The following is a 43,019-nucleotide window of genomic DNA, read 5'->3' as shown; positions in this document are numbered from 1 at the left end:
GTACCCGGTTACCCCTTGGGCCGGGGGGGGCCCGGTTATGGGGGCCCCCCGACGGCGCCGTTTTTAGTTACTGACGCAGTTCCAGTTCCTACAGGAGCCCCATGAAGCAAGACCCAGAAACAGCCGAGCCGTCCACCGGACCCGCATCTGCCGAACCCGTCACGGACCGCCCCGTCGGGAACGGTCCTGTCGCGGAGAGCGCGAATTCGCTGCTCACCGACGACGCGCTCACGCCCGATGAGCTGGCGGCCAGATGGGAGGCGGACGCCCCGCCGTCGGCCGGCGGAACTGCCAATACCGTCGCGTCACTCGTGGCCCTGGCGATTGGAGTCGTGGGGGTGGTTATCTCCCTGGGACTGGGACTGGGCGCACCCGCCCAGCCCGAGCCGGGAATGTGGCCGTTCATCGTCAGCCTGGTCGTTGTGGTCCTGAGCGCCGCCCAAGTGGTGGCCGGGCGACGCGGCGGCGACGGCGAAAAATTCTCCCGATACTCGCTGTCGACCCTCTTCGGATTCTTGACGCTGCTCGGACTGGCTTTCCTGATGCCGGTCATCGGCTTCGAAATTCCCTCGCTGCTGCTGAGCCTGATCTGGATGAAGTTCCTGGGCGGAGAAACCTGGCGGTCAGCGATCACTTACTCGCTGCTTGTAGTAGCAGCGTTCTACGGCATCTTCGTCCTGGGCCTGGGAACATCCATTCCCCACCTGCTTTAACCGAAACGAGCCAGAGTTCACCATGGATTTCCTTCAGCCGGTCTTGAACGGTTTTACCGTTGTCCTTGACCCCACAAATCTGCTCTACTGCCTGCTCGGTGTAATCATCGGCATGCTGATCGGCGTGCTGCCCGGCCTCGGGCCAGCCGCCACGATCGCCATCCTGCTCCCGCTGACCTACGGCATTGAACCCGTCACGGCCATCATCATGCTCTCGGGCATCTTCTACGGTGCGCAGTACGGCGGCACAATCACCTCGGTCCTCCTGCGCCTTCCGGGGGAAGCGAGTTCCGTTGTCACCGTCTTTGACGGCTACATGATGGCCAAACAGGGACGCGCCGGAACCGCACTGGGCATTGCCGCCATCGGCTCCTTCATCGGCGGGACGGTCGCCATCATCGGCCTGACCTTCCTGGCGCCGCTGATCGCCGGCTTCGCCCTGGACTTCGGCCCGCCCGAATACACGGCCCTGGCCCTTCTGGGCATCCTCCTTGTCGCCACGATCAGCAACGGCAGTAAAGTCAAGGCCCTCATTGCCGCAGCCATCGGCCTGCTGCTGGCGACCGTTGGCCGGGATTCCTTCACCGGCGCCGAACGCTTCACCTTCGGCAACCTCAACCTGGCCGACGGCATCGACTTCGTTCCCGTGGCCATGGGCCTGTTCGGGCTCGGCGAAATCCTGCACAGCCTCGAGGAGCGCCACCGCGCCACCTCGGTGCCGGCCAAGGTGACGAACGTGTGGCCTTCCCGCAAGGACCTCAAGCAATCCTCCGGAGCCATCGGACGCGGCTCCGTCCTTGGATTCTTCCTGGGCATCCTGCCCGGCGGCGGCGCCACGATTGCCTCCATGGCGGCCTACGCAATGGAGAAGAAGCGCGCCAAGCATCCGGAACGCTTCGGCCGCGGAGCAGTTGAAGGCGTGGCCGGTCCGGAAACCGCCAACAACGCCGCGGCAACCAGTTCCTTCATTCCGCTGCTGACGCTCGGCATCCCGGCCAACGCCACGATGGCGCTGATGTACGGCGCGCTGCTGATCCAGGGCGTCACCCCCGGCCCGCAGCTGGTGGAAAACGATCCGGAACTCTTCTGGGGCGTCATCAACTCCATGTACATCGGCAACATCCTGCTCCTGCTGATGTCCATCCCGCTGGTGGGCATCTTCATCCGGATCCTGCGTGTCCGGGCCGCCATCCTGGCCCCGGTGACGGCACTGATCACCATCCTCGGCGCCTACACCATCAACAACTCCATGTTCGATGTCCTGCTGGTGATTTTCTTCGGCGCCGTGGGATACCTGATGAAGAAGTTCGGTTTCGAACCGGGACCCCTCGTGCTGGCATTCGTTCTCGGCTCGCTGCTGGAGTCCTCGCTGCGCCGTTCGCTCCTGGTCCTGGACGGTGACGTCATGGGCTTCTTCAGCCGGCCGATCTCCGCATCGCTGCTCCTCGTTTTCGTGTTTGTGGCAGTCCTTCCCGTTATCCAGTCGGCGCTTCGCCGCCGCAAGACCGCCGCCAACGCGCCGGTCCTCCAGAAAAAGGAATCAGCATGAGCATCCTCGTCGGATATGTCCCCAATGCGGTTGGTGAAGCAGCCGCCGCGGCAGCCATCAGCGAAGCAAAGCTCCGCGGAGAGGAACTGCTGATCGTGAACTCCAGCCGGCAGGGCGCCCTGGTGGAGAAAATGGTGGCGACGCCGGCCGACCTCAAGCGCCTGGCGGAAGCCAGCACGGCGGCCGGCGTTTCGGCCACCGTGCTGCAGCCCAGCCACACCGATGACCTGGCAGAGGAAATCCTTGAGCTGGCCCGCGCCCACGACGTGTCGCTGATCGTGATTGGACTGCGCCAGCGGTCCCAGGTGGGCAAGTTCATCATGGGTTCGGTGGCGCAGCGGATCCTGCTGCAGGCAGACCGCCCGGTGCTGGCAGTGAAGCCGGAACAGCGCGGTTAGTCCCGTTCGCCGGCGCTGGCCTCGAGCCGGCGCCGCGAACCGGCAAGGTGGATGCGCATGGCTGCAGCGGCGGCCAGGGCATCCCCGGCACTGACAGCATCAAGGACGGCCCGGTGTTCAACGGACACCGGGCCAATGTCCGTTTCCGGGGACGTGCCGGCCTCCAGCCGTTGCCGGGGCATGGCAATCATCGCGGGACCGAGGTTCTGCAGGGCGTCGGCAAGGTAGGCGTTCCCGGAGGCCTCGGCCACCGCATGATGGAAAGCGTAGTCAAATCCCAGGGTCGCGGCAGGGTTGCCCCCTGCGGCGTCGAAGTTTCCCAGGGCAGCCTCCAGGGCCGCGAGCTGGGCGGGAGTGCGCCGAACGGCAGCCAGGGCCGCGGCTTCGGATTCGATGGCAGTCCGGAACTCCAGCAGTTCCAGGCGCTGCTTCAGGGTCCGGGCGGGCCGGTGGGCTCCGGAGCTCTCCGGAGGCGGAGGCACCAGGACAAAACTGCCGCTGCCGCGGCGGGTGTGGATGAGCCCCTCGGCCTGCAGCCGGGCGACCGCTTCCCGGACCACGGTTCGCGACACGCCGTGCCGGGCTATCAGGGTGCTCTCACTGGGAAGGCGGTCGCCCGGGGCTATCCGTCCGTCAACGATGTCCGCCCGCAGCGCGCCGGCGAGATCGGAGGTCAGGTGGGGGCTCATCCACTTATCGTCGCATGCGGGTCAGGCAAGCCCGAACTGCACGCTGTCGGTGGTCCAGGCCCGGGCCTGCTCGCTCAGGCTGACGCCGAGCCCGGGGCGGTTGGGCACCAGCATCCGGCCGCCCTTGGTCTCCAGCCGTTCGTTGAACAGCGGGTCCAGCCAGTCAAAGTGCTCCACCCAGGCTTCGCGCGGATAGGCTGCGGCCAGGTGCAGGTGGATTTCCATGGCAAAGTGCGGAGCCAGGTCCAGTCCCTTCTGGTCGGCCAGGGTGGCCAGCCGCAGGAACTGGGTGATCCCGCCGACCCGGGGCGCATCGGGCTGGATGATGTCGCAGGCGCCCAGCGCGATCAGGCGTTCGTGTTCAGCCACCGACGCCAGCATTTCACCGGTGGCGATGGGGGTGTCCAGTGCGCGTGCCAGCTCGGCGTGCCCCTCGGCGTCGTACGCGTCCAGGGGCTCTTCGATCCAGGTGAGGTCGAAGACCTCCAGGCGGCGGCCCATCCGCAGCGCCGTGCTGCGGTCCCACTGCTGGTTTGCGTCGACCATGAGCGGAACGTCGGGGCCGATGTGCTCGCGCACCCCGGCCACCCGGCGCAGGTCCTCGGCGGAGTCCGGAAGTCCCACCTTGATCTTGATGCCGCCGATGCCCTCTTCGAGTGACTGGCTGGCGCGGTCCTTGATCTCCTCGAGCGAGGCGTTAAGGAACCCGCCGGAGGTGTTGTAGGTGCGCACCGAGTCGCGGTAGGAGCCGAGCAGCTTCGCCAGCGGCAGGCCGGCCCGCTTCGCCTTGAGGTCGTAGAGGGCGATGTCCAGGGCGGCGAGGGCCTGGGTGGCGACGCCGGAGCGGCCCACTGAGGCGCCGGCCCAGAGCAGCTTGGTGTAGATCTTGCCGATGTCATTGGGATCCTCGCCGAGCATGCCTTCGGCGACTTCCTTGGCATGGGCGTACTGGGCGGGGCCGCCCGCGCGCTTGGAGTAACTGAAGCCGAGGCCCTGGTGGCCCTGTTCCGTGGTGATCTCCGCAAACAGGAAGACCACTTCGGTCATCGGCTTCTGCCGGCCGGTGAAAACCTTGGCATCGGAGATGGGAGTGGAGAGCGGAAGCGTCGCCGTGGAGAGCTTCACATGGCGGATGGCATCAACGGTGTAGGGCATCGCGGTCCTTATCTGAGTGACGGAGTTCACTTATAGTACAAGTGGCCTAACTTGTACTACAAGTTGTGTGTCCCTCCGACCCGGACTCAGAACCGGCCGGAGCTGCCTGCTCCGGAGAAACTGCCGCCCGAGCTGCCGTATCCGGTGGAGCTGGAACCCGACTCGGAGGAACGGGCCGATTCCACGCTGCTGGTGCCGTGCTCGATGCCGGAGTTGAAGCTGCCCACCGAGTAGTAGAAGTAGGCGGGAAAAGCGGTGTCCACGATGCCGGGGCGGTAGCCGTCCCGGTGCAGGCGGCGCGGCTCGGCGGCCTTCTTCAGTTCCTCCTGCATGAGTTCCCGCTCGGCGCCGGACTTTGTTTGGGCGGCGATCACGGTTTTTGCATGGTGCTTGAGCAGCTCCGAGAGCTCGGTGCGGCTGGCCTTGATGCGGTCAAGCGCCTGCTCGGGGGTGATCCGGTCCTCCGTCAGCGCCGTGGAGGCCGCCGCGAGCTGCTCCCGGGCCTGCTGCCGGAACGCACGCAGCGCGTGGGCCGTGGCGGAGTCCTTCTCGGCCGCGCCCCTGCCTTCCAGCTGGTCGTCGAGCAGATCCAGGTCTTCGAAGAGCGGTCCGGTTTGGCGGTCCCAGGCCCGTTCCCAGCCCGGCGCCTTGTTCAGCAGCGCGTTGGTGTCAGCGATGACGTCGTCCAGGCCGTCCAGCTCCATGGCGGCGTCGGCATACTGTTCCAGCACGGTGGTGCTGGAGCGCTGCTTCAGGTCCTTGTCGGTGAGCGCGTGTGCCGCATTGTTGAGCTCGGTCGCAGTGTTGTAGCGGACCATGAAGGTTCGGTATTCCTCCAGGACGCGAGCACCGTAGGAAGAATCCGCCGGAATGGTGTTGGCGTTAACCTCCGTTGCGTCCAGATCGTGGGTCACGCTGGAGTAGCTGGCATCGGCGTCGGCCAGGAGCCTGCGGTTTTTGCGCTGCCGGTTCCAGCGCACCAGCACGTACGTGATGGACGAGACCAGGCCTGCAAGCACCGCAGCGCCGGCACCGAGAATAACGGCGGGGGAGAGGTACCAGGGCCGGTTGATCAGCTTTGCCGCCTCCTCGACGGCGGCGATGGTGCCCTCGGTCCAATTGGCCTCGGCGAAGAGGCTGTTCGTCTCCTCCCTGATGTCTTCCTGCTGGCTCAGGGGAATTTTCCGGTCCTCGCCGTAGTACGTTCCGGTCCAGCGGCCCGTCGGATCCAGCGCGAAGATGAACAGTCCGTCCGCCCACTTCTGCCCGTCCCCGCTGAGCCACTCCGGATGCTGCTCCCGGGCGAAACGGAGCACTTCGGCGTTGAGGACGGTGCCGTCCTCGTTGCCCGCCGGGCCGTTGTAGGTATAGACGGCCACCGTTGTCGGTTCCCGGAACTCGATGTCTTCCAGGGCGGGCAGGAGCGTGTTGGCGTCCAGCACACCGGCCGTGTCCTCCACAATCACCTCCTCCGGGGTCACGGCGGCCGCTGCCGCCGCACCTCCCGTCAGCGTGATGAGGCTCAGCAGTAAAGCGGTCAGTGCCCGGCGCATGGTTCTCCCCGTGTCGGTGGCGGATTTCTGGACGAGCCTAGCGCGGATCAGTGTCCGGAGCAGCAGGGTCCCGGTTTCCGGCGCGGGAGCGGTCCTGCGGAGGCGCGCCCAGGGAAGAGCCGGACCCTAGATGAGCATCGCGGCGCGGACCGTCTCGGCAGCCCCGGCGCCTCCGCCGCCGGTGGAACTCACCCGCCCGGCCGCCAGTACGTAGTAGGTGTCCGCCGCCTGCAGCGCGAACCCGATGTGCTGTTCCACCAGCAGCACATGCATGCCCGAACGCGACGCCAGATTCATGATGGTGTGCTCAATTTCCGCCACCACGTTGGGCTGGATGCCCTCGGTGGGCTCGTCCAGGATGAGCAGCGCCGGTTCGGTGATCAGCGCGCGGGCAATGGCCAGCTGCTGCCGCTGCCCGCCGGACAGCAGCCCGGCCCGGCGGCCCAGCAGCGGTTTCAGCGCCGGAAACATGTCCAGCGACTCGTCCACGAGCGCCTTGCCGCGCTTGCGCCCATCGGCCACCAGCCGCAGGTTTTCCATTGTCGTGAGCGGGCCGAAGGACTGCTGGCCCTGCGGAACATACGCCAGCCCGCGCGCCACGCGCTGGTGCGGCCGCAGCCCGGAAATATCTTCACCGTTGAACCGGATGGTCCCGGCGGTGGGTCTGATGATGCCGACGACGGCGCGCAGCAGCGTGGATTTCCCGGCGCCGTTGTGTCCCAGGACGGAGGAGACGGCGTCGTCGGGCACGGTCACCGAGACGCCGTGCAGCACCTCGGTGCGCCCGTATCCGGCCTTGAGCTCCTGAATTTCCAGCATCAGTGTCCTTTCGCGGGCGTGGTGCCCAAATAGACTTCCTGCACGCGCGGATCGGCCTGGACGTCGGCCACGCTGCCCTCGCTGAGGACCTTTCCGGCGGCCAGGACGGTCACCGAGGTGGCATATTCGCGGACAAAATCCATGTCGTGTTCAATGACCAGGGTGATCCGGTTGGCGCCGATGCGCCGCAGCAGCTCGCCGGTCTGGGCGCGCTCGTCCTGGCTCATGCCGGCAATGGGCTCGTCCAGCAGCAGCAGCTCGGAATTCTGCACCAGCAGCATGCCGATCTCGAGCCACTGCTTCTGCCCGTGGGCCAGGGTGCCGGCCTGCGCGGAGGCCAGATGCTCCAGCCCGATAATCTCCAGCGCCTCCTCCACTGCCGGTTCGGTGCCGCGGCGCCGGCGCAGCAGCTCAAGCGGCTTTCGGCGGGAGCCTGCCGCGATGTCCAGGTTCTGCAGCACCGAGAGGTTCTCGAAGACGCTGGCGGTCTGGAAGGTGCGGCCGACGCCGAGCTTGGCGATCTGATGCACCTTCCGGCCCAGGATTTCGGTGCCGGTGTGGTTGACCGACCCGGTGGCCGGAACCAGGCCGGTGATGGCGTCGATCATGGTGGTCTTTCCGGCGCCGTTGGGCCCGATCAGGAACCGCAGGTCGCCCTGGGTGACGTCCAGATTGACGCCGTCGACGGCCGTGAACCCGTCGAAGGCCACGCGGAGGTCGCGGATTTCCAGGTACTGCGGACGGCCGGTGCGCTGTCCGCCGGCCACCGGCTCGCCCTGCGGCAGCAGTGCGGTGGAGCGTGCGGCTGAGTCGTTCATGGTCAGGACTCCTTCGAAGCGGAGGGCAGGGAAGCGTCGTCGGCATCATCTTTGCGCCGCCGCGTCCGGCCGATCAGCCCGGGCAGCGAGGCCAGGCCTCCGGGCAGAAAGCCGATGACCAGCACGAACAGCAGGCCCTGGAAGTACACCCAGAACGACGGGAAGGTCGAGGCCAGCGAGGTCTGCGCAATGGCCACGCCCAGCGCACCGAGCACCGGACCCAGGACCGTGGCCCGGCCGCCGATCGCCACGCCGATCAGGAAGGCAATCGAGGGGGTCACCCCGACGTCGGCCGGGGAAATGATGCCCACCAGCGGCACGAACAGCGCGCCGGCGACGCCGGCCATCACGGCGGCCAGAACGTAGACCACGGTTTTGACTGTTGCCGGATCGTAGCCGAGGAACCGCACCCGCTCCTCCTGGTCACGCACCGCGACCAGCAGCTCGCCGAAGCGGCTGTGCATCAGCTGCCGGGCTGCGGCCACCACGACCAGGAGCACGACGGCGGCGAGCAGGTACAGCATCCGCTTGTTGGCCGGATCGGCCAGGTCCAGGCCGAAGAAGGACCGGAAACCGCTGAGCCCGTTGGATCCGCCGGTGGTGGCCTGCTGCCCAATCAGCAGCACCGCAAACGCGGCAGCCAGCGCCTGGCTGAGGATCGCGAAGTACGCGCCCTTGACCCGGCGTTTGAAGATCGCCAGGCCCAGCACCAGGGCCACCAGTCCGGGCACCAGCACGACGGCGGCAAGCGTCACCACCGGGCTGCGGAACGGTTCCCACCAGCCCGGCACGGTGCCGGAGCCGTAGAGCATCATGAAATCCGGAACCCCGGTGCCGCCGAAGAGCGCGGCGTCGGCAAGCTTCATGTGCATGGCCATGATGTAGGCGCCGAGGCCGAAGAACACGCCCTGGCCCAGGGTGAGCATGCCGCCCCGGCCCCAGGCCAGGCCGATGCCCACGGCCACGATCGCGAAACAGATGAACTTGCCGAGCAGGGTCAGGCTGAAGACCGGCAGCAGCGCGGGAGCGGCCACCAGGAGCAGCGCGGCGCCGGCGGCAAATCCGGTGAGGACACCGGACCGGGACCGGCCGAAGGCCGCCAGCTGCCCGGACAGCCGCGGTGTGCCTGCGGCTCCGTTGCCCGCTGCGCCGGCGCGGGCGGTGTGTGCTCTGCGTGCTGTTGCGGTGCTCATGCCAGGCTCCTGGTCTTGAGGGTGAAGATGCCCTGCGGGCGGACCTGCAGGAAAATCACGATGGCCGCCAGGATCAGCACCTTGCCGATGCTGGCGGTGGTGGAGAACTCGAACACCGACTGCAGCACGCCCAGCGCAAACGCCGCGATGGCCGCCCCCTTGATCTGGCCGATTCCGCCGGCCACGACCACCAGGAAGGCGTCAACGATGTAGTTCGGTCCGAGATAGGGGCTGGTGGAACCGATCAGGGTCACCGCCACCCCCGCGACTCCGGCCAGGCCGGAGCCAATAAAGAAGGTGAGCTGATCGGTGCGGCGCGAGGAAATGCCGCTGGCTTCGGCCAGATCCCGGTTGACGACGACGGCGCGGATCCGCCGGCCCAGTGGCGTGGCCTTCAGCAGCAGGGCCAGCGCCGCGAGGCAGGCCAGGGCCAGGGCGAGGATGAACAGCCGGGTCAGCGGAATCGGCGCACCCAGCAGTTCCACGTTGCCCTGCAGCCAGGACGGCACCCGGACGTCCACGCTCGGTGCGCCGAAGACGTCGCGGGCCACCTGCTGCAGGATCAGCGAAACCCCGAAAGTCACCAGCAGGGTGTCCAGTGGCCGGTGGTACATCCGCTTCAGCAGCAGGCCCTCCAATGCCAGCCCCATGACCCCGCCCACGAGGAAGGCTGCCGGCAGGGACACCAGCAGTGACACCCCGGCGCTGCCCAGGCTCTGCTGCACCACAAAGGCGGTGTAGGCGCCGGCCATGATGAACTCACCGTGCGCCATGTTGATGACGCCCATCTGGCCGAAGGTCAACGACAGGCCCAGTGCTGCAAGCAGCAGCACCGAGCCGAGGCTGAGCCCGGCAAACATCTGTCCGATCAGCAGTTCCATAAAGGTGGACCTTTCACAGGGGAAGCGGAAGCTAAGACGGCGCCGCGGGGACGCCGGGAGGGACGCCGGGAGGGAGCGGTACGGCTAGGACAGGCCAGAGGCCCAGTCGTAGCTCAACAGGAACGGATCCGGTTCCACGGCTTCGGGAGCTTCCCAGACGGTTTCGATCAGCCCATCCGGGGTGATCTTGCCGATGCGCGGGGTCTTGGTGATGTGGTTGTTCTCGCCGTTGACGGTGACGGTGCCTTCGGGTGCTTCGAAACTCACGCCGTCGGCCGCGTCCTGCACCTTGTCCACGTCGAAGGATCCGGCCTTTTCCACCATGGCCTTCCACAGGTAGAGCGAGGTGTAGGCGGCTTCCATCGGGTCGCTGGTGACGCGGTCGGCGCCGTACTTGTCCTTGAAGGCGGTGACGAAGGCGGTGTTGGCCGGGCTTTCCAGGGTCTGGTAATAGTCCCAGGCGGTGAGCTGGCCTTCGATGTTTTCCAGTCCGATGCCGGGGACCTCCTCCTCGGCAATGGAAACGGAGACCACGGGCATGGCGTCCGCCGTCAGGCCCACGCTCTTGTACTGGCGGAAGAAGGCCACATTGGAGTCGCCGTTCAGGGTGTTGAACACGGCGTCGGCTCCGGAGTCGCGGACCTTGTTGACGATGGTCGAGAACTCGGTGGAGCCCAGGGGCGTGTATTCCTCGCCGACAATTTCCATGCCGTGCGCCTCGGCATAGGCATTGATGATCTTGTTGGCGGTCCGCGGAAACACATAGTCGCTGCCAACCAGGAAGATCGTTTTGGTGCCCTGCTCCGCCAGATAATCAAGGGCCGGGATGATCTGCTGGTTTGTCGTGGCGCCGGTGTAGAAAATGTTCTCCGAAGATTCCAGGCCCTCATACTGCACCGGATAGAAAAGCAGTGAATTGTTGGACTCGAACACCGGCAGCATGGCCTTGCGGGAGGAGGAGGTCCAGCCGCCAAACACCGCGGCGGTGCAGTCCTGCTGGATCAGCTTGCCCGCCCGCTCCGCGAACTTGGTGGGCTCGGAGGCGCCGTCTTCGCTGATGACCTCCAACTGCTTGCCCAGCACGCCGCCGTCAGCGTTGATTTCCTCGGCCGCCAGGGACAGCGAATCGAACACTGTGCTCTCGGAAATGGCCATGGTGCCGGAAAGGGAATTCAGAAACCCGACCTTGACGCTGTCGCCGGAGGTGTCCACGCAGGACGCGGGGCCGCCGGTTGCCTCCCCGGCCTCGGCAGGGTCGCTGATCTGCGAGCCGCAGCCGGCCAGCGTGGCCGCCAGCACTGCCGCTGCCACAGGGATGAAAGCGCCTTTTTTGCCGTGTACTTTCATAACGCACCTATTTCTGAGGGGCCGCACTGTTTCAGCAGCGCAGACAATTGAGCGGGCCCTTTCCGGGCCGTTTCCCTCAACTTAGGTCACTCGTGTTTCATGTTTTGGCGACTAACGTTTCCCTGATATTTCTTTTGTTTCCGGTGCTTTTCCGGGGCGTGTCAACTGCGCACACCCACCGCCGGGTTCCGTTGCGTACTACGGAAGCATCCAGCCCAGCACCGGCGTGGACTGCAGGAAGACGATCACGCACAGCACCAGCAACAGTCCAACGCTCCATCCCAGCACCTTGCGGAACAGGACGGATTCCTGCCCGCTCATGTTCACCGCCGCCGCGCCGATCGCCAGGTTCTGCGGGCTGATCAGCTTGCCCATCACCCCGCCGCCGGTGTTGGCGGCGACCATCAGCTTCGGGTCGAGTCCTGCCTGCGCGCCGGCCGTTTCCTGCAGTTTGGCAAACAGGGCATTGGCCGAGGTGTCCGAACCGGTGACGGCGGTGCCGATCCAGCCCAGCACGGGGGAGAGGAACGCGAAGAAGGCGCCGGTGCCGGCGAGCCAGGTGCCGATGGAGACCGTCTGGCCCGAAAAGTTCATCACGTAGGCCAGCGCCAGGACCGCCAGGATGGTCAGCGCGGCCGAACGCATCCGGACCGCGGTGAGGCCGATTTCCCGAACTGCCGCGCCCATCGTCAGGGGATACCTGCCGTTGTCGTTGAACCTGGAATAGACCAGTGCCACGATGAGGCCGCTGATCAGCAGCAGCGTGCCGGGACTGATCAGCCATTCGAAGTCGTAGATCGTAGAGGACTGCTGCTGCCCGTTGGCGTCCAGCAGGGACTCGTGAAGGACCGGCCAGGGAATCTCGATGGTGGTTTTCGCCAGGGCCCCGGGAATGTCGACGCCCCACGTCCAGAGGTTCACGATGCCGAAAATGACAATCACCAGGACATAGGGAAACAGGGCCATCCAGGCCCGGCCGGGGGTGAGCCGGTCCGCGGCGGTGTCGCTCGCGGCCGTGCCGATGTCCGAAGAGCCCGCCCCCGACGGAGTCCAGCCCGAGGCCCGGGCCTCGGCGAGTTCCTTGCTCATCCGGGCGTCGGCTTCCTGCCCGTTTCGGGGATGCCAGATCCGCAGGAAACCCACGGCGGCGGCCATTGCGACCAGCGACGCCAAAATGTCGGTCAGTTCGTAGGAGAAGTAGTTCGAGCACAGGAACTGGGCCACGGCGAACACGAGGCCGGTGAACAGTGCCACCGGCCAGCAGTCCCGCACCCCGCGTTTGCCGTCCAAAATGATCAGCAGCACCATCGGGATGAAGACGGCCAGCAGCGGAGTCTGGCGTCCCACGACTGCAGCGATTTCGTCCCCGGTGTAGCTGGTGAGGTTGGCCGCCGTCGTAATCGGGATGGCGAGCGCGCCGAAGGCGACCGGCGCGGTGTTGGCCACCAGGACAGCGCTGGCGGCCCGGACCGGAGCGATGCCCAGGGCCAGCAGCATGGTGACGGTGATCGCCACGGGAGCGCCGAAGCCGGCCAGCGCCTCCAGCAGCCCGCCGAAGCAGAAAGCCACCAGGATGGCCTGGACGCGCAGGTCCCCGCCGCCGACGGCGTCGAACACGCGGCGCAGATCCTCGAACCGGCCGCTGAGCACCGTGATCTGGTAGAGCCAGACGGCCATGATGATGATCCAGACGACCGGAAACAGGCCAAAGGCAGCGCCCTGCGTGGCGGACAGCAGGGCCAGTCCCACCGGCATGCCGAACCCGAGGACCCCGATGACCAGGGCGGCGAGCAGTGCCCACGCCCCGGCAACATAGGCTTTGGTCTTGGCGAAGGCCAGCAGGAGGAAAAACACGAGCAGGGGGACGAGGGCCAGCAGCGCTGACAACGTCACGCTGTTGGCTACCGCATCGGTGGTGGGTGTGAAGCTTTCCATGGTGACCTCCGGGTCGCGCCGCACGGCGGCGCCAACGGAAAAACACGGCGTGGTGTGGGTACAGTCCAACTGCGGCAGCGAGAGCGGACAGGGCAGGCCGGTCCACCATTCAGCGTAGGCCGGTACGCCGGAGTCGGCGCCGACTGCCGGTGAAATACCTGCCATCGGCGGCACGGGGTTGACGACGGCGGAAAGCTGGCGGCGGTCCGGCGGGCGCGCGCGGCTACAGGGGGTCGGTGTACCAGCCGCGGGCCAGATAAATGTCGGTGTACGACCCGCGGTCGACGTCGAGATCCTCGCGGCGGGTGAGCCCGGCCGCGAGCGCCGTCTGCTGCGAACCGAGGTTGTCAGCGGTGGTGTAGGCAATCACCGGCAGCCCCGGCAGCAGCTTTTCCGCCAGCCGGACCGCTTCCCGGGCGCCTTCCGTGGCGTAGCCCCGGCCCCAGGCCTCCGGAACGTAGCGGTAATAGAGGTTCAGTGCGGGCCTGGACTGCACGAGCCGGTGGGAGAGCCCGGTGAATCCGATGAGTGTCTGCGGGTCCGCCTGCGTGGTCACCGCCCAGACGCCGAAGCCGTGGCGGTACCAGTGCAGCCCGATTTCGTGGAAAATACGGGCCGACGACGCCCGGGTCACTGAGCGCGGCGCCGGATGGTGAACGTTGGTGCGCGGGTCCGTGTGCAGGTCCAGGGCTGCCGGTTCATCGGCGCCTTCCGGACGCCGCAGGATCAGCCGGTCGGTGAGGACCGGGGTCCAATCGGCAACATCCTGTGCGGGCATGGACCAACTTTAAGGCAGAAACGGCGCCTGGTACACCGGCGCCCCCGCCCGGGGCTATCCGGCCTCGGTTGCCGCTTCCGCCCCTGCCTCGCTTTCGCGGTGATGGCGCACGTAGCCGGCCGCCGCCACCGCAATGGAGATCGCTGCGGACACGGCCAGCCCCAGCCACAGTCCGACTTTCAGCGCGGCAGACCCGGCGACGGCGCCCGCCAGGATCAGCGCGACAGCCAGCGCACGCCGCTGCCAAAACCGGCTGTCGCCGCCGGCCAGCTTCGAATCCGAGGCCAGCCCGGTGATGGTGGACGTCACCACTACCGTGGTGATCTCGGCGACCTTCAGCCGTTTGGCAGTGGCGGCCTGAACGCCCATGACCGTGGCCATCGAGGAAGTGGTGAGGCTGCCCAGCGTGGAGTTGCCCTGGACATCGGCGACCGCCACGAAGACCGCGAGCGCCGTGAGCCCGGCGGCCACCACAATCAGCGCGATGGAGGTGCGCGAAGACCAGCCCTCGGGACCCTTGCGCAGCATGCGGCCGGCCAGGGCGGCTCCGAGCATGAAAAAGATCAGCGCCAGCGTGGGCCGCAGAATCGGCAGCTGCCCTCCGTCGGCAAAGGCCATGCCCAGGAGGACGACGTTTCCCGTCATATTTCCGGTGAACACCCGGTCCAGTCCGAGATAGCCGACGGCGTCCACCACCCCGGTGGAGAACGTCAGCGCCAGCATCAGCCACAGGTGCACCCGGTCGGTGGGCACCGCATTCAATCGCTTCACGTTGGAAAACTCCCGTACCTAGAGGATGCTGCCGGCAACTGTATCCGAAGTTCCGGGTGTAGCTTCGTTGGTATTGACCCCCGGCCCGCCGGCTTCCAGCGACAGGAACACCAGCCACCGTGACTTTCACAGCACCCGATTCCTTCACCACCCGTCCCACGCTCCAGGGCACCTTCGGCATGAGCGCCTCCACCCACTGGCTGGCCACGGCCTCCTCGCAGGCGGTGCTCGAACGCGGCGGCAACGCCTTTGACGCCGCCGCGGCGGCAGCATTCGTCCTGCACGTGGTCGAACCGCACCTGAACGGGCCGGGCGGGGACATGACAGGGATTTTCGTTACCGCCGCCAACCCCTCCGAACCAGTGGTCCTGATGGGGCAGGGCCCGGCTCCGGCGGCGGCGACGCCGGAACACTACCGCGCCGAGGGCCTGGAGCTGGTGCCCGGCGCCGGTGCCCTGGCCGCTGCCGTTCCGGCCGCCGTCGACGCCTGGCTGATGCTGCTCCGCGACCACGGCACCTGGGAACTTGCCGACGTGCTGGCCTACGCCGTCGGCTACGCCCGCGACGGGCATCCCGTGCTGGGCAGGGTCGGCGCCACGATCGCCTCCGTCGCTGACCTGTTCGCCCGGCACTGGCCCACCTCCGCGGAGCAGTGGATGCCCGGCGGACGGATTCCGCAGGACGGGGAGATCATCCGCAACGAGGCCTATGCTGCGGTCCTGGACCGGTTGGCGGCGGCCGGCAGCCCGGAGGGCAGCCGGGAGGAACGCATCGATGCGGCCCGCCGCGAGTGGCGCGAAGGGTTTGTGGCCCGTGCCGCCGTCGACTTCCTGTCGGTGCCGCACCGCCATTCGTCCGGCTCGGATCACGCCGGGGTGCTGACCCTGGCGGACTTTGCGTCCTGCAGCGCAGCCTACGAGCCGGCGCTGACCTTTGACTTCCGCGGCCACACCATTGCCAAGACCGGACCCTGGGGCCAGGGGCCGGCGCTGCTGCAGACCCTGGCCATCCTGGCCGGCTTTGACGACGAGCGGCTGGATCCCTCCACCGAGCTGGGCGCGCACACCATCCTGGAAGCGCAGAAGCTGGCCATCGCCGATCGGGAGGCCTACTACGGCGATGCCGGAGACACGCGGGCCGGGGTTCCCCTGGACTACCTGCTCAGCGAGGAGTACGCCGCCGGGCGCCGCGCCCTGATCACCGACCGCGCCTCCCACGAGTTCCGGCCCGGAACGGTCCCCGGCCGCACGCCGTTTGTGCCGCCGCTGCGCACCGAATACCTCGCGCCGGCGCTGGCCGGCGCGGCCTTCGCCGGAGTGGGCGAACCGACGGTTCTACCCACGGGGGAGACCCGCGGCGACACCTGCCACATCGACGTCGTGGACCAGTGGGGCAACATGGTCTCCGCCACGCCGTCGGGCGGCTGGCTGCAGTCCTCGCCCACCATTCCGGACCTCGGGTTCTGCCTGGGGTCGCGGCTGCAGATGACCTGGCTGGAAACCGGTGCTCCGTCCACCTTGGCGGCCGGCAGGCGCCCCCGGACCACGCTCACGCCCACGCTGGTGCTTCGGGACGGCCGGCCGGTCACGGCGCTGGGTTCGCCCGGGGGTGACCAGCAGGACCAGTGGCAGCTGCTGTATCTGCTGCGCACGCTCGTCGGCGGCTATACACCGCAGCAGGCAGTGGACGCGCCGGCCCTGCACACCACCTCGCTTCCCGGGTCCTTCTATCCCCGGACCTGGACACCCGGCGGTGCAGTGGTCGAAGACCGGCTCGGCGACGCCGTCATCGAGGGCCTGTCCCGGCGCGGACACGTGATCACCCGGGCCGGGAACTGGGCCCTGGGCCGCCTCTCCGCGGTGGTTAGCGATCCGGAGACCGGCCTGCTGCAGGCAGCCGCCAACCCCAGGGGAGCGCAGGGGTACGCCGCCGGCCGCTAGCTGCACCGCGGGATCAGTCGGCCACAGCAGGATCAGGCCGCACCCGCAGCCGGGGCGGGCGGGCCGGCCGGCCCGCCGCGCGCAATCCGCCGGCGCTGCCACAGGGTCCAGACCAGCCAGATGCCCCACACCAGCAGCAGCACCGCGGCTCCGGCGAGGGCCGTTGACCAGCTCAGCGGCCCGGTCCGCCCGGCGATCACCAGAAAGCCCCACCAGGACACCGCGGCGACGGCCAGCAGGTTCACCAGCGGGCCCAGGACGGCGGCCCCGCTGCGGGTGCGCACTGCGGTGACCACGACGTCGGCCGCCATGAGCACGGCCACTGCACAGACCGTGCCGGCGGCGAAGGCGGCGACCTCGGGGGACACATCGCGGTCCGCAAACCAGAGGATCAACAGGATGACCGCTGCGGCCAGCGCCAGCGCCTCGATGACGGCACCCAGCAGGTTCAGGCCGCGGAGCTGGCGCTCGCTGTCCCGCCGCTTGGCCGGGATGAAGCCCCAGGCCGACCGCCGGAAGTAGGAGGAAGCCAGGTTCGCGAAGAGCAGGGTGGCGCCGGCGGCGACAAACGGAGCCACGAAGTTGTTGCTCAGCACCCAGACCAGGGCGGCAACGGCAGCAAAGACCTGCGGCGAGCCCAGGATGCCGAGTCCCCAGGCGATCAGGAACGGCCGCCGGGCCGGCTCGAGGTCCAGCGGATGGACAAGGTAGTGGGTCTTGGCGTCCGGCAGTGCAACGCGCTCGTTGATCGGATTCACGGGGACCTCCAGGGAACCGTGTCCAGATGCGGCCCACGCAGGCCGCCCCTGGCGATTTCGTAGATTTTCTGCCGGGACACGCCCAGCTCTTCCGCTACCGTGACCGCACTGAAATCCTCCAGCAGGTCGGCGGCAGCCAAGGATCTGATGCCCGATGCCCTGCGGCCCAGCTGCGCCGCAAGAGCACCGACTTCGGCGGCCAGCAGGGCAACGGCGAGGGTGCCGCCAAAGGGGACGGCCCACCCCGGCTCCCCGGCCGAGGCGGCAGCATAAAGGTGGTCGCCGCCGTCGGACAGGACCGACTGAACCATGGCCGCGGACAACCCCGCCGCCTCGAAACGGGCGGCAGCGGCGGCGCGTTCGGGCGCCGGCCGGTGGGACAGCACCCTGTCCCAGGGCGTTCCGTCCTTGGCTGTTCGGCGGGAGTCCGGTCCGCTGTTGTCAGCCCGGGGGTTACTGATCATGGTTCGAGTGTGCGCGCTTCGGGCAGCGGCGTAAACCCCCTGGTGACAATTTCGTGCTGCGGCCTTTGAACGGCCCGCCGGTCCCGGTGCCGGGGCCGTTCCCAAGCCCGGACCCCGCGCCTACCATTGCTAGGAAGAGGAATTCCTCCAATCGTGAGCGGGGCTCTGCCATGGCCAACATCACCACCAGACCGGTTACCAAGCTGGGAATTGTCGGTGCGGGAAGCGTGGGAACATCGCTTGCCTACGCCGCCATCATCCGGGATGCCGCGCGGGAGATCGCCATCTACGACATCGACGCCACCCGTGCGGAGGCCGAGGGCCTGGACCTGGCCCACGGCACGCAGTTCACCGGCGCGAACACCGTGACCGGCGGCGGGCGCATCGAGGCCCTCGCCGGTTCGGACGTCATCGTGATCACCGCCGGGGCGCGTCAAAAGCCGGGGCAGACCCGGCTGGAGCTGGCGGGCGTCAACGTGGACATCATTTCAAAGCTGATGACGCAGTTAATGGAGCAGGCTCCGGACGCCGTTTACATCCTGGTGACCAATCCCTGCGACGTGCTGACGGTGGCCGCGCAGAAAGTTTCCGGGCTGCCGCGGAACCGGATCTTCTGTTCCGGCACCGTGCTGGACACCTCCCGCCTGCGGCTGCTCCTCGCCCGGGAAGCGCATGTGCTGATGACCAGCGTGCACGCCACCATCATTGGTGAGCACGGTGATTCCGAGTTCCCGGTCTGGTCCAACGCCACCATCGGTCCGGTGCCCATCCGGGACTGGAAGATCAGCGGCCGGCAGGTTTTCACCCAGACGTATCTGGACGCGGTCACCGACGACGTCATCAACGCCGCGTACCGGGTGATCGAGGGCAAGGGCGCCACCAACTACGCCATCGGGCTCGCCGGCGTGCGGATCGTGGAAGCCGTGATGCAGGCCGAAAACGCGGTGCTTCCCGTCTCGGCGTCCCTGCAGGGCGAATACGGCATCAGCGGCGTCGCGCTGTCCCTGCCCTCGATCGTGGGCATCAACGGCGTGTACGACATGCTGGAGATGCCGCTGGACGACGCCGAGACCAAGAAGCTGCAGGACTCCGCGGAGACCCTGCAGAACACGCTGGCCCAGCTCGGGGTGTAGGGCGTGCGCCATGGCCGCCTTAACGCGAACGACGGCGGGAGGTCACCGAAATTCGGTAACCTCCCGCCGTCGTGCCTCCGCGGCCGGAGCCCGGAGGGCGCGCGCGGAACTAGACGCGGGCGGGCTCTGCCGGTGCGGCGCCGCCCTTGGCGATTCGCACGGCGTCGTCGAATTCGGCGTCGATCTCAGCTGAGGGCTTGTACGTCAGCCGGCTGACCACCACGGTGAGCACCAGGTTGATGATGAAGCCCGGAATGATTTCGTAGACATCGCCGAGGACGCCTGGCATTTCGAACGTGCCCCACAGGAAGGCAACCGCGGCGCCGGCGATCATGCCGGTCAGCGCGCCGGCAGTGGTGAGTCGGCGCCAGTAGAGGGCGAGCAGGATGGTGGGGCCGAAGGCCGCGCCGAAGCCGGCCCAGGCAAAGCCCACCAGTTCCAGGATCGAGGCGTTGCGGTCCAGGGCGATCAGGATCGACACCACCGACACCAGCAGCACACCCATGCGGCCGAGCATCACCAGGGACCGCGGCGAAGCATCGCGCTTGAACGCAATCTTGTACAGGTCCTCGACCAGGGCCGAGGACGTCACAATCAGCTGGGAGGAAATCGTGCTCATGATCGCGGCCAGCACGGCGGCCAGCACAAATCCGGCCACCAGCGGGTGGAAGAAGAACTGGGCCAGGCTCAGGAACACTGCCTCGGGATCGGCCAGCGTGAGGTCGTTCTGCTGGAAGTACGCAGCGCCGATCAGTGCCGTCATGATGGCGCCGATCACGGTCAGGAGCATCCAGGCGACGCCGATCCGGCGTCCGGCCACGGCATCCTGCGGGGAGCGCAGGGCCATGAAGCGCACGATGATGTGCGGCTGGCCGAAGTAGCCCAGGCCCCAGGCCAGGGCAGAGATGACGCCCACCGCGGTGCCGCCGGCAATCGGGTCCAGCATGTCCGGGTTGATCTCGCGCAGTGAATCGGTCATGCCGCCCAGGCCGCCGACCTGGGTCAGGCCGACCAGCGGCACCATAACCAGTGCAACCAGCATCATCAGGCCCTGGACGACGTCGGTGTAGCTGGCGGCGAGGAAACCGCCGAAGAGGGTGTAGGCAATGGTCACGCCGGCCACGATCAGCATGCCGATCAGGTAGCTGGAGCCGAACGAGCTCTCAAAGAACACGCCGCCGGCCACCATTCCGGAGGAAACGTAGAACGTGAAGAAGATCAGGATGATCAGGCCGGAGACCACGCGCAGCACGCGGGAGCGGTCCTTGAGCCGGTTCTCCAGGAAGCTGGGCACCGTGATGGAGTTGTTCGACACCAGGGTGTAGGACCGCAGCCGCGGGGCTACGAACTTCCAGTTCAGCCATGCGCCGGCGGTGAGGCCGACGGCGATCCAGCCTTCCACCAGCCCGGAAACGTAGATGGCGCCCGGCAGTCCCATCAGCAGCCAGCCGGACATGTCGGACGCGCCGGCGCTCAGCGCGGCAACTCCGGGCTTCAGGTCCCGGCCCGCCAGCATGTAGTCGTCGAGGTCGGTGGTGCGCCGGTAGGCCCACCAGCCAATCGCCAACATGGCGAGCATGTAGATCGCCATGGCGATCAGCTTGTATGTCTGGTCAGTCATTAGGAATGCCGTTCACTCTGGTTACGTATCTCGGTCCGGCCCGAAGGCCCGTCCAAGTATGCCAAGGGTCACACGGGGCGGGAAATCGCGGCGGTTCAGCGCAACCGGAAGACGGTGTCCTGCCAGTCCTTGTGGGCCGCGGTGTCCCGGCTCATCATGACGTGCTTGATGTTGGTGTAGTCCTGCAGCGAGTACGCGGACATGTCCTTGCCGAAGCCCGATCCCTTGTACCCGCCGTGCGGCATTTCCGAGATGATCGGAATGTGCTCGTTGATCCAGACGCAGCCCGCTGAAAGTTCCGCCGCGGCGCGCAGCGACCGGTTCAGGTCCCGGGTCCAGGCGGAGGCCGCGAGCCCGTACGGGGTGTCGTTGGCCAGCGCCAGTCCCTCGTCGTCGGTGTCAAAGGGCAGGGCGGTGAGCACCGGGCCGAACACCTCCTGCTGCACGATTTCCGACTCCTGCGCGGCACCGGCCACCAGCGTCGGGCGGTAGTAGGCGCCGGCGGCCAGGGGGCCGCCCGGCGCGCTTCCGCCGGCCAGGATCCGCGCTCCGGCGTCCCGGGCGCGGGTGACGAAGCCGGCCACCCGGTCCCGGTGCGCATGCGAGATCAATGCGCCCAGATCCGTGGCCTCATCCCGCGGATCGCCCAGGACCACCCGGTCCATGAGCTCGGCCACGCGTGCGGTGAAGGCCTCGAACAGCGGGCGCTGGATGTAGGCGCGGGTGGCGGCGGTGCAGTCCTGGCCGCCGTTGATGATGGCCGCGGCCACGGCACCGTGGGCGGCGGCCTCAACATCGGCGTCGTCGAAGACCACCAGTGGTGCCTTGCCGCCGAGCTCCAGATGCACGCGTTTGCCGGTGCGGGCGGCCAGCGCCATGATGTGGCGGCCGACGGCGGTGGACCCGGTGAAGGACGTCATGGCCACGTCCGGATGGGTCACCAAGGCCTCGCCGGCGGTCCGGCCGGAGCCGGTGACAATGTTGATCACCCCGTCCGGAATCCCCGCCGCAGCTGCCGCCTCCGCGAACAGCAGCGAGGTTCCCGGGGTGAGTTCGGAGGGCTTGAGCACAATGGTGTTGCCGGCTGCGACGGCCGGCAGGATCTTCCAGCCCGCCATCTGCAGCGGATAGTTCCACGGCGTTATGGAACCAACCACCCCGACGGCTTCGCGCCGGATCATGGAGGTGGCGTCCCGGGCGTACTCCCCGGCGGCGAGACCGTCCAGGGCGCGGGCCGCACCGGCGAAGAACACCGCGTTGTCGATGGTTCCGGGGACGTCAAACCCGGAGGCCAGCCGGATGCTCTTGCCGGTCTGCTCGGATTCGACGGCCGCGAGCAGATCCGCGCGGTCCCGCAGCTGCGCGGCCAGCAGGTGCAGGGCATCGGACCGCTCGGCGGGGGTGGAGCGGGACCACGCGGGAAAAGCAGCCCGGGCAGCGCCGACCGCAGCGTCCACATCGCCGGCATCCGCGTAGCGCAGGGTTTCCGCGGTGTCTCCGGTGGCGGGGTTGATGCGCTCAGCTTCCTCCCCGTGGCCGTGCCGGTAGGTGCCGTTGATGAACTGGTGGCCGTCGGGAAAGGCCTGCCCGCCGGAGAACCGGGCGGTTGCTTCGCCGCTCATGAGTCAAACCCCATTCCTGCGTAATCCAGCGCCTTGAGCCACGGCCCGCGCCGGCCCTGCCGGCGGTCGGCGCGGACCATTGCCGCCGTCGTCGCCTTGATGCCCAGCCAGGCCGCCGGTTCCGGCGGAAACGGCAGCGGTTTTTTCCGAACCATGTCCAGCCGGGTGCGTTCGGTTTCCGTGCCGGAGAGCAGGTCCAGCAGCACGTTGGCGGCGAAGCGCGTGGCTCCCACACCCAGTCCGGTGAAGCCGGCGGTGTACGCGACAGCGGACTGGTGGGCGGTTTCGAAGAACGGAAAGAACCTGCTGCAGGTGTCCACCGCTCCGCCCCAGGCGTGGCTGAAGGCAAGGCCGTCGAGCTGGGGAAAGGTGGCGCGGAAGTGCGCGGCCAGCCGGTCGAAGGTTTCCCGGCGCTGGTCGTATTCGGGCCGCAGCGTCCGGCCGTAGTGGTAGACCGCGTCGTAGCCGCCGAACAGGATCCGGGGCCGGCCGGAGGCGTCGGTGGTCAGGCGGTAGTAGTGGAACCGGTTGTTCAGGTCGCTCAGTCCCTGCCGGTTGTGCCAGCCGACGGCGGCGAGCTGGCCGTCGCTGAGCGGTTCGGTCATCAGGGCGTAGTCGTAGACCGGCACCGTGTGCAGGCGGGTCCGGCGCAGCAGCGACGGAAACGCGTTGGTGCCCAGCGCCGCGTGACGAGCGGTGACGGTGCCGCCGTCGGTGGTCAGCCGAATCCGGTTTCCGTCCGGGTGCAGCGCCCGGACGGGGGTGTTTTCGCAGATCACGACGCCGGCCTCCCGGCAGGCGCGCGCCAGGCCCCACGCCAGCCGGGCCGGGTTGAGCAGTGCTGTGCTTTCCCGATCCCACAGGCCGGCGAGGTAGAGCGGGGAGTCCACCTCCTTGCGGACGGCTTCCCCGTCCAGGAAGACCAGTCCCGGATCGTCCGCTGCCTCCTCCGCGAGCTCCGCCACCTGATGCGCTTCGGTGGCCACTGACAGGCTTCCGGTCCATTCGAACCCGCAGTCGATCCCGTACCTTTTAACGGTCTCCGCCAGCTCGTGCAGGTTCTCCCGCCCCAGCTGCTCCAGCCGACGTGCTTCGCCGGGCAGGTGTTTTTCGCCGTTGGCCTTGCCATGCGTCAGGCTGGCCTCGCAGAATCCGCCGTTGCGCCCCGACGCTGCCCAGCCGATCCGGCGGCCCTCCAGCAGCAGCACCCTTCGGCCGGGATCGCGTTCCTTGGCCATCAGTGCCGTCCACAGGCCGGTGTAGCCGCCGCCCACGACGGCCAGATCGGTGTCCGTGCCGGCCTGCAGGGCTGGCAGCTCGGCCGGCCGGTCGGGGTCGTCCAGCCAGTAGGGGAGGGCGGCCGCACCGGCGAGGGCGTCGGCGACACGGTGCGGCGGGTGCCGGCGTTCGGCTAGGTCATAGACGGTGGGCATGGGTTCTCTTTCTCAACGGTCAGGGTGGTTCGGTCGGATGCTCATCGGCCGGAGACCAGGTCAGCGGCGCGTGCCAGCGGGGAGGTGGCTGCGCTCCGGGTGCGGTTTTCCCGCCGGTCGGCGGCGTAGTAGGCCTGGTACATGGCTCTCACGCCCAGCCAGCGCAGCGGTTCCGGCTCCCAACGGCGGACCGTCCGGTTCACCCAGGGCATGACGGTCAGCTCCGTGTCCTCGCCCAGGACCAGGTCCCGCAGCGTGCGTCCGGCCAGGTTGGCCGCAGCCACGCCGGTCCCCACGTAGCCGCCGGCCCAGCCGACGCCGGTGGACGGATCCAGTCCCACCGTTGCCTTCCAATCGCGCGGCACGCCCAGGACACCGGACCAGGCCTGCTCGATCCGGGGGTCGCACGCCGCGGGGAACATTTCGCCGAGCAGGGAGTGTAGCCGGCGGACGGTGGCGGGCGCCGTGGCGCCGTCGTCATCCGTGCGGGAACCGAACCGGTAAGGAACGCCGCGTCCGCCCAGGGCGATCCGGCCGTCCGCCGTGCGCTGGGCATACATGTAGGCGTGGGCCATGTCGGCGATGGCTTCCATGCCGTTCCAACCGATCTCCGCCCAGGCGCTCGCCGGAAGCGGCTCGGTAACGATCATTGAGGAGTTCATCGGCAGCCAGTCACGGTGAGAACGCCGCAGCCCGGCGGTGAATCCCTCGGTGGCCCGCAGGACGTGGCGGCACCGCACGACGCCGCGGGAGGTCACCGCGGTGCCGGTGCGGATTTCTGTGACGGGCGTGTCCTCGTAGAGCCGCACGCCCATCGCCTCGACTGTGCGGGCCAGTCCGCGGACGAGCTTGGCCGGCTGCACCCGCGCGCAGTGCGGCTGGTACAGGCCGCCGAGGGAGCCGGCCACCGCTGCCCGGCCGTCGGTCTCGCGGCGGTCCAGCAACCGGGCTCCGGCTTCGGGCCACTGCGCCTCGTCGGCGGCCCAGGCCTGCAGCCGCGCGAGCTGCGCCGGGTTCCGCGCCAGGTTCAGCTCGCCGCCCTTGACGATGTCGGCGTCGATTCCTTCCGCCGCCGCCACGCTGATCACCTCGTCCACGGTGTCGTTGAGCAGCTCCTGGAACCGGCCGACGACGGCGCGGCCGGAGGTTCGGACGTACTGGGTGCGGCCCCCGGTGATGCTGTTGGTGAGCCAGCCGCCGTTGCGGCCCGAGGCGCCGAACCCGGCGAACCGGGCTTCCAGCACGGCAATGTCGAGCCCGGGTTGGGCCTGCTTCAGGTAGTACGCGGTCCACAGGCCGGTGTAGCCCGCACCGACAATAACGACGTCGGCGGTCGAGTCCCCCGCAAGCGCGGGCCGGGGCTGCGGCAGCCCCTCGGCTGCGTGCCAGAAGGACACCCGCCCGTTGACGGTCGGCGCCTGCCTAGAGATGGTTCATCCCCTCGCTGAGCACGCTGCGCAGGATCGCCTCGATCTGGTCGAATTCCGGCTGGCCCATGGTCAGGGGCGGGGCCAGCTGAATGACCGGATCGCCGCGGTCATCGGCGCGGCAGTACAGGCCGGCGTCGTACAGGGCGGTGGACACGTAGCCGCGCAGCAGGCGCTCAGACTCCTCGTCGGTGAACGTTTCCTTGGTGGTTTTGTCCTTCACGAGCTCGATCCCGTAGAAGTAGCCCTCGCCGCGGACGTCGCCCACGATCGGCAGGTCCAGGAGCCTTTCCAGCGTGGCGCGGAAGGCCGGGGCGTTGGTCCGGACCCGGTCGTTGAGCTGCTCCCGGTCGAAGATGTCCAGGTTGGCCATGGCGACGGCGGCGGAGACCGGATGCCCGCCGAAGGTGTAGCCGTGGTAGAAGGTGGTGTCGCCCTTGGTGAACGGTTCGAACAGGCGGTCGGTTGCGATCATGGCGCCGATGGGGGCGTAGCCGCTGGTCATTCCCTTGGCGCAGGTGATGATGTCGGGCTGAAAGCCAAAGTCGGTGGACGCGAACATCGAGCCGATGCGGCCGAAGGCGCAGATGGTTTCGTCAGCGACCAGCAGGACGTCGTACTGGTCGCAGATCTCCCGGACCCGGGCGAAGTAGCCGGGGGGCGGCGGAAAGCAGCCGCCGGAGTTCTGCACCGGCTCCAGGAACACTGCCGCCACGGTGTCGGCGCCTTCGAATTCGATGGCTTCACCGATCCGGTCCGCCGCCCAGCGGCCAAAGGCCTCCGGATCGGACAGGCCGGCGGGCGCCCGGTACTGGTTGGTGTTGGGGACCCGGAAGGCGCCAGGAACCAGCGGTTCAAAGGGTGCCTTCATGTCCGGGATGCCGGTGATGGACAGGGCGCCCTGCGGAGTGCCGTGGTAGGCGACGGCCCGCGAGATGACCTTGGTCTTCCCCGGCTTGCCGGTCAGCTTGAAAAACTGCTTGGCCAGCTTCCACGCGGACTCGACGGCCTCGCCGCCGCCGGTCGTAAAGAAGACCCGGTTCAGGTCCCCGGGAGCCCCGGCCGCCAAACGCTCCGCCAAGTCGATGGCCGGCGGATGCGCATAGGACCACAGCGGCATGAAGGCCAGCTCCCGGGACTGCCGGGCAGCGGCCTCGGCCAGCTCTTCGCGGCCGTGGCCCACCTGGACGGCGAAGAGGCCGGCCAGGCCGTCGATCAGTTCATGCCCCCGGTCGTCGTAGAGCAGGTGGCCGCTGCCGCGGGTGATGATGGGAACGTTGCCGCCGGCGGCGGAGCCGGAGTGGCGTGCCATGTGCATCCACAAATGGTCCCGGGCGGCCTGCTGCCGGTCGGTGCCGCGCGGGGTGACAGCGCCGCGCGGCGTGCGGGCCGGGGTCGGCTCGATTGAAGGCTGAACTGTTGTATCGGTCATCTTGTGCCCCAGTTGTAGGCCTGCTTCCGCAGGGAGAGATACATGAACGTTTCAGTGCCGGTGACGCCGGGAATGGCACGGATCCGGTTGACCAGCGCCATCAGGTCCTCGTCATTGGCGCAGACCACTTCCGCGAAAATGTCGAAGGAGCCGGCGGTCACCACGCAGTAGTCCACCTGCTCAAGCGCGGCGATCCGGTCCGCCGTTGCCACCACGTCGCCGCTGGTCCGAACGCCCAGCATCGCCTGCCGGGCGAACCCGAGCTGCAGCGGATCCGTGACGGCAACAATCTGCATGACCCCGGCGTCGGTGAGCTTTTGGACCCGCTGCCGGACTGCCGCCTCCGAGAGGCCCACAGCCTTGCCGATGGCCGCATAGGACCGGCGCCCATCCGCCTGGAGCTGTTCAATGATGGCTTTGGAGGCTTCGTCAACGCCCGACGCCGGTGCGGATTCCACAGTTTGGAGTGCCTTTCTGTTCGCTTTTCGTACACGGCCGGGCCGCGCCTGAGTGTTATTGAAGCCCGTAATTCGTCAATAAACAAGGGTTTGAAAACGGATTACATAGGTATTGAGCGGCGTATCAAATGGAAACCGTTGTGTAACAAAAGTTTTACAACTAAAAACCTTGTCCACCCCTGTGTCCTCTGGCACTATCAACGCAACAACATCCGTCCAGAGCGGTTCAGCAAGGAGCCTCCATGCCCAAGCGCCCGATCACCGATCCGATGCTCCGAAGCATTGTTAACGCCCAGCTCTCGCGCCGCAGGATGCTGATGGGCGCCGGCGGGCTGACTCTCGCGTCCATGCTGGCCGCCTGCGGCACGGGCGGCGGCACCGGGGGCCGGGCCGACGCCGCGGCGACCGCGGCCGCAGACTTGTCGGAGACCGAGAAATCCGTTCGCTGGGCCAACTGGACGCTCTACCTGGATTACGACGACGCCGCCGGCACCTACCCGTCGCTGGACGCCTTCAGCGAAGCCACCGGCATCGAGGCGGACTACTCGGAGGACATCGACGGCAACGACACCTATTTCGGCAAGGTGCAGGGCCAGCTGGCCGCCGGCCAGGACATTGGAGCGGATATCGTCACGCTCACTGACTGGATGGCCGGACGGCTGATCCGGCTGGGGTACACGCAGGAACTGGACCGGGGCAACCTGCCCAACGCCGGGAATCTGCTGGCCGGGCTGCAGGACGTGGATTTTGATCCCGGGCGGAAGCATTCCCTCACCTGGCAGTCCGGGTTCGCCGGCATCGTGTGGAACAAAGAGGCGTTCCCGCAGGGGCTGCGGAATGTCTCGGACCTGTGGCAGCCGGAGCTGAAGGGGCGGGTTGAAGTCCTGGATGAAATGCGGGACACCATGGGGCTGCTGATGATGGAAAACGGCGTTGACGTCACGGGGAACTGGGGCAGCGATGAGTTCGAAAATGCCCTCGATGTTCTCGCCAAGCAAATCTCGGACGGACAGATCCGCCAGGTCAAGGGCAACTCCTACAAGGAGGACCTGATTTCCGGCGACGCCCTGGCCGTCATCGGCTGGTCCGGCGACATCACCCAGCTGAACTTCGAGGAGGGCGACAAATGGGGGTTCGCCCTGCCCGAAGCGGGCGGCACCCTCTGGTCCGACAACCTGCTGGTTCCGATCGGCTCGCCGCACAAGGCCAATGCGGAGAAGCTGATGAACTATTACCTGGAGCCGGAAAACGCTGCGACGGTCGCCGCTTACGTCAACTACATCTGCCCGGTGGAGGGTGCCCGCGAAGCGATGGAATCCATCGATCCCGCACTGGCGGAGAACCCGCTGATCTTTCCCACCGAGGACTACCTGTCCCGCGCCCATGTGGTCCGCACCCTCACCCCCGATGAGGAAACGGACTTCAGCGACCGGTTCCAGACCGCAATCGGCAACTGATGGCCGCCGTCGATCTGCTGCCGGAGCCCGGATCCCGCCAGGAGGCTGCCGGGGGAGACCTGGTGCTCAGCGGACTCTCCAAGCGCTTTGCCGGGTTCACCGCCGTCGACCAGTTGGATCTGGTGATTCCCGCGGGCTCCTTCTTCGCGCTGCTGGGCCCCTCCGGCTGCGGCAAGACCACCACCCTGAAGATGGTCGCCGGGCTGGAACAGCCCACTGCCGGGACCATCAGCATCGGCACCCGGGACATCACCGCGGCCGGGGCGCATCAGCGTCCGGTCAACACGGTGTTCCAGAACTATGCACTCTTTCCCCACATGAGCGTCCTGGACAACGTGGCCTTCGGGCTCAAGCGGCGCAAGGTGCGCGATGCCGAAGCCCAGGCCAAAGCGGCGCTGGAACTGGTGGAACTGGGACACCTGGGCAGTCGCCGTCCCGCCCAGCTCTCCGGCGGGCAGCAGCAGCGCGTGGCCCTGGCCCGCGCCGTCGTCAACCGCCCTGCCGTCCTCCTGCTGGACGAACCGCTGGGCGCCCTGGACATGAAGTTGCGCCGGCAGATGCAGGGGGAGCTGAAGAAGATCCAAACCGAAGTCGGCCTGACCTTCGTCCACGTCACGCACGATCAGGAGGAGGCCATGACCATGGCCGACACGGTCGCGGTCATGAACAGCGGACGGGTGGAACAGATGGGAGCACCCCGGGAACTGTATGAATTGCCGCGCACGGCCTTCGTGGCGAACTTCCTGGGCAAGTCCAACCTGATGCCCGCCGAGGTCACCGGAGAAGACGGGGAACACCTGCTGCTCCTGGCCGGCGGGCACCGCCTGCAGGTGCGCAAGGACAGGGCCACTGACCACAGCGGCCGGGTGCTGATCGGCATCCGGCCCGAAAAGCTGCTGATGAGGCCGGGTGCGGCGGAACCGGCCGGGACAACTCTGCGGGGACTGGTCCTGGACGCCTCGTTCACCGGGGCCAGCACCGAGTACCTGGTGGAGGTGGAAGGGATGGGCCCGATGGGTGTCTTCAGCCAGAACCACGGCGGTGTCCTGGCGGCGGCGGGGGACCGGGTGGCACTGAGCTGGGACGCCGGGCACGCGTTTGGGCTCAGTGGCACCGAGGACCGCGACGCCGGCGCAGGCGAGGACGCCCTCTGATGGCGCTGCTCACCGCGGCCGGCGGAAAAGCGGGGGCCGGCGGAGCGGGAACGGCCGGCGGCGATCCGGAGCTCGACGCCGCGCGCCGCAACGGCCGCACGGGATACCTGCTGATCCTGCCGGGATTCCTCTTTATGCTCCTGTTTTTCGTCCTGCCGGTCTTCTCCCTGCTGGCCACCTCCCTGTACGTGAAACCCGAGGGCGCGGACATCGGCCAGTTCGTGCCGGCACTGGAATTCGGCAACTACGCGGTGGTGCTCCAGGACTATTGGCCGGCAATTGTTCGATCCTTTGGCTTCGCGCTCGCGGCTACTGCCGCAGCGCTCCTGATCGGCTACCCCATGGCCTATCTGGTGGCAGTCCGGCTGCGGGAGCATCGGCTGCTCAAAGGAATCCTCCTGGTGCTGATCATCGCCCCGTTCTTCACCAGTTTCATCCTCCGGACCCAAGCCTGGAAGCAGATCCTGTCCGACGAAGGACCGGTGGTCGCGGTCCTGCGGACGCTGTCCCTGCTGCCGGAGGACGGCCGGCTGACCGCCACGGCCTTCGCCGTGATTTGCGGCCTGACCTATAATTTCCTGCCGTTCATGACGCTGCCCATCTATGCCTCGCTGGAACGGATGGACATCCGGATGATTGAAGCCGGCGGCGACCTCTACGCCAGTCCGGCCAGCACCTTCCGCCGGATCACCCTTCCGTTGTCCCTGCCCGGAGTGATCGCCGGAACCCTGCTCACCTTCATTCCGGCAACGGGGGACTATGTGAACGCCGCGCTGCTCGGCAACAACCAGAACACCACGATGATCGGGCAGGTAATCGATTCACGGTTCTTCCGGGTGGTGGACTATCCCGGAGCCGCGGCGCTGTCCTTCCTGCTGATGCTGGCGATCCTGTTCCTCGTGATCCTGTACGTCCGGCGCTTCGGCACCAAGGAACTGATGTGAGGGCTCCCATGCACACGAACGCTCCCCTTCAGAGGGCCATTGGCCGCTGCCTGGTTCCGGTCAGCGGCGGGCTCGCGTTCCTGTTCCTGCTGATACCGATCGGCTATGTGTTCGCCTTTTCCTTCAACGATGCCGGACGCACCAACCTCACCTGGCGCGGGTTCACGCTGGCCAACTGGCAGAACCCCTGCGGTGCCCCCGAAGTGTGCGAGTCGCTGGCGAACAGCCTGCAGATCGGCGTGATTTCCACGGTGCTGGCAACAGCCCTGGGAACGGCCATCGCCGTCGGGCTGGTGCGCTACCGCTTCCGCTTCAGCGCCACCGCCAACATGCTCATTTTCCTTCCGCTGGCCACGCCCGAGGTGGTGCTGGGTGCCTCGCTGCTGGCGCAGTTCCTCAACGTGGGCGCCGAACTGGGCAAGGGAACGCTCATCATCGCGCACACCATGTTCTGCATTTCGTTTGTGGTGGTGACGGTGAAAGCGAGAGTCGCCGGGCTCGACCCGAAGCTGGAGGAGGCCGCAGCGGATCTCTACGCCTCACCGCTGCAGGCGTTCTGGCGGATCACCTTTCCCCTGCTGCTGCCGGGCATCATGGCTGCCGCACTGTTGGCCTTCGCCATGAGCTTTGACGATTTCATCATTACCAATTTCAATTCCGGGAACGTTGATACTTTTCCAAAGTTCATTTACGTGGCAGCGACCCGCGGGATTCCGGCGCAGGCCAATGTCATTGGCTCGATAATGTTCATTGTCTCGCTGCTGCTGGTTGTCGGCGGGCAGGTCCTTGCCCATCACCGGGCCAAGCAGCTCGCTGCCAGATAAACGGCTGCCAGACAGCTGGCCGCCAGACGCCGGAACCGGGGACCATCAGCGGGGTCGGCGGACCATCAGCGGAACCACGGACCATCAGCGGGGTCGGCGGATCCGGATGGGGCCCCTGGCCGCGGCCAGGTCGACCACGTTGCCGTGCTGGGTTATTTCCACCTCGCCGCGGTCGGCCAGCCGTGCAGCAGCCCGGCGCACCGGTTCCGGTTCTCCATGGAGACCATTGTGCCTGCCAAAAGGGCCACGGCAGCGGTTCTGCCCATTCGGATCAGCGGAGGGGATCGCAGATCCGTCCTCAGCGGTTCACACTGGACAAAACGTGCCGCCCGCCTCGAAAGGAACTGCCATGATGGATCCCATATCTCCGCAGAACCCCGAAGAGCAACTGCTCATCGAGCGAACCTTTCCCGTTCCGCAGCAGGCCGTCTATGACGCCTGGGCAGATCTGTCCGCCGCGACCGAATGGTGGGGGCCCGAAGGGTTCATCGTGCCGGCCGACCGCGTCAGCAGCGAGGACCGGGTGGGCGGGACCTACCGTGCCTGCATGGTCAACACGGTCACCGGCGACGAGCTGTGGTGGGGAGGCGTCCTGCGGAACATTGAGCCGCCGAACAGGCTCGCCATGACCCAGCAGTGGCTGGGCGCGGACGGAACCCCGGCGAGTTCGGAAACACTCATCACCGTGGACCTGTTCCCGCACCACGACGGCACGCGCATGGTTTTCCGGCAGGGACCGTTCACCGACCGGCGTGATGCGGACGGCCACCGGACGGGTTGGAACTCGTCCTTTGACCGGCTCTCGCGCTATCTTGCGCGGCACCGCGGCGAGTGACCGCGGGGAGCGTTTGCGGGAGCGACCGCGGCGGGTGCCGCCGTCGTCGTCGTGCGCGGTGTGATTCAGAACCTGCCGGGCGTGAAATAAGCCGGCGGCCTTTGCAGTTGCACCTAATAACGTGTCCGGGGCAAACAGCTCTGGGACACCCATGCAACGAAAGGCCGAAATTACATGACTGTCCCGCTTTCGATCCTCGATCTGGCCATCATCGACGAGGGCGAAACCGCGCGCGACTCCTTCGCGTCCAGCCTGGCCCTGGCCCGGCATGCCGAGAAGCTGGGCTACACGCGGATTTGGTACGCCGAGCACCACAACATGCCCACCATCGCCTCGTCCGCGACCAGCGTCCTGGTCGGTTACATCGCCGCCAACACGCAGAGCATCCGGTTGGGCGCCGGCGGAGTCATGCTGCCCAACCATGCACCGCTCACCATCGCTGAGCAGTTCGGCACGCTGGAAACCCTCTTTCCGGGGCGCATCGACCTGGGTCTGGGCCGTGCACCGGGCAGCGACCAAAAGACCATGCGCGCGCTGCGCCGCGACCCGATGTCGGCCGACAGCTTCCCGCAGGATGTGCAGGAGCTGCAGGGATACCTCACCGGCAACACGCTCATTCCCGGCATCGACGCCACCCCGGGGAAGGGCACCAACGTGCCGCTGTACATCCTGGGCTCGTCCCTGTTCGGCGCCAAGCTGGCTGCCGCGCTGGGGCTGCCGTACTCCTTTGCGTCGCATTTCGCTCCGCAGGCCCTGCAGGACGCAGTGGCCATATACCGCCGCGACTTCCGGCCCTCCGAACAGCTGGCGGAGCCGTACGTCATTGCCGGCGTCAACGCCATCGCCGCTGACACCACGGAAGAAGCACGGCAGATGTTCGAGGACGGACAGCGCCGCCGCGTCACCCAGCTCTTCGGACGCGACCGGACCTTCACGCCCGAGGAAGCCGATCTCATCCTGGAATCCCCGGGCGGCCAGCAGGTCAAGCAGATGGGCCGCTACTCCGCAGTGGGCACCCCCGCCGAGGTCCGGGACTACCTGGACTGGTTCGCCACCCACGCCGACGCCGACGAGCTGATCATCGCCACTCAGACGGCCACCCTCGAGTCCCGGCTGCACTCGTTCGAGCTGCTGGCCGGGGTCACGGAGCTGGCCAAGGCATAGCCCGACGGCGCCGGTCCCGGTCCCTCGCGCTACGCTCGGCTGCCCTCTGCGTCCTCCGGGCGCCGGGCAGATTCCGGGCCGGGCTGGAGCACGGGCGGTGGAAGTCCCTCTCAGCTGCGAGAGAGCAGCTATGGCGGGTTTCGGCTTCCCCCGCGATCCGAGAGCGCAGATATGGCGGGTTAAATCGTGCTTTTCCCGCCATAGCTGCGCTTTCGCTGCGCCCGGCGGGCTGAAACCGACCATATCTGCGCTTTCGGTCTGGTCGGCAGTCCGAAGCGCAGACCGTGTCCGCCTGACCGCTGCTGTGCCTGTGCCAGAATCGACGCATGATTGAAACTCCGCAGGTCATCCAGTGTTCCGTCGGCATGCGCTGGGGAGACATGGATGCCTACGGGCACGTGAACAACGTGGAAATCCTCCGAATTCTGGAAGAAGCCCGCATCCATGCCTTCGGCCCGCCCGGCGGCACCGGGGGACCGGGCCGGGAACCCGTCGTCGCGCTCTTCAACAACGTGCCAGCGGGGACCCAGGCGCTGGTCGCCGAGCACCGGGTGAAATACCTGTCACCGCTGACGTACCGGAACATTCCGGCTGACATTGCCGTCTGGATTAGTGCACTCAAAGGGGCCAGCCTCACCATCGCCTACGTCATCCGCGATCCCGTCACCGCGCAGACCTGCGCGAAGGCGGAGACAACCCTCGCCTTCGTCGACGGCGATACGGGCCGGCTGCTGCGGATTGCGCCGGAGCAGAAGGCTCTGATGCTGCCGTATCTCGGGGCTTCCGTTTTCTAGGCGATATGTCTTCCAACCGATAGGAAGAACCTCCAAACTATGGGGGCGCCGTCGCGGGCCATGAAGCCCGCCGTATCTGCACGCTGGAGCGGTCGGCTGAATCTCTCGTGCAGGTCAGGCACTCTGAAGGGCCGCATGGGAATCTCTCGTGCAGATCAGGCACTCTGAAGGGCCGCATGGGAATCTCTCGTGCAGATCAGGCACTCTGAAGGGCCGTTTTCGTCGCTTTGAGGACGTGATCTGCACGAAGGATTTATCCGGAGGACCTGATCTGCACGAAGGATGCCGAAAAGCCCATTAATGCCTCCCTCGGTGCCGCAACCGACCCCGAAAGTGCAGCTCTGGGGGGATACTGTCCGCGATAGTACAGATCTGAGGGGATTGGACCTTGGGATGAACCCGTTGACTGTCCAAACGCCCCACCCAACAAACACCCCCCCCAAAAAACCCACGCGTCCCGGCCAGTATCACTCGCCGGGACCGCCGCCACCGGTCCTTCAGCGCTGTGATAAAGATTGGGTGGCCGAAGCTGACGGAGTTTCGAGCCGGAGAGCATCGGATGGGCAGTGGCGCAGCGCAAGACAGACCGAAAGAATCTGCAGGGGGAACAGACCCGTACCCGGATTCTCGAAGAAACCATGCACCTGACCGCCCGGTACGGGTACGACGGCACCAAGCTTGCCATGGTCAGAAAAGCCACCGGCCTCTCAGCCAGTTCCATTTACTGGCATTTCGCCAACAAGGACCAGCTGATCGCAGCAGCCTTGGAACAAGCATTCACCGTGCAGTCGCAGTCCCTGCCCAACTGGCTGGAGTCTTCGCCGGGGGAGTCCCGGAGGGCCGACCTGTACAGCAATATCCTGCAGCTGCCCCGGCTTGACTCCAAGATGGATTACTGGCGGTTTGGCCTCCAGCTGACCGTGGTCCACCCGCCGGTCGCTTCACCGGCCCGGGACCGGTTCCTGCAGATCCGCCGCGAGAGCACTGACTGGCTGGCCCGGTGGTGGGAGCGGACCCTGCCGGAACAGATGGAGCAGCGAAAGGCTGCGGCGCTGCTGCTGGGCAGGTGCACCCTGGCTATCCGCGACAGTGAGTTCATCCAACGGCACGGCAGCCGGCAGCTCGACGGCGGCCGCGTCACCTGGCTGATCTCGGCATGCTTGGACATCATGGCGGACCTAACCGTTGAACTGGCTCCGGACCGGCGGCTTGATGCCGTGTTCGAGCCGGTACCGCCGGTCTACGAACCGGTCCCGTCTGCCGCGGCGGCCGGAGCCGAGGGCGGGCGCGAGGCGTTCCTGCGGGCTGCGGAGGAAACCATAGCGGAGTTCGGCTACGACGGCGTCACCGTCGCCAGAGTGTGCGAGAAGGCTGCCCTTCCAGCCAGTTCGCTGTACTGGTCCTTCAAGGACAAGGACGCCCTGATCGCGACTGTGATCGACAATGCCCGCCGCGGCTGGGAGACCGCACGGCCGAATCTGCAGCCGCGGCCCGCCGACGGCGACTGGTCGGTCATCCTGCGCGGGTTCTTCCTGCGTGCCCTGGAGGGTCGTGCGGCGGAAACACGGATCCGGCGGCTGGGACTGCTGCTGATGCTTCAACCCGCCGTTGGACCCGAGGGGAGCAGCCAGCGTCTGGAGCCGGTGCTGCAGAGCATGCAAAGCATGACCGGGGAATGGCTCCGAAGCGTGCTTTCCCCGGAGCTGGCGGAGGAACCGAGGGCGGAGCTGGCCGACTATCTGTCCGAGTGCATTTTCCGAATTCTTGATGGGCTTATGCTGAGCCGGCAGATCGACGGAAGCCACTGGGACCCCGAGGTGCTGGCGGAACTGACGAGCACGGCGCTGTACCGTGTCGCCGCCCTGGTTCAGGGCGGCGACACCATCCCCGGCGGATCCTGATCCCGGCAGCTGCTGGAACCAGGACCGTCCGGGGCGCCGATCAGGGTTGGCTGCCGGCGGCCGCGCCAAGCGTCCGGGCGGCGGCCAGCAACTCCTCGGCCCAGGCCAGGATCCGTTCCGCCGGGGCGGAGCTCGGCAGGTTAGCGATACGCAGGACCAGCCGGACCTTCCCGGCCGCGTCGAACACCGGCGCGAGCAGGGAGTCGACGTCGTAGGTCTGCCCGGGCTCAAGGGTGACCGGCGCGTAGCTGCTGGAGGTGCGGGAGATGATCTCGCGGATGTCGCGCTCCTGGGCCGGCGTGTAGCCGCCAGAGGAGTACTCGCGCAGGGCCTCGATGATCCGTTCGTCCCGGTAGTCGCCGCGCATTGTCAACGACCAGCCGCGGCGCCGCACTGCTTCGAGGCGCTCACGGTACTGCTCCTGCGTGCATTCGTCGCTGGGCAGCGCCCGGGACAGCCATTGGTCAACCGCCGCGGCATCTTCCCAGGCAACGCAGAGCTCGCCCCAGGGCGGCATGAGCGGAATCCGTTCGCCCAGCCGTGCTTCGGCGTCGGAAGCTCCGGCAGTGGCAACATTGACTGCCATCTGGTCGCTGATTACGGCCATGGCGGTGCACTCCACGGACAGCGTGGCCGCCAGCCGGTCGATTTCCGCCCGGCCCCGTTCGGCCAGGCGCACACCGGTTATCAGGTCCGCCTCGAAGGGCGCGCTGAGCGACAGCGGAGCGAATCTTCCATAACCGCCCTGGAAAAACAGCAGCGGTGCCACCGGCCGGCAAACCTGCAGCTCGGACACGGCACCGATGACAATGTGGTGGTCCCCGGCGTCGTTGATTGATTCGAAGGTGCAATCAATGAAGGCGACGACGCCGTCCAGCACCGGCGCGCCCAGCGGCGACGGCTGCCAGGGCACGCCGTCGAACTTGTCGGCGGCCCGGCCGGCAAACCGGCGGCACAGGTCCTCCTGGTCCGCGGCCAGCACATTCACGCAGAAGGCCTTCGCGGTCCGCAGCCGCTGGAAGGTCTGCGAGGCCACGGTGGGCAGGAATGCAACCAGGGGCGGATCCAGGGACACCGAGGTGAAGGAACCCACGATCATGCCCACGGGCGCGCCGTCTTCGGCAATGCCGGTGATAAGGACCACACCGGTGGGGAAGTGGCCCAGCACATTGCGGAACGTCAGCGGATCGCCGGTGGCGGCACGCTGTTCTCCGATACTGATTTCGGTCATCGTATTTCCTTTGTCCAAACCATTTTCGGGCTAGTTCCGGGCCAGCAGATCCAGTGCCACGTCCACAATCATGTCCTCCTGGCCGCCCACCATCCGCCGCTTGCCCAGCTCCATCAGGATGTCGGTGGTGGGGATTCCGTACCGGGTGCTGGCGGTCTCGGCGTGGCGCAGGAAGCTGGAGTAGACCCCGGCGTAGCCAAGCGACAGGGTTTCCCGGTCCACCCGGACCGGGCGGTCCTGCAGCGGACGGACCAGGTCATCGGCGGCATCCATCAGGGCCGGGAGGTTGCAGCCGTGGTCAATTCCGAACTTGTCAGCGGCGGCGATGAACGCCTCCAGCGGAGCGTTGCCGGCGCCGGCACCCATGCCGGCCAGCGAGGCATCCACCCGGTTGGCGCCGTGCTCCACGGCGGTCAGGGAGTTAGCCACGCTCAGCGAGAGGTTCTCGTGGGCGTGGATGCCGATCTCCGTGGCCGGATCCAGTACCTGCCGGAAGGCGTCCACCCGTTCGGCCACGCCCGGCATGGTCAGCGCGCCGCCGGAGTCGACCACGTACACGCAGGTGGCGCCGTAGCTTTCCATCAGCTTCGCCTGCTTGGCCAGCTCCGCCGGCGGGATCATGTGGGACATCATCAAGAAGCCCACGGTGTCCATGCCCAGGTTGCGGGCGGCGCCGATGTGCTGCGCCGACACGTCGGCTTCGGTGCAGTGGGTGGCTATGCGCACCACCGAGGCGCCGGCGCTGTTCGCGTCCTTGAGGTGATGGATGGTGGCGATGCCGGGCAGCGCCAGCGTGGCGACCTTGGCCTGCTTGACGGCGGCCGCGACGGCGGAGATCCACTCCAGATCGGTGTGCGCGCCGAAACCGTAGACACAGGAGGAGCCGTTGATGCCGTCGCCGTGGGCGACCTCGATGGAGGCGACGCCGGCGGCGTCGAGCGCGGTGGCGATCGCCACCGCCTGGTCCACCGTGTACTGGTGCCGGATGGCGTGCATGCCGTCCCGCAGGGTCACGTCGGAGATGTAGAGCCTGCTCATGCTGATGCCTCCTGCATTGCCGGGGTTGTGCCTGGTTCTTCGCCGCGCTTTTGGACCCCGCCGCGTTCGGCCCAGCGCTCGGCCACGGCCATTGCTGCGGAGGTCATGATGTCCAGGTTCCCGGCGTAGGCGGGAAGGTAGTGCGCAGCGCCGGTCACTTCGAGCATCACCGTCACCCGGGTGCCCTCGAATTTCCCCGAGCCCGGCATGTGGAGCGCGGTGTCTCCGGCGAAGGTTTCGAACTGCACTGCCTGCTTGAGCTTGTAGCCCGGAACGTATTTCTGCACCGCTGCGGCCATGGCGCCGATTGAGGCCTCGATGGCGGCATGGTCAGGCTGGCCCTCCACCAGGCAGTACACGGTGTTGCGCATCAGCATCGGCGGCTCGGCCGGGTTCATGATGATGATGGCCTTGCCCTCGGCCGCACCGCCCACCTCGACCAGTGCCTGCGAGGTGGTTTCGGTGAACTCGTCGATGTTGGCCCGGGTGCCGGGCCCGGCGGAACGGGACGCAACCGAGGACACGATTTCCGCGTACCGCACCGGTGCCACCTGCGAGACTGCGGCCACCATGGGCACCGTCGCCTGGCCGCCGCACGTCACCATGTTCAGGTTGGGTTCGTCCAGATGGTCCTCGAGGTTAACCACGGGGACGCAATAGGGCCCGACGGCGGCCGGCGTCAGGTCCAGCACCCGCACGCCGGTGTCCTTCAGCAGGTCCCAATTGGTCAGGTGGGCCGAGGCGCTGGTGGCATCAAAGACAACCTTGATGTCCTTGAAGTTGGGCAGGTCGAGCAAACCTTGGATGCCGTCGGCCGTTGTGGGAACGCCCATCCCGGCCGCACGCCGGAGCCCGTCGGAATCCGGATCGATTCCTACCATGGCTCCCATTTCCAGCCGTTCGGACCCGCGAATTACCTTGATCATCAGATCGGTGCCGATGTTGCCGGAGCCGATGATGGCCACCGGCCAGCGTTCGTTGTTGCCCACTAGTTCTCCTCATGTTTGATGCGGACCTGTCCAAGTCCCTGAATGCTTGCAACTGCGTTGGCGCCTGGGGGAAAGGCGACCATGGGACCGAGGGCGCCTGTCATCAGGACTTGTCCGGCCCGGAGCGGCCGCTCCAGCTGTGCCATGCGCCGAACCAGCCAAAGCGCCGCCCGGTAGGGGTGGCCGAGGCAGGCGGCGCCCGAGCCCACGGATTCCACCACGCCGTTGACCTCCATGACCATGCCGGCCACCGCGAGGTCCAGCGCCGACGGCAGCACCGGGCGCGTTCCGGTGACGATCCGTCCGCTGGAGGCGTTGTCGGCGATGGTGTCCAGGATGGAGATGTCCCAGTTCCGGATCCTCGAGCCGACGATTTCGATGGCGGGCAGCAGATGGTCCACGGCCGCTATCAGTTCGCTCAGGGTGGTGTCCGGTTCGACGAGATCCTTCTTCAGGACCAGTGCCACCTCGGCTTCCACCCGCGGCTGCAGGACCTCGCCGGCAGCGAGGATTTCACCGTCGGCAAGGCACATGTCGGCGAACAGGACGCCGAAGTCGGGCTGGTCCACGCCCATCTGGGACTGGACCGCCTTGGAGGTGAGGCCGATCTTGCGGCCGACCACCCGTCGGCCCTCCGCGATCCACACGTCCTCGTTTGCCCGCTGCACTGCGTAGGCGGCGCCGATCCCGCCGGCGGAAAGCGCATCGTGAATCGGATCGATCACCACGCCGTCCCGTTCGGCGCGACGCAAACGCGCGGCCAGTTCTTCAAGACCGGCCGTATCAGCAGGTGCTGTTTCGATGGTTGCCGTCATTAGTCCTCCCAAATGAGGGCTCCAGTATCACTTGGGTGGTGCGTGCGACGGCGCGGCAGTCCCGGAGAGCGGGATGGCAGCGGGTGGCGGCAGTTTGTCGGAGGCCTGTAGTGATGTGTACAGTGAACCCACGATGTGCTGCAGCTCACATCGCCGCAGCTTCGGCTGTCCCGCTATTGGTTAGCTGCGCCAAGGAGGTTTTACAGCCAATGAATGTCTGTCACTTGGTGCCACTGCGACGTGTGGCTCGTATTTTCGGGCGGTCCCGATGAGTGTTTCCACGAGTTCACGAAGCACTTCGGCAGTTGCCTGGCCGTCACCGGCAAGCGCACCGCCTCCGGCCATGGCGGCCAGAATGACGCTGATCATGGAGACGTTTGAGTCCCGGACGGTTCGGCTTCTGCTCGACGAGATTGCTACCCGGACGCGTCTTCCCCGGTCCACAACACACCGGATCCTGGACCAGCTGGTTCAGCTGGGCTGGCTCGAACACACCCCCGACGGTTACGGAATGGGCTGGCGGTCACTGCAGTTCAGCGGGCTGGATGATGGAAACAGCCGGATCCGTGCCGAGGCTGCACCGCTGCTGCACAGCCTGCAGATGCGCACCGGGATGGTGGTGCATCTTGCCGTCCTCAAGGGAGCCAACATTCACTACTTGGATAAAGCAGGCGGCCGCTCGGCCACGTTGGTTCCGTCGCGCGTGGGCGGCATCGCTCCGGCGCATGCAACGGCACTGGGCAAGGCGATGCTCGCCTGGCTGAATCCCGAGCAGGTGGATGACCTGTTCAAGAACGGCCTGCCCCCGTCGACCGGACGGACGATCAGCGATTCGAGCACGCTCTACGCCGAGCTTCACCGCATCCGGCAGCGCGGCGGGCTGGCCTTCGAATCCGGCGAGAGCTACGAGGGCATCGCCTGCGTGGCGGCCGCAATCCGCAGCCGCCGGAAACCGGTGGCAAGCATTTCGCTGGTGGGGACGTGCTCCGATCCCATCGAACGGGTGGCCCCGCTGGTCATGGACGCCGCCCGCCAGGTGTCGGAGGCTCTGTTTCCCAGCCAGTAGCGTTTCTGTGCCGAGTATTTCGCTGCCGGGCGCGGGCATGTACTGGTCAGCTGCCGGCGGCCGGCGGGGTCAGCATGCCGCGAACCGAGCGGCGGCTGAACTTCCATCCCTGCGCGGTCCGAACGAGCTCGTCGGTGTAGATGCCGAGGGAATCGTTGAGGCTGCCGTCCAGGCGCCGGCCGAAGGCGTGAAAGTACGCGGTGCAGGCGGCGGAATTTCCGTCAATGGTGATGATGTGGTTGGACGTCAGATGACAGGTGCCGGCGTTGGAAGCCATGGTCGCTGCGAAGAACTCCCGGAGAGCCTTCGTGCCCTGAATCGCCGGGATTCCCCAGCCGCTGCCGTCCCAGACTCCGTCGTCGGTGAACAGGGACACCAGTTCGTCCAGCAGGCCGCCGTCGAGGTTGCCGGCGTACTCGTGCGTCAGCCGACGGATCTGTTCGATGTCGGTGATTCCGGCGTCGTTGCCCACGGTGCCGTTGCCCGCGTCGTTGCCCACGGTGCCGGGAAGGGATGAAGCTGTCATCGCGGGTCCTTGTCGGGGGAGGGTCGTCAGGAAGGAAAGGCAAGCAAGTCAGGAAAGCCAGGTCCGGGGGAGAAACAGGGGCGGTCTCCCGCGCTCTGCCTCTCCGCCAGACCTGTTCCGGGCGAACCGCTAGTTAGCGGAAACGGTCTGGGGCGGCACAAACGCAGCGTAGGGCTCGCTCGCTGATTTGTCGTGTCCCCAGTAGCTTTCGGCGGTGATCTCCTCGGACGTGTAATACGTCTCGTCCACGAGCATTCCGGCCGTGCCGTATTCGATATCCCAGCCGCCGGGTGCGCGGACATAGAACGAGACCATCTTGTCGTTGGTGTGGCGGCCCAGGGACGCGCTGAGGGTGAACCCCAGCTTGTTGACCTTGTCCTGGGCGCGGCCGACGGTGTCCAGGTCCTCGACCTCCACCATCAGGTGGACCAGTCCCGGCGCTTCGCCGTGCGGTGCCGGGCCGATGGCCAGGCTGTGGTGGCGCTGGTTGATCCCGAAGAAACGGAACCGAACGGCCGGACGGCGCGCTCCGAGGCGGACGGCGCCGCGCGGCAGGAAGCCCAGGACATTCGTGTAGAAGGAGGTGGTTTCCTCCATCTTGGTGGTGGGCAGCACCACGTGGCCCATGCCGTGGTCCCCGGTGATGAACTTCTGTCCGTATCCGGTCAGCACCGGGCTGTGGTCCAGGCGGGGGCCGAAGAAGATCTCCACCGGGGTGCCGCCGGGATCGGTGAAGGTAATGACCTGCTCCAGGCCGCGCTCGTCGGAGGCTTCTTCGCTGAGCCAGGTGACGGGGAAACCCGCTGCTTCCACATCCTTGGCCACGGCGGCCAGCGCGAACTGGTCGCGGACCTCCCAACCCACTGCCAGGACCTTGTCGGAGTCGCCCGGAAGCACGATCAGGCGGGCTTCGCGTTCGTCCATCCGCAGGTACAGGCCCTCCGGATTCGGGCCCTTCGCCTCAGCGAATCCCAGGCCGTCGAGGGTCAGTTCGCGCCAGCGGTCAATGTGCTGGGTCTGGACTTTCAGATAGCCCAGTCCTCGGATATGCGTCATGTCATTCCTCGCTTTACTTTTGGGTGTTGCTGCCAAATGGGGGGAGGCGCCTAGACCATGCCGGTCAGGTTGGCCGGCGGTTCCATGCCCAGCTCCGTGAGGACGGCGGCATGGTAGTTGGGGCCCGGCACATGGATGGCGTGGGCCAGGCCCATGTGCGCATCGCGCCAGAAGCGCTGGATGGGGTTGTTCAGGCGCAGTCCGTTGCCGCCCGAGCGGGAGAGGATGGCGTCGATTCCGGCAGTGGCACGCCAGGCTGCCTGGATCTGCGTCCGGCGGCCCACCGCCCGCTGTTCCAGGGTGACCTCGCGGCCGGCTGCGACGGTGTCATAGATCCT

Annotated in this window: 41 protein-coding genes (1 of these 41 cut by a window edge); 14 read left to right on the top strand and 27 right to left on the bottom strand. The window is 67.1% G+C overall.

Features of this window, described 5'->3' with window-relative positions; translation table 11 throughout:
• Nucleotides 1-101 precede the first annotated feature (101 nt).
• Genes QNO00_RS13415 through QNO00_RS13405 form a run of 3 tightly spaced genes read left to right on the top strand, consistent with a single transcriptional unit; the run spans nucleotide 102 to nucleotide 2,660 of the window.
• Nucleotides 102-713 (top strand): tripartite tricarboxylate transporter TctB family protein, encoded by a 612-nt coding sequence (locus QNO00_RS13415; RefSeq protein ID WP_284024852.1) that lies wholly within the window; start codon nucleotides 102-104, stop codon nucleotides 711-713.
• A gap of 22 nt (nucleotides 714-735) precedes the next feature.
• Nucleotides 736-2,262, top strand: coding sequence for a tripartite tricarboxylate transporter permease (locus QNO00_RS13410; protein WP_284024851.1), 1,527 nt, complete (start codon nucleotides 736-738; stop codon nucleotides 2,260-2,262).
• Nucleotides 2,259-2,660 carry a universal stress protein gene (locus QNO00_RS13405; RefSeq protein WP_284024850.1) on the top strand — a complete coding sequence of 134 codons (402 nt, stop codon included), beginning with the start codon at nucleotides 2,259-2,261 and terminating at the stop codon, nucleotides 2,658-2,660. The genes QNO00_RS13410 and QNO00_RS13405 overlap by 4 nt, the downstream gene beginning before the upstream one ends.
• Here QNO00_RS13405 and QNO00_RS13400 read toward each other — a convergent pair.
• The 11 genes from QNO00_RS13400 to QNO00_RS13350 all read right to left on the bottom strand — a co-directional run bounded on the left by QNO00_RS13400 (nucleotide 2,657) and on the right by QNO00_RS13350 (nucleotide 14,599).
• Complete coding sequence (locus QNO00_RS13400; protein ID WP_284024849.1) at nucleotides 2,657-3,349, bottom strand: FadR/GntR family transcriptional regulator; 693 nt, start codon at nucleotides 3,347-3,349, stop codon at nucleotides 2,657-2,659. The two genes, QNO00_RS13405 and QNO00_RS13400, sit on opposite strands and share 4 nt — an antisense overlap.
• A gap of 21 nt (nucleotides 3,350-3,370) precedes the next feature.
• Nucleotides 3,371-4,504, bottom strand: coding sequence for an L-talarate/galactarate dehydratase (locus QNO00_RS13395; protein WP_284024848.1), 1,134 nt, complete (start codon nucleotides 4,502-4,504; stop codon nucleotides 3,371-3,373).
• A gap of 86 nt (nucleotides 4,505-4,590) precedes the next feature.
• Complete coding sequence (locus QNO00_RS13390) at nucleotides 4,591-6,057, bottom strand: DUF5129 domain-containing protein (protein ID WP_284024842.1); 1,467 nt, start codon at nucleotides 6,055-6,057, stop codon at nucleotides 4,591-4,593.
• Nucleotides 6,058-6,183: 126 nt separating this feature from the next.
• A complete protein-coding gene (gene urtE, locus QNO00_RS13385; RefSeq protein WP_284024841.1) occupies nucleotides 6,184-6,876 on the bottom strand; it encodes an urea ABC transporter ATP-binding subunit UrtE in 693 nt (230 codons plus the stop codon).
• On the bottom strand, nucleotides 6,876-7,694 hold the full coding sequence (gene urtD / locus QNO00_RS13380) for an urea ABC transporter ATP-binding protein UrtD (protein WP_284024840.1): 819 nt from the start codon (nucleotides 7,692-7,694) through the stop codon (nucleotides 6,876-6,878). The genes urtE and urtD overlap by 1 nt, the downstream gene beginning before the upstream one ends.
• A 2-nt stretch (nucleotides 7,695-7,696) precedes the next feature.
• Nucleotides 7,697-8,887 carry an urea ABC transporter permease subunit UrtC gene (gene urtC, locus QNO00_RS13375; RefSeq protein ID WP_284024839.1) on the bottom strand — a complete coding sequence of 397 codons (1,191 nt, stop codon included), beginning with the start codon at nucleotides 8,885-8,887 and terminating at the stop codon, nucleotides 7,697-7,699.
• A complete protein-coding gene (urtB, locus tag QNO00_RS13370; protein ID WP_229964537.1) occupies nucleotides 8,884-9,768 on the bottom strand; it encodes an urea ABC transporter permease subunit UrtB in 885 nt (294 codons plus the stop codon). Before urtB ends, urtC begins: the two co-directional genes overlap by 4 nt.
• 84 nt (nucleotides 9,769-9,852) lie before the next feature.
• A complete protein-coding gene (gene urtA / locus QNO00_RS13365; protein ID WP_284024838.1) occupies nucleotides 9,853-11,079 on the bottom strand; it encodes an urea ABC transporter substrate-binding protein in 1,227 nt (408 codons plus the stop codon).
• A gap of 234 nt (nucleotides 11,080-11,313) precedes the next feature.
• Nucleotides 11,314-13,050, bottom strand: a complete 1,737-nt coding sequence (locus tag QNO00_RS13360) for an L-lactate permease (RefSeq protein WP_284024855.1) — start codon at nucleotides 13,048-13,050, stop codon at nucleotides 11,314-11,316.
• 223 nt (nucleotides 13,051-13,273) lie between these two features.
• The gene (locus QNO00_RS13355) at nucleotides 13,274-13,828 is read right to left on the bottom strand and encodes a GNAT family N-acetyltransferase (RefSeq protein ID WP_229964539.1); all 555 of its coding nucleotides are present in this window, start codon (nucleotides 13,826-13,828) and stop codon (nucleotides 13,274-13,276) included.
• Nucleotides 13,829-13,882: 54 nt separating this feature from the next.
• The gene (locus tag QNO00_RS13350) at nucleotides 13,883-14,599 is read right to left on the bottom strand and encodes a YoaK family protein (RefSeq protein WP_284024837.1); all 717 of its coding nucleotides are present in this window, start codon (nucleotides 14,597-14,599) and stop codon (nucleotides 13,883-13,885) included.
• Between the two features lie 119 nt (nucleotides 14,600-14,718).
• Between QNO00_RS13350 and QNO00_RS13345 the strand changes: the two genes are divergently transcribed.
• Entirely contained in the window at nucleotides 14,719-16,539 is a 1,821-nt protein-coding gene (locus tag QNO00_RS13345) for a gamma-glutamyltransferase family protein (protein ID WP_284024836.1), read from the top strand.
• A 32-nt stretch (nucleotides 16,540-16,571) separates the two neighbouring features.
• Here the strand turns inward: QNO00_RS13345 and QNO00_RS13340 are convergent, their stop codons facing one another.
• Nucleotides 16,572-17,297 carry a hypothetical protein gene (locus QNO00_RS13340; protein WP_284024835.1) on the bottom strand — a complete coding sequence of 242 codons (726 nt, stop codon included), beginning with the start codon at nucleotides 17,295-17,297 and terminating at the stop codon, nucleotides 16,572-16,574.
• A complete protein-coding gene (locus QNO00_RS13335) occupies nucleotides 17,294-17,761 on the bottom strand; it encodes a hypothetical protein (protein WP_284024834.1) in 468 nt (155 codons plus the stop codon). The genes QNO00_RS13340 and QNO00_RS13335 overlap by 4 nt, the downstream gene beginning before the upstream one ends.
• A 170-nt stretch (nucleotides 17,762-17,931) precedes the next feature.
• Between QNO00_RS13335 and QNO00_RS13330 the strand changes: the two genes are divergently transcribed.
• Nucleotides 17,932-18,894, top strand: a complete 963-nt coding sequence (locus tag QNO00_RS13330) for an L-lactate dehydrogenase (RefSeq protein WP_229964544.1) — start codon at nucleotides 17,932-17,934, stop codon at nucleotides 18,892-18,894.
• A gap of 109 nt (nucleotides 18,895-19,003) precedes the next feature.
• Here the strand turns inward: QNO00_RS13330 and putP are convergent, their stop codons facing one another.
• From putP to QNO00_RS13300, 6 genes are all read right to left on the bottom strand, one after another.
• The gene (gene putP, locus QNO00_RS13325) at nucleotides 19,004-20,515 is read right to left on the bottom strand and encodes a sodium/proline symporter PutP (protein WP_229964545.1); all 1,512 of its coding nucleotides are present in this window, start codon (nucleotides 20,513-20,515) and stop codon (nucleotides 19,004-19,006) included.
• A 95-nt stretch (nucleotides 20,516-20,610) separates the two neighbouring features.
• The gene (locus QNO00_RS13320; protein ID WP_284024833.1) at nucleotides 20,611-22,137 is read right to left on the bottom strand and encodes a gamma-aminobutyraldehyde dehydrogenase; all 1,527 of its coding nucleotides are present in this window, start codon (nucleotides 22,135-22,137) and stop codon (nucleotides 20,611-20,613) included.
• Nucleotides 22,134-23,570 (bottom strand): NAD(P)/FAD-dependent oxidoreductase, encoded by a 1,437-nt coding sequence (locus tag QNO00_RS13315; protein WP_284024832.1) that lies wholly within the window; start codon nucleotides 23,568-23,570, stop codon nucleotides 22,134-22,136. Before QNO00_RS13315 ends, QNO00_RS13320 begins: the two co-directional genes overlap by 4 nt.
• Nucleotides 23,571-23,611: 41 nt before the next feature.
• A complete protein-coding gene (locus QNO00_RS13310; RefSeq protein ID WP_284024831.1) occupies nucleotides 23,612-24,967 on the bottom strand; it encodes an NAD(P)/FAD-dependent oxidoreductase in 1,356 nt (451 codons plus the stop codon).
• 25 nt (nucleotides 24,968-24,992) lie between these two features.
• On the bottom strand, nucleotides 24,993-26,429 hold the full coding sequence (locus tag QNO00_RS13305) for an aspartate aminotransferase family protein (RefSeq protein ID WP_269439117.1): 1,437 nt from the start codon (nucleotides 26,427-26,429) through the stop codon (nucleotides 24,993-24,995).
• Nucleotides 26,426-26,887: an Lrp/AsnC family transcriptional regulator gene (locus QNO00_RS13300; RefSeq protein ID WP_284024830.1), complete on the bottom strand. Its 462-nt coding sequence runs from the start codon at nucleotides 26,885-26,887 to the stop codon at nucleotides 26,426-26,428. The genes QNO00_RS13305 and QNO00_RS13300 overlap by 4 nt, the downstream gene beginning before the upstream one ends.
• A gap of 242 nt (nucleotides 26,888-27,129) precedes the next feature.
• Between QNO00_RS13300 and QNO00_RS13295 the strand changes: the two genes are divergently transcribed.
• From QNO00_RS13295 to QNO00_RS13280, 4 genes are read left to right on the top strand one after another with little or no spacing between them, the layout of a single operon-like run.
• Entirely contained in the window at nucleotides 27,130-28,344 is a 1,215-nt protein-coding gene (locus tag QNO00_RS13295) for an ABC transporter substrate-binding protein (RefSeq protein WP_284024829.1), read from the top strand.
• Nucleotides 28,344-29,498 carry an ABC transporter ATP-binding protein gene (locus QNO00_RS13290; RefSeq protein ID WP_284024828.1) on the top strand — a complete coding sequence of 385 codons (1,155 nt, stop codon included), beginning with the start codon at nucleotides 28,344-28,346 and terminating at the stop codon, nucleotides 29,496-29,498. The genes QNO00_RS13295 and QNO00_RS13290 overlap by 1 nt, the downstream gene beginning before the upstream one ends.
• A complete protein-coding gene (locus QNO00_RS13285; RefSeq protein ID WP_284024827.1) occupies nucleotides 29,498-30,442 on the top strand; it encodes an ABC transporter permease in 945 nt (314 codons plus the stop codon). Before QNO00_RS13290 ends, QNO00_RS13285 begins: the two co-directional genes overlap by 1 nt.
• Nucleotides 30,443-30,450: 8 nt before the next feature.
• Nucleotides 30,451-31,266, top strand: a complete 816-nt coding sequence (locus tag QNO00_RS13280) for an ABC transporter permease (RefSeq protein ID WP_229965027.1) — start codon at nucleotides 30,451-30,453, stop codon at nucleotides 31,264-31,266.
• An 84-nt stretch (nucleotides 31,267-31,350) separates the two neighbouring features.
• Here QNO00_RS13280 and QNO00_RS13275 read toward each other — a convergent pair whose 3' ends face one another.
• Nucleotides 31,351-31,467, bottom strand: a complete 117-nt coding sequence (locus QNO00_RS13275; RefSeq protein ID WP_502863368.1) for a DUF3253 domain-containing protein — start codon at nucleotides 31,465-31,467, stop codon at nucleotides 31,351-31,353.
• A 148-nt stretch (nucleotides 31,468-31,615) separates the two neighbouring features.
• Between QNO00_RS13275 and QNO00_RS13270 the strand changes: the two genes are divergently transcribed.
• From QNO00_RS13270 to QNO00_RS13255, 4 genes are all read left to right on the top strand, one after another.
• Nucleotides 31,616-32,101 (top strand): SRPBCC family protein, encoded by a 486-nt coding sequence (locus tag QNO00_RS13270; protein ID WP_284024826.1) that lies wholly within the window; start codon nucleotides 31,616-31,618, stop codon nucleotides 32,099-32,101.
• A gap of 174 nt (nucleotides 32,102-32,275) precedes the next feature.
• Nucleotides 32,276-33,265 (top strand): LLM class flavin-dependent oxidoreductase, encoded by a 990-nt coding sequence (locus QNO00_RS13265; protein ID WP_284024825.1) that lies wholly within the window; start codon nucleotides 32,276-32,278, stop codon nucleotides 33,263-33,265.
• A gap of 326 nt (nucleotides 33,266-33,591) precedes the next feature.
• Nucleotides 33,592-34,059, top strand: a complete 468-nt coding sequence (locus QNO00_RS13260; RefSeq protein ID WP_229964556.1) for an acyl-CoA thioesterase — start codon at nucleotides 33,592-33,594, stop codon at nucleotides 34,057-34,059.
• A gap of 566 nt (nucleotides 34,060-34,625) precedes the next feature.
• Nucleotides 34,626-35,960 carry a TetR/AcrR family transcriptional regulator gene (locus QNO00_RS13255; RefSeq protein WP_229964557.1) on the top strand — a complete coding sequence of 445 codons (1,335 nt, stop codon included), beginning with the start codon at nucleotides 34,626-34,628 and terminating at the stop codon, nucleotides 35,958-35,960.
• Between the two features lie 40 nt (nucleotides 35,961-36,000).
• Here QNO00_RS13255 and QNO00_RS13250 read toward each other — a convergent pair whose 3' ends face one another.
• From QNO00_RS13250 to QNO00_RS13235, 4 genes are read right to left on the bottom strand one after another with little or no spacing between them, the layout of a single operon-like run.
• The gene (locus QNO00_RS13250) at nucleotides 36,001-37,191 is read right to left on the bottom strand and encodes a flavin reductase (protein WP_284024824.1); all 1,191 of its coding nucleotides are present in this window, start codon (nucleotides 37,189-37,191) and stop codon (nucleotides 36,001-36,003) included.
• Between the two features lie 30 nt (nucleotides 37,192-37,221).
• Nucleotides 37,222-38,229: a 4-hydroxy-2-oxovalerate aldolase gene (gene dmpG / locus QNO00_RS13245; protein ID WP_284024823.1), complete on the bottom strand. Its 1,008-nt coding sequence runs from the start codon at nucleotides 38,227-38,229 to the stop codon at nucleotides 37,222-37,224.
• Nucleotides 38,226-39,218 (bottom strand): acetaldehyde dehydrogenase (acetylating), encoded by a 993-nt coding sequence (locus QNO00_RS13240; RefSeq protein WP_284015412.1) that lies wholly within the window; start codon nucleotides 39,216-39,218, stop codon nucleotides 38,226-38,228. Before QNO00_RS13240 ends, dmpG begins: the two co-directional genes overlap by 4 nt.
• Nucleotides 39,218-40,033 carry a 2-keto-4-pentenoate hydratase gene (locus tag QNO00_RS13235; RefSeq protein ID WP_229964560.1) on the bottom strand — a complete coding sequence of 272 codons (816 nt, stop codon included), beginning with the start codon at nucleotides 40,031-40,033 and terminating at the stop codon, nucleotides 39,218-39,220. The genes QNO00_RS13240 and QNO00_RS13235 overlap by 1 nt, the downstream gene beginning before the upstream one ends.
• A 355-nt stretch (nucleotides 40,034-40,388) precedes the next feature.
• Here QNO00_RS13235 and QNO00_RS13230 point away from each other — a divergent pair, with 355 nt between their 5' ends.
• The gene (locus QNO00_RS13230) at nucleotides 40,389-41,099 is read left to right on the top strand and encodes an IclR family transcriptional regulator (RefSeq protein WP_284024822.1); all 711 of its coding nucleotides are present in this window, start codon (nucleotides 40,389-40,391) and stop codon (nucleotides 41,097-41,099) included.
• Between the two features lie 46 nt (nucleotides 41,100-41,145).
• Here QNO00_RS13230 and QNO00_RS13225 read toward each other — a convergent pair whose 3' ends face one another.
• The 3 genes from QNO00_RS13225 to QNO00_RS13215 form a co-directional block, all read right to left on the bottom strand.
• Nucleotides 41,146-41,625: a nuclear transport factor 2 family protein gene (locus QNO00_RS13225; RefSeq protein ID WP_284024821.1), complete on the bottom strand. Its 480-nt coding sequence runs from the start codon at nucleotides 41,623-41,625 to the stop codon at nucleotides 41,146-41,148.
• Nucleotides 41,626-41,754: 129 nt separating this feature from the next.
• Nucleotides 41,755-42,681, bottom strand: a complete 927-nt coding sequence (locus QNO00_RS13220; RefSeq protein WP_229964563.1) for a VOC family protein — start codon at nucleotides 42,679-42,681, stop codon at nucleotides 41,755-41,757.
• Between the two features lie 50 nt (nucleotides 42,682-42,731).
• A protein-coding gene (locus QNO00_RS13215) for an acyl-CoA dehydrogenase family protein (RefSeq protein ID WP_284024820.1) crosses the window boundary here: on the bottom strand, nucleotides 42,732-43,019 show its end. Its footprint extends 897 nt past the window's final position; the window shows 288 of its 1,185 coding nt (coding positions 898-1,185); the start codon falls outside the window, past its right edge; the stop codon is at nucleotides 42,732-42,734.

The sequence above is a fragment of the Arthrobacter sp. zg-Y1219 genome, assembly GCF_030125545.1.
Lineage (GTDB): Bacteria > Actinomycetota > Actinomycetes > Actinomycetales > Micrococcaceae > Arthrobacter_B.
Note: the sequence above shows the minus strand (reverse complement) of the source record. Positions and strands in the feature narration are given on the sequence as shown.

Excerpts from the sequence above, each read along its gene's own strand:
- QNO00_RS13415 (WP_284024852.1), top strand. The coding sequence starts at position 102 with ATGAAGCAAGACCCAGAAACAGCCGAGCCGTCCACCGGACCCGCATCT.
- QNO00_RS13410 (WP_284024851.1), top strand. The coding sequence starts at position 736 with ATGGATTTCCTTCAGCCGGTCTTGAACGGTTTTACCGTTGTCCTTGAC.
- QNO00_RS13405 (WP_284024850.1), top strand. The coding sequence starts at position 2,259 with ATGAGCATCCTCGTCGGATATGTCCCCAATGCGGTTGGTGAAGCAGCC.
- QNO00_RS13400 (WP_284024849.1), bottom strand. The coding sequence starts at position 3,349 with ATGAGCCCCCACCTGACCTCCGATCTCGCCGGCGCGCTGCGGGCGGAC.
- QNO00_RS13395 (WP_284024848.1), bottom strand. The coding sequence starts at position 4,504 with ATGCCCTACACCGTTGATGCCATCCGCCATGTGAAGCTCTCCACGGCG.
- QNO00_RS13390 (WP_284024842.1), bottom strand. The coding sequence starts at position 6,057 with ATGCGCCGGGCACTGACCGCTTTACTGCTGAGCCTCATCACGCTGACG.
- urtE (WP_284024841.1), bottom strand. The coding sequence starts at position 6,876 with ATGCTGGAAATTCAGGAGCTCAAGGCCGGATACGGGCGCACCGAGGTG.
- urtD (WP_284024840.1), bottom strand. The coding sequence starts at position 7,694 with ATGAACGACTCAGCCGCACGCTCCACCGCACTGCTGCCGCAGGGCGAG.
- urtC (WP_284024839.1), bottom strand. The coding sequence starts at position 8,887 with ATGAGCACCGCAACAGCACGCAGAGCACACACCGCCCGCGCCGGCGCA.
- urtB (WP_229964537.1), bottom strand. The coding sequence starts at position 9,768 with ATGGAACTGCTGATCGGACAGATGTTTGCCGGGCTCAGCCTCGGCTCG.
- QNO00_RS13360 (WP_284024855.1), bottom strand. The coding sequence starts at position 13,050 with ATGGAAAGCTTCACACCCACCACCGATGCGGTAGCCAACAGCGTGACG.
- QNO00_RS13355 (WP_229964539.1), bottom strand. The coding sequence starts at position 13,828 with ATGCCCGCACAGGATGTTGCCGATTGGACCCCGGTCCTCACCGACCGG.
- QNO00_RS13335 (WP_284024834.1), bottom strand. The coding sequence starts at position 17,761 with ATGATCAGTAACCCCCGGGCTGACAACAGCGGACCGGACTCCCGCCGA.
- QNO00_RS13330 (WP_229964544.1), top strand. The coding sequence starts at position 17,932 with ATGGCCAACATCACCACCAGACCGGTTACCAAGCTGGGAATTGTCGGT.
- putP (WP_229964545.1), bottom strand. The coding sequence starts at position 20,515 with ATGACTGACCAGACATACAAGCTGATCGCCATGGCGATCTACATGCTC.
- QNO00_RS13320 (WP_284024833.1), bottom strand. The coding sequence starts at position 22,137 with ATGAGCGGCGAAGCAACCGCCCGGTTCTCCGGCGGGCAGGCCTTTCCC.
- QNO00_RS13315 (WP_284024832.1), bottom strand. The coding sequence starts at position 23,570 with ATGCCCACCGTCTATGACCTAGCCGAACGCCGGCACCCGCCGCACCGT.
- QNO00_RS13305 (WP_269439117.1), bottom strand. The coding sequence starts at position 26,429 with ATGACCGATACAACAGTTCAGCCTTCAATCGAGCCGACCCCGGCCCGC.
- QNO00_RS13295 (WP_284024829.1), top strand. The coding sequence starts at position 27,130 with ATGCCCAAGCGCCCGATCACCGATCCGATGCTCCGAAGCATTGTTAAC.
- QNO00_RS13290 (WP_284024828.1), top strand. The coding sequence starts at position 28,344 with ATGGCCGCCGTCGATCTGCTGCCGGAGCCCGGATCCCGCCAGGAGGCT.
- QNO00_RS13285 (WP_284024827.1), top strand. The coding sequence starts at position 29,498 with ATGGCGCTGCTCACCGCGGCCGGCGGAAAAGCGGGGGCCGGCGGAGCG.
- QNO00_RS13280 (WP_229965027.1), top strand. The coding sequence starts at position 30,451 with ATGCACACGAACGCTCCCCTTCAGAGGGCCATTGGCCGCTGCCTGGTT.
- QNO00_RS13270 (WP_284024826.1), top strand. The coding sequence starts at position 31,616 with ATGATGGATCCCATATCTCCGCAGAACCCCGAAGAGCAACTGCTCATC.
- QNO00_RS13265 (WP_284024825.1), top strand. The coding sequence starts at position 32,276 with ATGACTGTCCCGCTTTCGATCCTCGATCTGGCCATCATCGACGAGGGC.
- QNO00_RS13260 (WP_229964556.1), top strand. The coding sequence starts at position 33,592 with ATGATTGAAACTCCGCAGGTCATCCAGTGTTCCGTCGGCATGCGCTGG.
- QNO00_RS13250 (WP_284024824.1), bottom strand. The coding sequence starts at position 37,191 with ATGACCGAAATCAGTATCGGAGAACAGCGTGCCGCCACCGGCGATCCG.
- dmpG (WP_284024823.1), bottom strand. The coding sequence starts at position 38,229 with ATGAGCAGGCTCTACATCTCCGACGTGACCCTGCGGGACGGCATGCAC.
- QNO00_RS13235 (WP_229964560.1), bottom strand. The coding sequence starts at position 40,033 with ATGACGGCAACCATCGAAACAGCACCTGCTGATACGGCCGGTCTTGAA.
- QNO00_RS13230 (WP_284024822.1), top strand. The coding sequence starts at position 40,389 with ATGACGCTGATCATGGAGACGTTTGAGTCCCGGACGGTTCGGCTTCTG.
- QNO00_RS13225 (WP_284024821.1), bottom strand. The coding sequence starts at position 41,625 with ATGACAGCTTCATCCCTTCCCGGCACCGTGGGCAACGACGCGGGCAAC.
- QNO00_RS13220 (WP_229964563.1), bottom strand. The coding sequence starts at position 42,681 with ATGACGCATATCCGAGGACTGGGCTATCTGAAAGTCCAGACCCAGCAC.